Genomic DNA, 57,671 nt, shown 5'->3' with positions numbered 1-57,671 from the left:
GAGCACGGCCGGCACGCCGCGCAGCGGATAGAGCGCGAGCACCGCGAGCGCGCCGAACGGCAGATAGCCGATCACGTTGCTGACGACGTCGAACGCGGTCAGATAGCGCGGCAGCGGCGCGAGCAGATAGTCGAACGGGCCGATGCCGAGCGAGCGCCAGCCCGTGAACGGATAGAGCGACGCATAGACGACGAGCGCCGCGTAGACGGCGAACGCCTGACGCGCGAGCGTCGACTGGCGACGCTGCCGGCGCGCGGCGGGCGTCATCCCGGCGGCGCCGGGCACGGCGCGGCACGCGTCATCCCGGCGGCGGCGCGCGCGGCGGCGTTCATGGCGCGGCCGCGTAAGCCTGGACGCCGAGCCACGCGACGATCTGCGCGACGAGCTCGTCGCTCGCCGAGGCGAGCGCCTGCGCGCCGCCCGCCGCATCCGGCGTGCTCGCCGGCGCGCGCGACACGAACGTGCGCTGGCCGAGCACCCGGCCGTCCTGCGTGAGCGTCGCGCGCGCGGTGACGGCCGCGTGGCTCTCCGAGCGGCCGTCGAACACCTGCTCGAACTCGGACAGCTCGACCTTCAGCACCGGCGCGCGCACGCCGTCGCCACCCTCGAGCACCGCGCCGCGCAGCGACAGCGCGCCGCGCAGCCGCTGCGTCAGCAACTGCGCGGGCGGCGCGGTCCATTTGCTGTCGCGGTAGACGGCGATCCGCTGCGCGTCCGCATACGCGAGCCGGTAGACGAAGCGGTCCGAGTTGAGCGCGTCGGGCGCGCTCACGTCGAGCACCTTGAGCGCGGGCCCCGCGCCCGCCGACGCGGCCGGCTGCGCCGGACCGAGGTCGTAGCGGATGTTCGTGAGCGCGGCGGGCGTGCCCGCGCAGCCGCTCGCGCCCGCGATCGCGAGCACCGCGGCGAGTGCGAGCGCCGGACGGCCGCGGCGGAACAATGAACCTGACATGAAGTGTGCGTGCATCGCGAATTCCAGAAAAACTTATTGGGCAGGCGTGGCGCCCGGCCACACGAATCCCGACTCGCCCGGGCCCGGCTCCGCCGCCGGCGCGCCGAACAGCAGGCTGCGCGGATTGCGGCCGACGTCGCCCGCGACGTCCTTCAGCGTGCGCGACGTGTCGCCGACGTTCGTCGCGAGCGCGTTGAAGCGCGGCAGCGTGTCGTAGCGCACGCGCGCGCTCAGCTCGGCAAGCGTGTCGTTCATCGACGCGAGCGCCTGCCCCGCGCGGTTCAGGTTCGCGACGAGCGGCCCGCCCGGCGCGACGAGCGCGTTCGCCGAGCCGAGCGCGCGGTTCACGTGCGCCATCGTCTGCGGCATCTGCGCGAGCGCGGGCTCGACCTGCTTCGACAGTTGCGTGATGCCGTCGGCCGCTTGCTGCATGCTCGCCGCGGTCGCCTTCAACTGGCCGCGCATCTCGGGCGACAGCATCTCGTTCACGCTCTTCGCGGCGATCTCCATCTGCTTGAGCAGCACGTCGCCGCGCTGCTGGAGCTGGTCGAACAGGCTCGGGCGCATCGGGATCTGCGCGACCGCCTTCGCCGACGTCGGCAGCGGCGCGAGATCGGCGCCCGTGTCGTCTAGCTGCACGAACGCGATGCCCGTCACGCCCTGGAAGCCGAGGCTGCCGAATGTCGAGCGCGTGATCGGCGCGTTCGTGTCGACGAGGATGCGGATCACGATCTGGCCCGGATGGCCGCGATCGAAGTTGATCGACTGCACCTTGCCGACGTCGAGCCCGCGATAGCGGACGGCCGCGTCGGGAAAGAGCCCCGTCACGTTCGAGCGCGACACGAGATCGTACGGCGCGCGCACCGTGCGATCGACGTTGAACCAGTAGACCGCGCCGACGATCGCGGCGAGCAGCGCGATCGTGAAGAGGCCGGCCCAGAACGCGTGTGATTTGTTTTCCATGCGGGGGTTCCCTCGTGTTCCTCGACTACAGCTCGACGTCCGACGGCGCCGGCTCGAGCGCGGCCTTCGGCAGGCGCGCGCGACGCTCGGGCGGCAGCGCCTGCAGCGCGCGGCGGCCGCGCCGACCGAGAAAGTATTCGCGGATGAACGGATGATCGACGCCCGCTGCCACCTCGACGCTCGCCGCGACGAGCACCTTGCGCTCCGCGATCACCGCGACGCGCGTCGACAGCGCGACCATCGTGTCGAGATCGTGCGTGACCATCACGACGGTCAGGCCGAGCGTGCGATGCAGCGTCGCGATCAGCTCGACGAACTCGTCGGACGCGCCGGGGTCGAGCCCCGCCGTCGGCTCGTCGAGGAACAGCAGCTCCGGCTCGAGCGCGATCGCGCGCGCGATCCCGACCCGCTTGACCATCCCGCCCGACAGCGCAGCCGGCATCTTCGACGCATGCTTGCACGGCAGCCCGACCATCTCGAGCTTGAGCATCACGATGTCGTGCAGCAGATCTTCCGGCACGCGGCCGAGCTCGCGCAGCGGCTGCGCGACGTTGTCGAACACGGTCATCGACGAGAACAGAGCGCCGTGCTGGAACAGCATGCCCGAGCGGCTGCGCATCACGCGCGCGGTGTCGGCGTCGATCTTCGAGGTGTCCTCGCCGAACACCCTGATCGTGCCGGCGCTCGGCCGCTCGAGCCCGAGGATCTGCCGCACGAGCGTCGTCTTGCCCGAGCCCGAGCCGCCGACGATCGACACGATCTCGCCCGCGCGCACGTCGAAGTCGAGATGTTCGTGGACGACGTTGCGCCCATAGCGCTTCGTCAGGTCGCGCACCTCGATCACGAAATCGTCGTCGCGCGTGCTCATCCGAGCCCCACGTTCTGGAAAAGGATCGCGAACACCGCGTCGGCGAGGATCACGACGGTGATCGACGTGACGACGGACGTCGTCGTCCCTTCGCCGAGGCTCTGCGAATTCGCCTTGATCCGGAAGCCGAAGTGGCACGCGACGAGCGCGATCAGCATCCCGAACACGACGCCCTTGCCGAGCCCGATGAACAGGTTCGCGATCGGCACGACGGACGGCAGCGAGCGCACGAAGAAGTTCAGGTCGATGCCGAGCACGAACTTCGCGGCGAGCGCGCCGCCCGTGAGCGCAATGACGTTGGTCCACATCACGAGGAGCGGCATCGCGACGCCCAACGCGAGCACGCGCGGCAGCGTGATCCGCAGGCCGTGCGGAATGCCCATCACGCGCATCGCGTCGAGCTCTTCCGTCACGCGCATCACGCCGATCTGCGCGGTGATCGCGGAGCCCGAGCGGCCCGCGACGAGGATCGCCGACAGCACCGGTCCGAGCTCGCGGATCACCGAGAGGCCGAGGATGTTGACGATGTAGCGGTTCGCGCCGAACAGTTGCAACTGCTGCGCGGACAGATACGACAGCACGATGCCGATCAGGAACGCGACGAGCGCCGTGATCGGCAGCGCCTTGGTGCCCGCCGCGTAGACGTTCGCGGAAATTTCCGTCCACGGCATCGTGCGCGGCCGGCGCAGCACCGACAGCAGATCGACGATCAGGCCGCCGAGCAGCGCGATGCCGCCGTACAGGTGCTCGCCGAACGTGAAGAGGCCCTGGCCGAAGCGCGTGACGGGATCGATCCGCACGACGGGCTCGGGCGCCTCGCGGCCCGCGTCGAGCCGCTCGATGCGCTCGAACACGATCCGCTGGGTGTCGGTGAGCGCGATCCCGGCGGGCAGCCTGCGGCCCCACACGCGCCACAGCGCCTGGCCGCCGACGTGGTCGAGCCGGTCGACGCCCGACAGGTCCCACTCGCCGACGGACTCCTTCGCGAGCCGGGCGATCCGGCGCGCGACGTTGCCGCGGTCGCGCGCGAGCGCGAGCGCCGTCCACTGGCCGGACAGGCGCACGGTCTGGCCTTGGCTGCCGGCGTCGACCGACAGGCCGGGAGGAGTCTGGAAGTTCAAGGGCGATTTTGCAAAACGGTGACAGCGGCCATTGTAGCGAACCGCTTCGCCGCGCGAAGTCTCGTTTCGCCCGGCCGCCCGGCGCGGCGCGCGCGAGGCGCGCGGCCCGCACCGGCGGCTCCCGCGCCGCGCAAGCTTCCGGTATGCTTTCCGCACGCCTTCCGGTCAGCCTTCCGAACGCTTTCATTCTTCGGTCACGTTTCCTTTCGATACTCTCACGCGCTGCATGCCAGGCCGCCGGCGCATGCGCCGCTCACGCCATCCCCGGCTCAACGGAAACAGAACAGGAAAAATCCCGATGCCATCCCCCTTGCGTTTTCGCCGGCGGCGCCTAGCCGCCGCCCTCGTCGCGTGCGCGGCGCTCGTCGCCGGCTGCAACGACGACGTCGACTCGCCGCCCCCCGCGTCGTCCGACGCGCAGGCCCCCGCCGGCACGAAGGCGACGCTCGCCTTGCTCGAGACGACCGATCTGCACACGAACGTCCTGTCGTACGATTACTTCAAGCTCGCGGCGGACAAGTCGCTCGGTTTCGAGCGCGTCGCGACGCTGATCGCGCAGGCGCGCGCGCAATACCCGAACACGCTGCTGCTCGACAACGGCGACACGATCCAGGGCACGGCGCTCGCCGACTACCAGGCGCTCGTGAAGCCCGTGTCGTGCAGCGAGACGCTCGCGATCTACAAGGTGATGAACGCGGCGAGGTTCGACGGCGGCGGCATCGGCAATCACGAATTCAACTACGGACTGCCGTACCTGTCGCAGGTGACGGGCAACGCGTTCGCCGTCGACGGCCTGCCCGATCCGGCGCAGCAGAAGAAATGCGCGGGCCCGGGCTTCCCGCAGGTGCTCGCGAACGTGATCAGCGCGAAGACGAACGCGCCCCTCTTCACGCCGTACACGATCCTCACGAAGACCGTCACCGCGACGACGCCTGACGGCCACACGATCACGGCGCCCGTGAAGGTCGGCATCATCGGCTTCACGCCGCCCGCGATCATGAGCTGGGACAAGCGCTGGCTCGACGGCAAGGTCTACACGACGGGCCTGAAGGAAGCGGCCGAGAAGTACATCCCCGAGATGCGCGCGAAGGGCGCGGACCTCGTCGTCGCGATCTCGCACGGCGGCCTCGACAACTCGCCGTACTCGCCGACTATGGAAAACGGCAGTTGGTGGCTGTCCACCGTGCCCGGCATCGACGCGATGCTGATCGGCCACTCGCACCAGGTGTTCCCCGACGCGACGAGCACGGTCGCGCAGTTCAACCTGCCGGGCGTCGACAAGGCGAAGGGCACGGTCAACGGCGTGCCGACCGTGATGGCGAACTACTGGGGCAAGCACCTCGGCGTGATCAAGCTCGGCCTCGCGTTCGACGGCAAGACGTGGAGCGTCGACAAATCGCAGACGAGCGTCGAGGCGCGCTCGATCCAGAATCCGGACAAGAGCTACGTCGCCGCCGATCCGTCGGTGGCCGCGGCGATCGCGGCCGAGCATCAGGCGACGATCGACTACGTGAAGACGCCGATCGGCAGCACCGACTACCGGATGACCAGCTATTTCGCGGACGTGGGCGACCCGGGCGCGATCCAGATCGTCAACGAGGCGCAGGCCGACTACGTCGCGAGCTACGTGCAGGCGAACCTGCCGCAGTACGCGTCGCTGCCGGTGCTGTCGGTGAGCGCGCCGTTCAAGAGCGGCTTCGGCGGCGGCAACGACTTCACCGACGTCGCGGCGGGCGCGCTCGCGATCAACAACGCGGCCGACCTCTACCTGTATCCGAACACGGTCTACGCGGTGAAGGTGAGCGGCGCGGACATCAAGAACTGGCTCGAGACCGCGGCGAAGCGCTTCAACACGATCGATCCGACGAAGGCGACCGTGCAGAAGCTCGTGAGTTCGTTCCCCGGCTACAACTTCGACATGTTCACGTCCGCCGATCTGCGCTACGAGATCGACGTCACCCAAGCGGTCGGCAGCCGGATCAGGAACCTCGTGTACAAGGGCGCGCCGATCGATCCGAATGCGCAGTTCATCGTCGCGACGAACAACTACCGCGCGAGCGGCGGCGGCAACTTCCCGGGCCTCGACGGCAGCAAGACGATCTTCGCGTCGCCCGACGCGAACCGCGACGTGCTGATCGCGTACATCAAGAAACGCGGCCAGATCACGCGCGCGGCGGACGGCATGCAGCGTAGCTGGCGCTTCACGAAGCTCGCGGGCTCGATCGCGCACGTGCAGTTCGCATCGGCGCCGAACCTCGTCGCGCTCGCGAACGCCGCGAGCGTCGCGGGCATCACACAGGTCGCGGCCGACGACGGCTCCGGCAAGGGGCTCGCGACTTACGAGATCGATCTGACGCAATGACGGAGCGGGCGGCGCGCCCCGCCAAGACGCGCCGCGCGCCGCCCCGCCCGTCGACCCTGAAACCGATTCACCTCGATGATGAACGCGACCAAGAATCTGCTCTCGACTCATGCTCAAGCCGCGACGCCGCCCGATGGCGCCCGTCGCCCATCGCCGCTGCGGCGCCTGCTGCGCGCGACGCTGTCGCCCGTCGGCATGCTCGCCGTCGCGGCGGCGCTCGCGGCGGGCGTCGCCGCAACGGACCGGATCGGGCGCCCGGCGTCCGGCGCGCCGGGCGTCACCCGCGCGCAACTCGACGAATGGCGCGCGATGGTCGAACAGGCGGCCGAGCCGAACGCGCTCGGCCGCCTGCGCGCGCTCGCGCGGCGCGGCTCGACCGACGCGCAATCGGCGCTCGGCCTTGCGCTCGCCGGCTCGCGCGATCTCGCGCTGCGCGACGAAGGCAGGCGCTGGCTCGAAACGGCCGCGCACGCGAACCCGGCCGGCCGCGCGCCGACGAGCGCCGGCGTGCGCGACGCGCGCCTCGCGCTCGGCAAGGCTTGGCTGCTCGGCACGGGCGGCGTCGCGCGCGACTACCCGCGCGCGCTCGCGATGCTGCGCCCGCTCGCCGCCGCGGGCGATCCGAACGCCGCGTACTACGTCGGCCTCATCTACCGCAGCGGCTACGGCACGCCCGCCGATCCGACCGAGGCGGCCCGCTGGTTCGAGCTTGCCGCGCGGCACGACATTGCGGCCGCGCAGTTCATGCTCGCGAACGCTTACCGCGACGGCAGCGGCGTGCATCGCGACGAAGCGCGCGCGCTCGCGCTGTACCGGCAGGCCGCCGACCACGAGCTGCCGGAAGCGGTGCAAACGCTCGCGATCGCATACCGCAACGGCGAGCTCGGGCTGCCGCGCGATCCCGACGCGTTCCATGCGCAGTGGATCGAGGCCGCGCACGCGCTCAAGCATCCGGCGCTCGCGCCTTGAGCGGGCGGTGACGGCGAGCGGGGCGGTGACGGCGGAGCGGTGACGGCGGGGCGGTAACGGACAACGACGGGTAGCGGGCGGCGAATGACAGGTAGCGGATGGCGAGTGGCGGTGACAGGCGACGGCCCGCCGCCGTGAGCGCGGGCCGCTACGCAGCGCCGCCCGTGCGCGGCTATGATGGGCGCATCGCCGACGAACCCGCGCACGGACGCGATCCGCCCTCCCCGTCAAGCGACGGGACCATCGAACATTACGCTGGCAACCGTCGGCCAGTTCCGCAACAATACGCGCCATGAATGTCGCCACCCAACCTTCAACGCCCGCGAGCGACGGGCCGCTCATCGATCGCGCCCGCGTCGATGCGCACCTTGCCCCCGCCGCGCGCGAATGGTCGATCGAAATCGTCGACACGACCGGCTCGACCAACGCCGACCTCGGCGCGCACCTGAAAACGCTGCCCCGCCGCCGCGACGCGCTCGCCGCGCCGATCGCGCGCGTCGCGTACGAGCAGACGGCCGGGCGCGGCCGGCAAGGCCGCCCGTGGTTCGCGAAGCCGGGCGACGCGCTGCTTTGCTCCGTCGCGTGCGTGCTGCCGCGCCCCGTTGGCGCGCTCGCGGGGCTGAGCCTCGCCGTCGGCGCGGCGCTTGCCGAAGCGTTCGCCGCGCTGCCCGCCGAACCGCGCGACGGCGTCGCCGACGACGCCCGCCGCATCGCGCTCAAATGGCCGAACGACCTGCTCGTCGCGACGACGCGCGACGGCGAAACCGCGATCGTCGGCAAGCTCGCCGGCGTGCTGATCGAAACCGTCTGGAACACGAGCGATGCGACCGCGGTCGTGATCGGCTTCGGCGTCAACGTGCGCACGGCCGACGCCGCCGCAGCCGAAATCGACGCGCTGCGCGCGCGCGACGCGACGCTCGCGGGCGGCCTGCCGCCCGTCGCGCTCGCCTCGGTGCGCGCCGGCGCGACGCTCACCGATACGTTCGCCGCCGCGCTGAACGCGCTCGCCGCCGCGCTGCCCGCGTTCGCGGCCGACGGCCTCGCGCCGTTCGCCGCGCGCTGGAACGCGCTGCACGCTTACGCGGGCCGCGAAGTCGCGCTGCTCGAACGCGGCGTGGAGCACGCGCGCGGCATCGCCGTCGGCATCGACGAAACCGGCCAGTTGCTGCTCGACACGCCCGCCGGCCGGCAGGCGATCGCGGCGGGCGACGTGTCGCTGCGCGCGCCGGGAGCCGTCCGATGAGCGGTTTGCGCTTGCTGATCGACGCGGGCAACAGCCGCATCAAATGGGCGCTCGCGGATACCGAGCGCCATTTCGTCACGAGCGGCGCGTTCGAGCATGCGGACGACACCCCGGACTGGTCGACGCTGCCCGCGCCGCGCGGCGCGTGGATCTCGAACGTCGCCGGCGACGCGGCCGCCGCGCGCATCGACGCGCTGATCGACGCGCACTGGCCCGCGCTGCCGCGTACCGTCGTGCGCGCGAGCGCCGCGCAGTGCGGCGTGACGAACGGCTACGCTGAGCCTGCGCGCCTCGGCAGCGACCGCTGGGCGGGGCTCATTGGCGCGCACGCCGCGTTTCCGGGCGAGCATCTGCTGATCGCGACGTTCGGCACCGCGACGACGCTCGAAGCGCTGCGCGCGGACGGCCACTTCGCGGGCGGGCTGATCGCGCCCGGCTGGGCGCTGATGATGCGCTCGCTCGGCATGCACACAGCGCAGTTGCCGACGGTGTCGATCGACGCGGCGACGAGCCTGCTCGACGAGCTCGCCGCGAACGACGCGCCGCACACGCCGTTCGCGATCGACACGCCGCATGCGCTGTCGGCCGGCTGCCTGCAGGCGCAGGCGGGGCTCATCGAGCGCGCGTGGCGCGATCTCGAGCAAGCGTGGAAGGCGCCCGTGCGGCTCGTGCTGTCGGGCGGCGCGGCGGATGCGATCGTGCGCGCGCTGACCGTCCCGCACACGCGGCACGACACGCTCGTGCTGACGGGTCTCGCGCTGATCGCGCATTCGGCGTGACGCGCGCCGTGCGCGGATGCGGCCTGCGCGCCGCGCGCACGAAGCGGGGCCTCGCGGCGATGCGCGACGGAGTGAGGGTAACGAAACGATTCCTGGGAGTATTGACGATGCTGCGCTGGCTGATCTCGATTCTCTTTCTCGCCAACATGCTCGCGTTCGTCGTGGTGCGCGGCGTGTTCGGCCCGCTGCCCGCCGCGGGCCCGCGCGAGCCGGGCCATGCGCTGCTGCAGGTGCGGCCGGATGCGCTGCGCGTGACGCCCGTGTCGCAGGCGGCGGATCAGCCGATCGTCGGCGGGCCGATCGTGTCGCCGACGCTCGACACCGCGCCGCTGAACGCGTTCGGCGCAGCGCCGGGCTGGCCGGCGGCGTCGGCATCTTCATCGTCGCCCGCTGCGTCCGCCCTCGCGCCAACCTCCCCGCGCGCCCCCGCCGCGCGATAACCCGGCGGCAGACCACCGTCGCGCGCGCACTCGCTCAGCTCGACTGCGAGCGCACCTTCTTCAAGAGCGCGGTCGTCGAGCGCTCGTGCTCGAACGGTATCGCGAGCGAGCGCCCGCCCCATCCGCGCACGAGCGCCGATTCGGGCAGCGCGTCCATGTCGTAGTCGCCGCCCTTCACGAGGATGTCGGGGCGCACCGCCTCGATCAGCGACACCGGCGTCTTCTCGTCGAAGCCGACGACCCAGTCGACGCATTCGAGCGCGGCGAGAAGCGCCATCCGGTCTTCCTGCACGTTGATCGGCCGGTCGTCGCCCTTGCCGAGCATGCGCACCGATGCGTCGCTGTTCACGCCGACGATGAGGCACGCGCCGAGCGCTTTCGCGTCGGCGAGATAGGTGACGTGGCCGCGATGCAGGATGTCGAACACGCCGTTCGTGAAGACGACGGGCGCGGGCAGCGACGCGCGCAATGCGACGAGCGCGTCGCGGGTGATCAGCTTGCGTTCGAACGAAGCGGGCATGGGGCGAAAACTCGTTGGACGGATGAACGGGAAAACGATGTCGAGCGTCGCGGCTCACACGCGCCGGCCGCGACCCGCATCGGCAAGAATCGGCAAAAGAAAAGCCCGCCGGACCTGCGAGCGGGCCTGTCGCGATGCGGCGCCGCGCGTCACACGGGCTGCGTGGCGGCCGGGCCGCTCTCCGGCTGCAGGCGCGCGGTCACTTCCTTGCGGTAGCGGTTCAGCTCCTGCGCGGTCGCGAACGTGCGCTCGAACAGCACCGACAGGTTGTGCAGAATCCGCTCGACGACCTTCTTCTCCCACTCGCCGTCGAAGCGGATCTGCTCGTCGAGCCAGCGCTCGAGCCATTCCGGATCGGGCAGGCGCGACTGCACGGTGTCGCGCGGGAACAGCGACTGGTTCACGTGCAGGTTCGTCGGGTGCAGCGGCTTCTCGGTGCGGCGCGCCGACGCCATCAGCACGCCGATCTTCGAGAACGCCGCGCGCGCGACATCGCCGCAGTTGCTGAGCGCCTTCTTCATGTAGCGCAGATACGCGCCGCCATGACGCGCCTCGTCGCGAGAAATCGTCTCGTAGATGTGCTTGATGACGGGCTCGGTATGCCACTCGGCCGCACGGCGATACCAGTGGTTCAGGCGGATCTCGCCGCAGAAGTGCAGCATCAGCGTCTCGAGCGGCGGCGCCGGGTCGAACTCGAAGCGCACCGCGTGCAGCTCCTCCTCGGTCGGCATCAGCTCCGGCTTGAAGCGGCGCAGGTACTCCATCAGCACGAGCGAATGCTTTTGCTCCTCGAAGAACCACACGCTCATGAACGCGGAGAAGTCGCTGTCGTGATGATTGTCGCGCAGGAACATCTCCGTCGCGGGCAGCGCCGACCACTCGGTGATCGCGTTCATCTTGATCGTCTTCGCCTGCTCGTCGGTCAGGAGCGACGCGTCGAACTTGTCCCAAGGGATGTCCTTTTCCATGTCCCAGCGGACAGCTTCGAGCGACTTGTAGAGTTCCGGATAAAGCATGGTGTTCATGGTCCCACCCCTGTTCTGCGCAATGCGACAACTAAACGAGACTGTTGCGGAAAATCGGCCCAGTGAGGGCGCTTTCGCGGCCAAGTCGATAATTTTACGCGCTAATCCGGGCCCGGACGCAGGTTTCGCGCCGGACGCCGGGCGACCGCGCTTCCACCGTGGGGCAGGCCGCACTCAGCGCTCCCGGCGATCGGAAGCCGTGCCGCGCGTGCCTGAAAGGCGCCGGCGCACCGCCGGCTTCGTTGCAAGGCCCCGCACGCGCCTGCCGTCCTGGACGGCCGCGCGCGAGCGGCCCGATGTGATGTATTCGGCGGCGGCCATGATAGCACGCGACCATGACCGTTCCGGGACGGCGGCGAACGCCAGAGCCGCGCCCGTGCGGCAAAGCGTCGCAGCGAAAGCATTCCGTCAGCGTGGCGAAAACGCAACCGAAACCGCGGGGGCGACGGCCGGACGCGCCGAGTTCGCCGCGCCCATCACATCGTCGTCCGCCGCGCGACGCTCGCGCCCGCACCGACGCTCGCGCCGGGAGCGCGCTCGGCCTCCGCGACGCGGCGCTCGGCGGACGCGATCCACTGCGCGAGCCGCTCGCGCTGCCCGTGAGCGTCGCGGTAGCCGAGCTCGACGAGTTCGCGCGCAAACTCGGCCTCGAACAGCAGATAGCTCGCGAACGACGCGCCCGCCGGCTTGTTGCCGCCGACCGCGCCAAGCAGCCCGCGCACCGTGAGCGGCAGCCGCTTCAGATGCTTCGACGCGATGAGCTCGATCCGCTCGGACGGCGCGATCGCGAGCACGTCGACGTGCCGCCAGCCGCTCGCCGGCTCGACGTACGCGGGCAGGTGCTCGATCATCCGGTTCACGTGGTCGATCCGCTCGATGTCCGCGCCGATCGAATCGAGGAACACGCTCGCGAGCACCTGCTGGCCGATCTGCGCGAGCGACGGGTAGCCGCGCCCGTTGCCGCTCGCGGCGGGCACCTCGGGCCGCGGGTCCGCCGCGCCGACGACGACGATCCGGTCGCTGCCGAAATGGATCGCGGGCGACAGCGGCGCGATCTGCCGGATCGAGCCGTCGCCGAAATATTCGATCTGGCCGTCGAGCACGAGCGGCACCGCGGGAAACACGAACGGGATCGCCGACGACGCGATCAGATGCTCGGCCGACAGGTCGACCATCCGCGCGGTGCGCTCCGCGCGCCGCCATGCCTGGATCGGCTCGCTCGCCTGATAGAACGTCAGGTGCCGGCCGCTCGAATAGCTGAGCGCCGTCACCGACAGCGCATGCAGCTTGCGCGCCTCGAGCATCAGTTCGATCCGGCGGAAGTCGAGCTCGCGCCGCAGCAGGTAGGCGAGCGGCGCGTTGTCAAGCAGCCCGCGCGGCGAGCGGCGCGCGGCCCAGCCGATGCTCATCGCGGCAAGCCAGCGCGCGCCCGCGGCGGCGATGCCGAGCCAGTCGGTCCGGTAGACGCGCTCGGCGCGCAGTTGCTCCCAGAATTCGAGCAGACGCCGCACACCGTACTCGAAGTCGTCGGCGTGGCTCGCGAGCGACGTCGCATTGATCGCGCCCGCCGACGAGCCGCAGATCACCGTGAACGGCGACGTGCGCCGCTTCGGATCGACGTCATGCGCGATCTCGGCGAGCCCCTTCAGCACGCCGACCTGATACGCGGCGCGCGCGCCGCCTCCCATCAGCACGAGCGCGAGCCGCATGTCTGCCTCAGCGTGTCCTCATCGGCGCCGCGCGCGTCACGGGCTGCGCTTCGCCGGCTTCTTCGCGGCGGCGGGCTTCGCTGCGCCGGCCGCGCTCGATGCGCTCGATGCGCCCGGCGCGCGGTCGGCCGCCGAGCCGCTCGCGCGCGGGGAAGCGGCGCGGCGTGTCGCCGGCTTCTTCGCGGCGGACGGCTTCGGCGCGGCGGCCGCGCCCGACGCGTGCGCGTCGCCGCCCGCCGCCATGCCCGGCTGCGTCATCGCAAAACGCGCAAGCTGATCGAATTGCGATTGCAGCAGGTTCCACCAGCCCGCCGGATCGAATGCGTCGGCGGCGGACGGCGGCGTTTCGTTGCCGGCGTCGCCCGCCGCGCCCGCCTCGGCGCCCGTATCCGAGCCGGCGCGCGCGTCGGCCGGCTCGCCGGCGCACGCTTCGCGCTTCGTCGCCGGCGCGGATTCGCGCTGCGCCGAGTCGTCGGGCGACAGCGCGGCTTCGGCAGCGGCCATCGACGTCTGCGCGAGCGTGCCAAATGCACGCAGCGTCGCGAGCGTCGCGCGCTGCACCTCGAGCGCCTGGATCGCGGATTGCAGCATGCCGAGATTGAGCTTCAGCCATTGCTCGACCGCGCGCAGATCGGTGATCCGCTTGTCGAGCTCCTCGACGCTCGCGAGCGGCGCCATCAGGTCCGACATCGCCGACAGCGAAGGCGGCAACCCTTGCGACGCACCGGGAAACGCGCTCATTGCGCCGAACGGTGCAAGACGCATCATGTCCCACATCTTGTCGAGGAAGCCGGCGGGCTGAAAGCCGCCGTAGCCGGAAAACGGATTGGAGCCGTTGGTGTCGGTCATCGTCGATTCCTTCGAAGCGAGTGAAGCGGGTCGCGGAGAAACGCCGCGCGGCGGCGGCGTCCATGATCGATCATAGCGCGCGCGGCGCTCACGAAGGCGCGTCGCCCGTGAAGTCCGGCGCGCGGCGCTCGCGCAGCGAGCGAATGCCTTCGCGCACGTCCGGCCCGGAAAATCCCATGAATTCGAGCGCGAGCGATGCGTCGAACGTCGGCCCGGCGAGCCGCAGCCAGTTGTTGAGCGCGTACTTGGTCCAGCGGATCGCGCTTTGCGAGCCTTGCGCGAGGCGCTCCGCGAGCTCATACGCCTTCGGCAGCAGATCGTGATCGTCGACCGCGAGCGACACGAGCCCGATGCGCTCGGCTTCCTCACCGCTCACGGGCTCGCAGAGGAGCAGGTGGTATTTCGCCTTCGCCATCCCGCACAGCAGCGGCCAGACGATCGCCGCGTGATCGCCCGCGGCGACGCCGAGACGCGTGTGGCCGTCGATGATCCGCGCGCTCTTCGCGGCGATCGACACGTCGGCGAGCAGCCCCGCGACGAGCCCCGCGCCGACGGCCGGCCCGTGCATCGCCGACACGATCGGCTTGCCGCAGTTGATCACGTTGTAGACGAGATCGCGCGCCTCGCGCCAGACGCGCTCGCGCACCGCGTGATCGCCGGCCATCCGCTCGACGAGCGCGAGATCGCCGCCCGCCGAGAAGCCCTTGCCCTCGCCGCGAATCAACGCGACGCGCGCGTCGGGATCGCGGTCGACGTCGCGCCAGATGTCGGCGAGCTCGCGGTGCATCGCCTCGCTCGCGACCGCGAGGCCACTGCGGTTCGCGCCTTCGCCGCTCATCACGATTTCGACGATGCCGTGCGGCTGACGCCGGACGCGCAGCGCTTCGTAGCCGGCATAGAGAGCGAGATCGGTCATGCTGGACCTCCCTTCGAGGTGGGTGTGGAGTTGGCGGTCGCGACGCGTGCAAATTCAGTGTAGCGAAGGCCGGGGGCGCGGTCATCCGGCGAAACCCGGCGCGGGATGGGCAATGCGGCGCGTGCGCGCCGCCGTGCCGGCAGGCATCGCGGGCGCGGCGGCGATACCTGCCTGCGCGGCCTGAGCGGACTGCGCGACCGCTGCGGCCCGGTCACGCGGCGGCGTCCACCGGCGCCACCGCCTGCTCGATCGCGCCGAAGATCGACTTCCCGGCCTCGTCGACCATCTCGATCTTCACCCTGTCGCCGTAGCGCATGAACTCGGTCTGCGGCGCGCCGTGCTCGATCGTCTCGAGGCAGCGCTTCTCGGCGATGCAGCAGTAGCCGCGCTTCGCATCCTTGTTCGACACCGTGCCCGAACCGACGATCGAGCCCGCGCGCACGTTGCGCGTCTTCGCCGCGTGCGCGATCAGTTGACCGAAGTGGAACACCATGTCGACGCCCGCATCCGGCTGGCCGACCTTCCTGCCGTTCCAGTGGACGAGCATCGGGCGATGCAGGCGGCCGTCGCGCCAGTGCTCGCCGAGCTCGTCGGGCGTCACGGCCACCGGCGCGAACGCGCTCGCCGGCTTGCTCTGGAAGAAGCCGAAGCCCTTCGCGAGCTCGGCGGGAATCAGGTTGCGCAGCGACACGTCGTTCACGAGCGTGACGAGCCGCACCGCCTTCAGCGCTTCGTCGGGCGCGGCGCCCATCGGCACGTCGGCCGTGATCACCGCGACCTCCGCCTCGAAATCGATGCCCCACGCCTCCGACGCGCAGACGATGTCGTCGCGCGGCCCGAGGAAATCGTCGCTGCCGCCCTGGTACATCAGCGGATCGGTCCAGAATTCCGGCGGCATCTCGGCGCCGCGCGCGCGGCGCACGAGCTCGACGTGGTTCACGTACGCGGAGCCGTCCGCCCATTGGAACGCGCGCGGCAGCGGCGCCATGCAGTCGGCCGGCTCGAACGCGAACGCGTTGCGCGCGCGGCCGTGATTCAGCGCGTCGTACAGGTCGCGCAGTTGCGGCGCGTAGAACGCCCAGTCGTCCAGCACGCGCTGCAGCGTCGGCGCGATCGCGTCGGCGATCGCCGCCGTGTGCAGGTCGCGGGATACGACGATCAACTGGCCGTCGCGCGTGCCGTCCTTGAGCGAAGCAAGTTTCATAAGGAAGTGAGCCGTTGTAGTGACGATGGAAGGAATCTATTTTACGATGGCGAATCCGCGCGGCGGCACGCGCTGCGAGCCGCGCGGGGCTCCACCTCCCTTTCTCCCGCAACGCCGTGAACAAGTCCGCCTCGAACGCAACCGACGCCCCCGACGACGATCTCCCCGACGACCACGACTCCGCCGAGGAAAAGGTCCGCTCGGGCATCCAGTCGATCGAAGTCGGCTTTCGCCTCCTCGACGTGCTGACGAGCGAGCCGCGCGCGATGATGCTGCGCGACCTCGCGCAGCGCGCGGCAATGAGCCCGGCGAAGGCGCACCGCTACCTCGTCAGTTTCCAGCGGCTCGGGCTCGTGTCGCAGGACCCGGTGTCGGGCCGCTACGAACTCGGCGGCTTCGCGCTGCAGATGGGCTTGGCGCGCCTCGCGCGCGTCGACGGCGTGAAGCTCGCGCGGATCGCGCTCACCGCGCTGCGCGATCAGCTCGACCAGACAGTCGGCATCGCGGTATGGGGCAACCAGGGGCCGACGATCGTCCACTGGATGGAGTCGAGCCATCCGGCGAAGGCGTCGCTCAAGCTCGGCGACGTGATGCCGCTCCTCGGCTCGGCGACGGGCCTCGTGTTCGCCGCGTATCTGCCGCGCAGCAAGACGGCCGCGATGATCGCGCGCGAGCTCGCCGACACGCGGCGCGCGGCGCACTACACGGGCCCGCGCACGCCCGCCGAAGTCGACGCGGCGCTCGCCGACGTGCGCGCGCATCGCGCGGCGCGCGTCGAAGGCATGCTGCTGCCGACGATCAACGCATTCGGGATGCCGGTGTTCGACGCGGTCGGCGATCTCGCGCTCGCGATCATCGCGCTCGGCCACGAAGGCGCATTCGACATCCGCTGGGGCGGCGAGGTCGACGTCGCGCTGCGCGCCTGCGCGCAAAAGCTGTCGTACGAGCTTGGGTATAGTGAAGGGGCGCGCGACGCCTGACGGGCGCCGCCGCATCCCGGAGCACGCGAGTCGCGCGCCCCGTTTCCCGTTTCGTCGCTGTTCGAGAGGCTCGCCCGCCCCTGATGCCTTCGTCGTCCATCGTTTCACCGAATCCGCGCCGCGTGCGGCGCGCGGCGTTCGTTCTCGCGCTCGTGCTCGCGCTGCACTGGCTCGCCGCGCTGTGGCTCGTGCGGTTTCGCGAGCCGTTCAAGCCCGTCGAGCCCGATAACGTGCCGGTTCAGGTCGAATTGCTGAAGCCGCAGCCGATCGAGCGCGCGAGCGCGCCCGAGAAGCCCGCCGCCGACGGGCCGCGGGCCGCGCCGAAGCGCGCGGCGCCTGCGCCCGCTCCCGCGCCGCGCGCCCGTGCGCCGCGTGCTTCGGCGCCCGTATCGAGCGCCGTCGAATCTCCCGACGAATCTCCCGCCGCCGCTTCCGCCACCGCTTCCGCGGCCGAGCCGGCGGGCGCGGCGGCGAGCGACGCAACGGGCAGCGCGGCAAGTAGCGCAGCGGCCGGCGCGTCGGGCGCAGCCGCGCCACCCGGCGAAGCAACGAAGGGCGTCAAGTTCGCGCTGCCGCCATCCGCCGACCTGCAATACGACACGTTCTATAACGGCATGCAAAACATGCCGGGCACGATCCACTGGCGCACCGACGGCAGCGGCTATTCGTTGTACGTATCGATGCCCGTGCCGTTCGTCGGCCCGTACACCTACGAAAGCCGCGGCCGCGTCGACGCGTTCGGCATCGCGCCGGCACGCTACGTCGAGACGCGCGGCAGGCGGCCGTCCGACTTCGCGATCTTCAATCGCGAGACGAAGCAAATCGTGTTCACCGGCACGCCGAATTCGCTCGCGCTGCCCGACGGCGCGCAGGACCGCTTCAGCATGCTGATGCAGCTCGCGGGCCTCGTCGGCGGCGATCCCGATGCGTATCGTCCGGGCGTCACGCGCGAGTTCTTCGTCGTCGATCGCGACAGCGGCGAGACATGGCCGATCACGACGATCGGCGACGAAACGATCTCGACGAGCGCGGGCTCGCTCGATGCTAGACATTTCATGCGACTGCCGCGCCGCGCGGGCGATACGCGCCGCATCGACATCTGGCTCGCGCCGTCGCTCGGCTGGCTGCCCGTGCGGATGGTTCAGACGGAACCGAGCGGCGCGCAGATCGAGCTGCTGCTGCGCCAGCGCGCGAGCGCGAGCGACGCGGCGGGCGAACGCGCAAGCGCGGATGCGAACGGCGACTCCGGCGCGGCGTCCGCGCCGACGCCCGCGTCCGGCGCGCCGCGCAACGCAGACGAATCGGTAAATTCGACCGCGGGCGCGCCGGCCAGTCCGCCCGCCGTTCACGAGCGGCAACAACCTTGACAATCTTTGACACCAACTTTCGTCCACCGGAGGAGAATCGGAAACGTTTTAAGGTCATCGGCATCCAACCGATACGCCCCGGAGATGCGACCGGCGTGCAGCGCCAACCCCTTGAAACCGGCTCGGTCCGCCCCACTTACGGGGCAACACGGCCGAAAGCCACAGCAAAGAGGAGTGCCGCCATGCAAATGATCTACAACAGCCCCAACTACTGCGTCGTCGAATTTCCGCCGCAAGACGGCCACCACGCGATGAACTCGGGTGGCTACGAAATCGTCGACAAGAACGCGCAACGCGAAATCTTCATCGACGGCGAACTCGCCGCGCGCTTTCGCGAGCACGTGAAGCAGTTGATCAAGGCCGAGCCGACGCTCGACGAAGTCGATGAATTCCTCGGGCAGTTCGACAGCCTGATGACGCAACCCGTCGTTCTCCACTGACGTCGCGCCAGCGCGGCCGCCTGCCGGACCCGCGGGTCCGCGACAGCGCCGCCGCCCGACGCGATCCGGCGCACTCCAATCCGCCCCCGCCCGGCCGCCGCGCGGGGGCTTTGTTTGTCCACGCGCGGCCGCCTCACGGGCGACGGAAGCAGCGGCTACAATGACGGCTTTCCGATTCGCCGGTAATCCGCCATGTCCGAGCCCAAGCCGACCGCGTCTTCCGCCCCATCCGCCGCCCTCGCCGCGCCGTACACGCGCGGCGCGGCGCTGCCGCAGTTGCTCCGGCAGCGCATCCTGATCCTCGACGGCGCGATGGGCACGATGATCCAGCGCTACAAGCTCGACGAGGCCGCGTATCGCGGCGAGCGCTTCAAGGATTTTTCGCGCGACGTGAAAGGCAATAACGAGCTGCTGTCGATCACGCAGCCGCAGATCATCCGCGAGATCCACGACCAGTACTTCGCCGCAGGCGCCGACATCGTCGAGACGAACACGTTCGGCGCGACGGCCGTCGCGCAGGCCGACTACGGGATGGAAGCGCTCGCCGCCGAGATGAACGTCGCGTCGGCCAGGCTCGCGCGCGAATCGGCCGCCAAATACGCGACGCCGGAGAAACCCCGCTTCGTCGCGGGCGCGATCGGGCCGACGCCGAAGACGGCGAGCATCTCGCCCGACGTCAACGATCCGGGCGCGCGCAACGTCACGTTCGACGAGCTGCGCGACGCGTACTACGCGCAGGCGAAGGCGCTGCTCGACGGCGGCGTCGACCTGTTCCTCGTCGAGACGATCTTCGACACGCTGAACGCGAAGGCCGCCCTCTTCGCGCTCGACCAACTGTTCGACGACACCGGCGAACGGCTGCCGATCATGATCTCGGGCACCGTCACCGACGCGTCCGGCCGCATCCTGTCCGGCCAGACGGTCGAGGCGTTCTGGAATTCGCTGCGCCACGCGAAGCCGCTCACGTTCGGCCTGAACTGCGCGCTCGGCGCGGCGCTGATGCGCCCGTACATCGCCGAACTCTCGAAGCTGTGCGACACCTACGTGTCGTGCTACCCGAACGCGGGCCTGCCGAACCCGATGAGCGACACCGGCTTCGACGAAACGCCCGACGTCACGTCGGGCCTCCTGAAGGAATTCGCGCAGGCGGGCCTCGTGAACGTCGCGGGCGGCTGCTGCGGCACCACGCCCGAGCACATCGCGGCGATCGCGAAGGCGCTCGCCGAGGTCAAGCCGCGCCGCTGGCCGAGCCAGTACAGCGAAGCCGCCTGACGCGCCACGCACGCCGCACGTCCCACCCCAATCCGCCAACCCGAATACGCACGCACCGCCATGACCGACCATACGATGCGCCTAGCCGGCCTCGAGCCGTTCAACGTCACGTCCGGGACGCTCTTCATCAACGTCGGCGAACGCACCAACGTCACCGGCTCGAAGGCGTTCGCGCGGATGATCCTCAATGGCCAGTTCGACGAGGCGCTCGCCGTCGCGCGCCAGCAGGTCGAGAACGGCGCGCAGGTGATCGACATCAACATGGACGAGGCGATGCTCGATTCGAAGGCGGCGATGGTGCGCTTTCTGAACCTGATCGCGTCGGAGCCGGACATCGCGCGCGTGCCGATCATGATCGACTCGTCGAAGTGGGACGTGATCGAGGCGGGCCTGAAATGCGTGCAGGGCAAGGCGATCGTCAACTCGATCTCGCTGAAGGAAGGCAAGGCTGCGTTCGTGCGCCAGGCGAAGCTGATTCGCCGCTACGGCGCGGCGAGCGTCGTGATGGCGTTCGACGAGCAGGGCCAGGCGGACACCTTCGCGCGCAAGACCGACATCTGCAAGCGCTCGTATGACGTGCTCGTGAACGAAGTCGGGTTCCCGCCCGAGGACATCATCTTCGATCCGAACATCTTCGCGGTCGCGACCGGCATCGAGGAGCACAACAACTACGCGGTCGACTTCATCGAGGCGACCCGCTGGATCAAGCAGCACCTGCCGCACGCGAAGGTGAGCGGCGGCGTGTCGAACGTGTCGTTCTCGTTCCGCGGCAACGATCCCGTGCGCGAGGCGATCCACACCGTGTTCCTCTATCACGCGATCCAGGCGGGGATGGACATGGGCATCGTCAACGCGGGCCAGCTCGGCGTGTATGCGGAGCTCGACCCGGAGCTGCGCGAGCGCGTCGAGGACGTGATCCTGAACCGCCGAGCGGATTCGACCGACCGCCTGCTCGAGATCGCCGACAAGTTCAAGACGGGCGCCGCGAAGAAGGAAGAGAACCTCGAATGGCGCAACCAGCCGGTCGAGAAGCGTCTCGCGCACGCGCTCGTGCACGGCATCACGAACTTCATCGTCGAGGACACCGAGGAGGCGCGCGCGAAGATCGCCGCGGCGGGCGGCCGCCCGATCAACGTGATCGAAGGCCCGCTGATGGACGGGATGAACATCGTCGGCGACCTGTTCGGCCAGGGCAAGATGTTCCTGCCGCAGGTCGTGAAGTCCGCGCGCGTGATGAAGCAGGCGGTCGCGCACCTGATCCCGTTCATCGAGGAAGAAAAGCGCCTGCTCGCGGAAGCGGGCGGCGACGTGCGCGCGAAGGGCAAGATCGTGATCGCGACCGTGAAGGGCGACGTGCACGACATCGGCAAGAACATCGTGTCGGTCGTGCTCCAGTGCAACAACTTCGAAGTGGTCAACATGGGCGTGATGGTGCCGTGCAACGAGATCCTCGCGAAGGCGAAGGTCGAGGGCGCGGACATCGTCGGGCTGTCGGGCCTCATCACGCCGAGCCTCGAGGAGATGGCTTACGTCGCCTCCGAGATGCAGCGTGACGACTACTTCCGCGTGAAGAAGATTCCGCTCTTGATCGGCGGCGCGACCACGTCGCGCGTGCACACCGCCGTGAAGATCGCGCCGAACTACGAAGGGCCTGTCGTCTACGTGCCGGACGCGTCGCGCTCGGTGTCGGTCGCATCGAGCCTGCTGTCCGACGAAGGCGCGGCGAAGTACCTCGACGAGCTGAAGTCCGATTACGAGCGCATTCGCACGCAGCATGCGAACAAGAAGGCGCTGCCGCTCGTCACGCTCGACGAGGCGCGCGCAAACAAGACGAAGATCGACTGGGCGCACTACGCCCCCGTCAAGCCGAAGTTCATCGGCCGCCGCGTGTTCAGGAACTACGACCTGAACGAGCTCGCGAACTACATCGACTGGGGCCCGTTCTTCCAGACCTGGGATCTCGCGGGCCCGTATCCGGCGATCCTGAACGACGAGATCGTCGGCGAATCGGCGCGCCGCGTGTTCTCCGACGCGAAATCGATGCTCGCGCGCCTGATCCAGGGCCGCTGGCTGACCGCGAACGGCGTGATCGCGCTGTTGCCCGCGAACACGGTCGGCGACGACGACATCGAGATCTACACCGACGATACGCGCTCGGAAGTGCTGCTCACGTGGCGCAACCTGCGCCAGCAGAGCGTGCGCCCGGTGGTGGACGGCGCGATGCGGCCGAACCGGTCGCTCGCCGATTTCATCGCGCCGAAGGATTCGGGCGTGGCCGACTACATCGGGATGTTCGCGGTGACGGCCGGCATCGGCGTCGACGCGAAGGAAAAGCAGTTCCTCGCCGACCACGACGACTACAGCGCGATCATGCTGAAGGCGCTCGCCGACCGGCTCGCGGAAGCGTTCGCCGAAGCGATGCATGCGCGCGTGCGCCGCGAGCTGTGGGGCTACGCGGCGGGGGAGCAGCTCGACAACGACGCGCTGATCGCCGAGAAGTACGCAGGCGTCCGCCCGGCGCCCGGCTACCCGGCGTGCCCCGATCACCTCGTGAAGCGCGCAATGTTCGAAGCGCTTCATACAGACGAAATCGGGATGAGCATCACCGATTCGCTCGCGATGCTGCCTGCCGCGAGCGTGTCGGGCTTCTATCTCGCGCATCCGGACAGCACGTACTTCTCGGTCGGCAAGATCGGCCAGGACCAGCTCGAGGATTTCGCGCGCCGGATGGCGCTGTCGAAGGCGGACGCGGAGCGCGCGCTCGCGCCGCTGCTCTGACGGACGGCAAGCGCCGCCGGCCGCCCCGCAACCCCGGCCCCCAACATGCAAAAAGCCCGCGCGACGCGGGCTTTCCGGGGGCCGGAGGGCCGACGAACGGTGCTCAGAAGCCCCAGTGGATGTCGGCGTTCTGCGCCTTCGCCTCGCGCAGCATCACGAGGAACGGCGCGACGCGTTGCGCGAGGCTCGGCGGCACTTCGTGGTGCGCATGGTCGGGCTCGTCTTCATGGAAGTGGCCCGCGTGCTCGGCCCGCGCCTGCTTCGCCTGGTTGACCGCGTCTTCGAGCTTCGCGATCGCGCCGTCGAGCTCATCGAACGTGATCACGCCGCGCTCGCCGAGCTGCTTGCCGACGAGGCCGAGCACGTAGACCGCGAAATCCTTCAGCACATCCAGATCCTGTGCCGCCTTGCTTTTGAACGTAATCATGACAATTCCCTTTTCATCTTGTCGTGCTCGCCGTACGTCCGCGACGGACGCCCGGCCGGCGCGCTGAACAAACGTCGGGGGCGCGTAGCACCTGAGCGGCATATTAGCACCTGTTAAAATTCAGCGATCCCTGAAACGCGCGCCCTGCGGCGCGACGGCGCCCCAGTCACGCTGGACCGCCGCCAACGATATCCTCGACCAGCATGCTGCCTGCCCAAAAACATACTCTCGAAACCCTGCTCGAAAACAGCGTGAAGCAGGTCGTCCAGGCGTCGAAAGGCGACGCCGACGCCGCGTTCGTCCTCCCCGCGATCGCGCTCGAGCGCCCGAAGGTCGCCGCGCACGGCGACGTCGCGTGCAACGTCGCGCTGCAGCTCGCGAAGCCGCTTGGCGCGAATCCGCGCCAGCTCGCCGAACGGATCGTCGCGGCGCTCACCGCGCAGCCCGCGGCGGCGGGCCTCGTCAACGCGGCCGAGATCGCCGGCCCCGGCTTCATCAACCTGCGCCTCACGCCCGCATCGAAGCAGGCGGTGATCGGCGCGGTGTTCGCCGAAGGCCGCGCGTTCGGCGCGTCCGAGCGCGAGCGCGGCAAGCGCGTGCTGCTCGAATTCGTGTCCGCGAACCCGACGGGCCCGCTGCACGTCGGCCACGGCCGGCAGGCCGCGCTCGGCGACGCGCTCGCGAACGTGCTGGCGAGCCAGGGCTACGCGGTGCACCGCGAGTTCTACTACAACGACGCGGGCGTGCAGATCGGCAATCTCGCGATCTCGACGCAGGCGCGCGCGCGCGGCCTCAAGCCCGGCGACGCCGGCTGGCCGGAAGCCGCGTACAACGGCGAGTACATCGCCGACATCGCGCGCGACTACCTGAACGGCGAGACCGTCGCGGCGAGCGACGGCGAGCCGGTGACGGGCAAGCGCGACGCAGAGGATCTGGAGGCGATCCGCAAGTTCGCGGTCGCCTACCTGCGCCGCGAGCAGGACATGGACCTGAAGGCGTTCGGCGTGAAGTTCGACCAGTACTACCTGGAATCGTCGCTCTACACGGAAGGCCGCGTCGAGAAGACGGTGGACGCGCTGATCGAGGCCGGCATGACCTACGAGCAGGAAGGCGCGCTGTGGCTGCGCACGACCGACGAAGGCGACGACAAGGACCGCGTGATGCGCAAGACGGACGGCACGTACACGTACTTCGTGCCGGACGTCGCGTACCATGTGACGAAATGGGAGCGCGGCTTCACGAAGGTCATCAACATCCAGGGCTCGGATCACCACGGCACGATCGCGCGCGTGCGCGCGGGCCTGCAGGGGCTGCACGTCGGGATTCCGAAGGGCTACCCCGACTACGTGCTGCACAAGATGGTCACGGTGATGCGCGACGGCCAGGAAGTGAAGATCTCGAAGCGCGCGGGCAGCTACGTGACGGTGCGCGACCTGATCGAATGGTCGGGCGGCGCGACGCCGGGCTCGGAAGCCTCACCCGAGCTGCTCGACGAGGCGACGATCACGCGCGGCCGAGACGCGGTGCGCTTCTTCCTGATTTCCCGCAAGGCGGACACCGAATTCGTGTTCGACATCGATCTCGCGCTGAAACAGAACGACGAAAACCCGGTCTACTACGTGCAGTACGCGCACGCGCGGATCTGCTCGGTGCTCAACGAATGGAAATCGCGCTACGGCGCGACCGACGCGCTGCTGCCGGGCGCCGAGCTGTCGCCGCTCGACAGCAAGCAGTCGATGGCGCTGATGCAGAAGCTCGCCGAGTATCCGGACGTGCTCGCGCACGCGGCGAACGAGCTGGCGCCGCATGCGGTCGCGTTCTACCTGCGCGAGCTCGCGAGCGAGTTTCACTCGTTCTACAATGCGGAGCGCGTTCTCGTCGACGAAGAAGCGCCGCGCACCGCGCGCGTCGCGCTCCTCGCGGCGACGCGCCAGGTGCTCGAAAACGGTCTCGCGATGCTCGGCGTATCCGCGCCCAGCAAGATGTAACGCCGAGGCCGTCGGCCAAGCGCCGCGGCGCAGCGCGTCGCGGCTGTTTCACGAAATCTTTCGCAGGTGACTCAAGCAATGGCAAAACCACGCCGAACGTCGAAGCAATCGAAACAAGCCGGAGGAACATTTCTTGGTATCGTGCTGGGTCTCATCGTCGGCCTGGCCATCGCGGTAGTGGTGGCGCTCTACATCACCCGCGCGCCGTCGCCGTTCGTCTCGAAGGTCGCGCCGCCCGCCGACAACAACGCGAGCCAGCCGCAGCAGTTCGATCCGAATCGCGCGCTGCAGGGCAAGACGCCCGGCCAGCCGGTGACGCCGCAGGCCGCGCAGCCCGCGCCGCCCAACACGGCGCCCGGCCAGGCCGCGAACCCGAGCCAGCCGCCGCTGCTGCCCGAGCCGCAGATCGTCGAGGTGCCGTCGTCGAACAACAACGTCAACGGCTCGCCGAGCGCGTCGAACAACGCCGCGGACAACGGCGTCGCCGTCGCGCCGAAGCCCGCCGAGCTCACGCCGCCGCCCGCGAAGAAGCCGCAGACGGCCGCGAACGGCAGCTCGGCGCCGCACGTCGCGAACAACAACGCGCAGGCGAGCGCGGCGACGCCGCCCAAGGCCGCACAGGCGCCGAAGGGCGCGTCGTCGGCGACGACGGCCGCCGCGAAGCCGGCGCCGACGCCGGGCGCCGACGCGAACACCGGCTACTTCCTTCAGGTGGGCGCGTACAAGACTGAGGCGGACGCCGAGCAGCAGCGCGCGCGCCTCGGCTTCCAGGGCTTCGAATCGAAGGTGTCCAAGCGCGACGTGAGCGGCGTCACCTACTTCCGCGTGCGGATCGGGCCGTTCTCGAAATTCGAGGACATGAACTCCGCGCGCCAGCGGCTGTCCGATGCGGGAGTCGATACCGCTGTGATCCGCTTTACGAAGCAGTAAGCCGCGCCGTCCGACTTCGCTACCCACGCAACCGATTGAACGTTCGAACATGAAAAAACTGCTTAGCTCGCTGTTCCTGTCCCTGAGCCTCGTCGCGGGCTTCGCACAGGCGTCGCCGTCCGCGCCCGTCACCGGCAAGGACTTCGAAGTGATGAAGTCGCCGCAGCCGGTGTCGGCGCCCGCAGGCAAGGTCGAGGTGATCGAGTTCTTCTGGTACGGCTGCCCGCACTGCTACGAGTTCGAGCCGACGGTCGAGGCGTGGGTGAAGAAGGAGGGCGACAAGATTGCGTTCAAGCGCGTGCCGGTGGCGTTCCGCGACGATTTCGTCCCGCACTCGAAGCTGTTCTACGCGCTGTCGGCGCTCGGCGTCTCCGAGAAGGTCACGCCCGCCGTGTTCAACGCGATCCACAAGGAGAAGAACTACCTGCTGACGCCGCAGGCGCAGGCCGACTTCCTCGCGACGCAGGGCGTCGACAAGAAGAAGTTCCTCGACGCGTACAACTCGTTCAGCGTGCAGGGCCAGGTGAAGCAGTCGGCCGAGCTGCTGAAGAGCTACAACATCGACGGCGTGCCGACGATCGTCGTCCAGGGCAAGTACAAGACGGGCCCGGCGTACACGAACAGCCTCGAAGGCACCGCGCAAGTGCTCGATTTCCTCGTCAAGCAAGTGCAGGACAAAAAGCTGTAATCTCCCCCCCTCGCGCCGGCATGAACGCCCCTCCTCCGCTCAAGGTCTTCATCACCGGCGCGTCCAGCGGGCTCGGCCTCGCGCTCGCCGCCGAATACGCGCGGCACGGCGCGACGCTCGGCCTCGTCGCCCGGCGCGCCGACGCGCTCGCCGAGTTCGCGCAACGCTTCCCCAAGGCCGCGATCTCGATCTACCCGGCCGACGTGCGCGACGCCGATGCGCTCGCGCTCGCCGCGTCGCGCTTCGTCGCCGCGCATGGGTGTCCCGACGTCGTGATCGCGAACGCCGGCATCAGCAAGGGCGCGATCACGGGCGAAGGCGATCTCGCCGCGTTCCGCGAGATCATGGACGTCAACTACTACGGGATGATCGCGACGTTCGAGCCGTTCATCGCGCCGATGACGGCCGCGCGGCGCGGCACGCTCGTCGGCATCGCGAGCGTCGCCGGCGTGCGCGGGCTGCCGGGCTCGGGCGCGTACAGCGCGTCGAAGGCAGCGGCGATCAAGTATCTCGAGGCGCTCAGAGTCGAGCTGCGGGCCGCGCAGGTGGCGGTCGTGACGATCGCGCCCGGCTACATCCGCACGCCGATGACCGAGCACAACCCGTATCCGATGCCGTTCCTGATGGACGCGGACCGCTTCGCGAAGCGCGCGGCACTCGCGATCTCGCAAAAGACCGCGTTTCGCGTGATTCCGTGGCAGATGGGCGTCGTCGCGAAGCTGCTGCACGTGATGCCGCGCTGGCTGTATGACCGCCTGTTCGAGAAGGCGCCGCGCAAGCCTCGGGCGAAGGCGGGCTGAGCGGGGCGGCGGCGCCGATCCGCGCCGCGCCGTTCATGCATCCATCCCGCAGCGCCAGCGCAACCGGCGCGCGCCGCTCACCGCGCCGTCACGCGCCCGCCGGCGGCTGCGTGTAGACCGCCGGATCGGCCGACAGCCCAGCCTTCACGTCGCGCGTCAACGCGTCGACGAGCACTTCGTCGCGGCCCGCCGCAAGCGCGTCGAGCGTCTGCCGGACGACGTCCTCCGGGCGATTCTTCGGCACGCCCTGCGCGTGCGCGACCATGTCGGTGTCGATGTACGCGGAATGCAGCGCGAGAACCCGCGTGCCCTGTTCGCGCAGCTCGTTGCGGATCGCGTTCGTCGCGGCCCATGCGGCCGCCTTCGAAATGCCGTATGCGCCCGTGCCCGGCAAGCCTAGCCACGACAGCACCGACAGCACGTTGACGATCGCGCCGCCGCCGTTATCGCGCAGCACCGGCGCGAACGCGCGCGCCATCGCGAGCGGACCGAAGAAATTCGTGTCGAGCTGCGCCTGCAGCCCGCCGCCGTCCGCATCCGCGAGAAGCGAGCCCATCCGGAAAATGCCTGCGTTGTTGACGAGCAGATTGACGTCGCGCAGGTCGCGCGCGGCGGCGGCGACGTCGTCCGCGCGCGTGACGTCGAGGCGCACCGGCTGCGCGCCGGGCGTCGTCACGCGCGCCGGGTCGCGCGCGGCCGCATAGATTTTCCTCGCGCCGGCGGCCTTCAGCCCGTTGACGAATGCGAGCCCCAGGCCGCGATTCGCGCCAGTCACCAATACGACAGCATCATCCAGTTTCATCTCGATTCTCTCCAACAAGACCACGGATTCGCGCGGCTCTCGCCGCTGAATCGATGCATACGCATCGATCCCTCCAGCAATACGTCATGGCCAGATGTTACGCCGAAATGCATTGGCTGCTCGGCACAAAACCATGCATATGCATTTTGTACGTCATAGAATGTTCGCCATCGACGAACGATTCCGAAGGACCCACGATGAGCGACGCTCCGATGAGACTCCCGTGCCACTGCGGCACGCTGCGCCAAGCCACGCGCGCGATCACGTCGCTCTATGACGCGCATCTCGCGAAACACGGCATCCGCATCACGCAATTCACGATACTCGCGGCGCTGCACGGCAGCGACACGCTGCCGACGGGCGAGCTCGCGACGCGCCTGCTGCTCGACCAGACCACGCTGAGCCGCACGCTCGCGACGCTGCAATCGAATCAGCTCGTGCGCGCCGAATCCGGCGACGATCAGCGCGTGCGCCTCTGGCGCCTCACACCGAAGGGCACCGCGCTGTACAAGGCAGCCCGCGTCGATTGGGAAGCCGCGCAGAACGACGTGTATCGCCGCATCGGCAAGCGGAACATGCAGGCACTCGACGCCGGGATTTTCGCGCTCGCCGAGGCGCTCTCGCACTGACGCGCGGCGCGGCGTCGCGAGCCTGTGCATCGGCGGCGGCGAGGCGACCGCGCTGGCGATCGAGCTGACGTAACGCCGCTCGCCCGCGGCGGTGCGCCGCTGCGGCGGCGGTTCCGGCGCCGCGGCGCGACGCGCGCCGACGCCGGCTAACGTCGAGCGCCCATTGACGGTATGCTATCCCGCTGGCGTGCGGCCGCTGCGGCGTTGCCGCCCGCCGTCGACAGAATTACGCCACGTGGGAGATCTCATGCGCTTCACGCACATCGCCGCTGCCGCGCTCGTCGCCGCCGCATCCGCCGTCGCCGTCGCGAAACCGCTGACGGTCTGCACCGAGTCGAGCCCGGACGGCTTCGACGTCGTCCAGTACAACTCGCTCGTCACGACGAACGCGTCCGCCGACGTCGTCTTCAACACGCTCGTGTCGTACGACGAAGCAACGAAGAAAGTGGTGCCCGCGCTCGCGGATAAATGGGACGTCAGCGCCGACGGCCTCACGTACACGTTCCATCTGCGCCCGAACGTCGCGTTCCAGACGACCGACTACTTCAAGCCGACGCGTGCGCTCGATGCCGACGACGTCGTCTTCACGTTCAGCCGGATGCTCGACGACGCGAATCCGTGGCACAAGGTCGCCGGCGCGAGCGGCTTTCCGCACGCGCAGTCGATGGGGCTCACGAAGCTCGTGAAGGCGGTCTCGAAGGTCGACGATTCGACCGTGAAGTTCGAGTTGACCGAGCCGAACGCGACGTTCGCGCCGCTCCTGACGATGGGCTTCGCGTCGATCTATTCGGCCGAGTACGCGGATCAACTGCTGAAGGCCGGCAAGCAGACGGATCTGAACGCGAAGCCGGTCGGCACCGGGCCGTTCGTGCTGAAGAGCTACACGAAGGACGCGGTGATCCGCTACGAGGCGAACCCGACGTACTGGGGGCCGAAACCGAAGGTCGAGCGCCTCATCTACGCGATCACGCCCGATCCGTCGGTGCGCGCGCAGAAGGTGAAGGCGGGCGAATGCCAGATCGCGCTGTCGCCGAAGCCGCAGGACGTCGCGGCGGCGAAGGCCGATCGCGCGCTGAAGGTCGTCGAGGCGCCCGCGTTCATGACCGCGTTCGTCGCGCTCAACACGCAGAAGAAGCCGCTCGACAACGACAAGGTTCGCGAGGCGCTCAATCTCGCATTCGATCGCGCGACGTACCTGAAGGTCGTGTTCGACAACACCGCGACGCCCGCGACGAATCCGTATCCGCCGAACACGTGGAGCTACGCGAAATCGATCGCGCCGTATCCGCACGATCCGGCGAAGGCGAAGCAATTGCTCGCCGCGGCGGGCTTCCCGAACGGCTTTTCGACGACGATCTGGGTGCGCCCGACGGGCAGCGTGCTGAACCCGAACCCGAAGGCAGGCGCGGAGCTGCTGCAGGCGGACCTCGCGAAGATCGGCGTGAAGGCGGATGTGAGGGTGATCGAATGGGGCGAGCTGATCAAGCAGGCGAAGCTCGGCCAGCACGATCTGCTGTTCATGGGCTTCGCCGGCGACAACGGCGATCCGGACAACATCCTCACGCCGCAATTCAGTTGCAACTCGGTGAAGTCGGGCCTGAACTTCGCGCGCTATTGCGATCCGAAGCTCGACAAGCTGATCGCCGACGCGAAGGAAACCGCCGACCAGGCGAAGCGCGCGAAGCTGTACGAAGCCGCGCAGAAGATCATCCACGACGAGGCGCTGTGGATTCCGCTCGGCTACCCGACCGCCGCTGCGATCACGCGGCCGAACGTCGCCGGCTATCGCGTGAGCCCGTTCGGGCGACAGCATTTCGACGCGGTGTCGGTGCAGTAACGCTGCGACGCCCCCGCTGCGGCCCGCGCGCAACGACACGCGCCGGGCCGCATCGCGCGGCGCTTGCCCTGCTCCGCGCATCTCTCCTCCGACGAATTCAGAGCCGCCAGGTGAACGACTGAGCCTTCCCCGGCTGGTCTCGCCGCTGCGCATTGCGCTTCGTGCGCTTCGTGCGCGCCGCAAAGCGATGGCGGCGCGGCGCCGCCCGCCGCGTCAGCCCGCGTGCCGGAACCGGATCACGCCGTCCGCGCCCGCGTCGCGCGCGAGCTCGCCTGCGAGCCACAGCAGGTTCAGGTGCGCGATCGCCTCGCCGAGCGCGAAAGTCATCTGATGAATGTCGAGCCCGCCCCGCTTGAACATGATCGGCACGATATCGGCCGCGCTCATCGGCCGCTCGCGGCAGGCGGCGCGCACTTCGGCCAGACGCGCATCGTGATGCGCGCGCAACTGCGCGATGCGCGTCCTCACGCCGCGGAACGGCTTGCCGTGCGACGGCAGCACGAGCGTGCCCTCCGCCATCGCTTCGTAGCGGCCGAGCGAGTCCAGATACAGCGCGAGCGGGTTCGCCTCCGGCTCGAGATCGAACACCGACACATTCGTCGAGATGCGCGGCAGCACCATGTCGCCGGAGATCAGCACGCCGTCGGCCGCGCAGTGGAGCGCGCAATGTTCGGGCGAATGGCCGTAGCCCGTGACGACCCGCCATTCGCGAGCGCCAATCGCGAGCGCGTCGCCTTCGCGCAGCCGCCGGTAGCGCGGCGGCACGGCGGGCACGAGGTCCGCGAAGTAGCTGCTGCGGTTGCGCAGCTTGTCGAGCGCGGCCGGATCGGCGAGGCCGTGCCGCGCGAAATGGTCGGCGGCTGCAGGCCCGCCGGCGTTCGAGCCGTTGCCGGCCGCCATCAGGCAGCCGAACAGGTATTCGCCGAGCGTCATCCACAGCCGCACGTTCCAGCGCGCGCGCGCGCCGCCTTCGCACAGCCAGTTCGCGAGTCCGAAATGATCCGGATGGCAGTGCGTGACGATCACGCGCAGCACGGGCAGCCCGTCCAGGTGCGCATCGAAGATCCGCTCCCAATGCGCCTTGATCTGCGCCGACGCGATCCCGCAGTCGACGATCGTCCAGCCCGCCTGCCCGTCGATCTCGTCGCGCAGCAGCCAGAGATTGATGTGATCGAGCGCGAACGGCAGCGGCATGCGCAACCAGCGCACGCCCGGCGCGACCTCGACGAAGCCGCCCGGCTCGGGCAGCGTGTCGGCGAACGGGTAATCGAGTTGGTGTTCCAGTGCGTTCATCGGGGGGTCTCGTTGTGTTGTCGTCGGGCCCGCGGCGCGGCGCCGGCCGGAACCGATTCTATCGCTCAACGCGCGGAAGGTGCGCCGGACCGCCTTCGCGCCCCGGAAAAAAGATCGAGCCACGATCCCGCGCGAACCCCGATCGTTGCGAAAAGATCCGCCAAACGTCGCGGAACGTCGCCGAACCGGCCGGGCCGCCCGAAGCGGCCGCCTGCGCCGAATCGCCCCGCATTGGCTAAAGCGCGCCCGCCCGGCGCTAAAATGGCGTGAGCTTTCCGCCCGTGAGCCCGCGCACGATGAATCATTTTCCCAAACTGCTGTCCTCGCAGATCGGCTTCGACGTCGCGCAGACGATCCTCGAAAACTTCGATCGCCACTACCGGATCTTCCGCGAAGCGGCCGTCGAGGCGAAGGGCCTGTTCGAGCGCGCGGACTGGCACGGGCTGCAGCGGCTCGCGCGCGAGCGCATCACGTCGTACGACGACCGCGTGCGCGAATGCGTCGAGCTGCTCGAGGACGAATACGATGCGGAGAACATCGGCAACGACGTCTGGCCGCAGATCAAGCTGCATTACATCGGCCTGCTGACGTCGCACCGCCAGCCCGAATGCGCGGAGACGTTCTTCAATTCGGTGTGCTGCAAGATCCTGCATCGCGCGTACTTCAACAACGATTTCATCTTCGTGCGCCCGGCGATCTCGACCGAATACATCGAGAACGACGAGCCCGCCGCGAAGCCGACGTACCGCGCGTACTATCCGGGCAGCGAGGGGCTCGCCGCGACGCTCGAGCGGATCGTCACGAACTTCCAGCTCAACCCGCCGTTCGAGGATCTCGAGCGCGACATCGCGTGCATCATGCAGGCGATTCACGACGAGTTCGGCGCGTTCGACGAAGCGGTGAATTTCCAGATCCACGTGCTGTCGTCGCTGTTCTACCGGAACAAGACCGCGTACGTCGTCGGCCGCATCATCAACGGCGACCGCGTGCTGCCGTTCGCGATGCCGATCCGCCACGTGCGCGCGGGCCTTCTCGCGCTCGACACGGTGCTCCTGCGCCGCGATCAGTTGAAGATCATCTTCAGCTTCTCGCACTCGTACTTCCTCGTCGACATGAACGTGCCGTCCGCCTACGTGCAGTTCCTGCGCTCGGTCATGCCGGGCAAGCCGAAGGCGGAGATCTACACGTCGGTCGGCCTGCAGAAGCAGGGCAAGAACCTGTTCTATCGCGATCTGCTGCATCACCTGTCGCATTCGAGCGACCGCTTCATCATCGCGCCCGGCATCAAGGGCCTCGTGATGCTCGTGTTCACGCTGCCGTCGTTCCCGTACGTGTTCAAGATGATCAAGGATCACTTCCCGCCGCCGAAGGAGACGACGCGCGAGCAGATCATGGGCAAGTACCTGCTCGTCAAGCGCCACGACCGTCTCGGCCGGATGGCGGACACGCTCGAATACTCGAGCGTCGCGCTGCCGCTCGCGCGGCTCGACGACGCGCTCGTGCGCGAGCTCGAAAAGGAAGTGCCGTCGCTGATCGAATACGAGGGCGACAACCTCGTCATCAAGCACCTGTACATCGAGCGCCGGATGGTGCCGCTCAACCTGTATCTGCAGAACGGCAGCGACGCCGAGATCGAGCACGGCGTGCGCGAATACGGCAACGCGGTGAAGGAGCTGATGCAGGCGAACATCTTCCCCGGCGACATGCTGTACAAGAACTTCGGCGTGACGCGCCACGGGCGCGTCGTGTTCTACGACTACGACGAGATCGAATATCTGACCGACTGCACCATCCGCCGCGTGCCGCCGCCGCGCAACGAGGAAGACGAGATGTCGGGCGAGCCGTGGTACACGGTCGGCCCGCACGACATCTTCCCGGAAACCTACGCGCCGTTCCTGCTTGGCGATCCGCGCGTGCGCGAGCACTTCATCGCGCATCACGCGGATTTCTTCGATCCGCAGCTCTGGCAGGACAGCAAGGACCGCCTGCTGCGCGGCGAGCTGCCCGATTTTTTCGCCTACGAGCCGGCGCTGCGCTTTTGCATCCGCTATCCGGAGCGCTTCGCGCCAGGCGCCGCGGCCGACGACGGCAAGCGCGCCGCCGCGTGAGCCGCGCCTTTTTCATCCCACGGAACCCACTTGAGATGAACACGAACGACCATCCGCTCTCGCATCTGTTCGACAACAACGACGCCTGGGTCAAGCGCAAGCTCGCCGTCGATCCGCAATACTTCTCGCGCCTCGCCGACCAGCAGGCGCCCGAGTATCTGTGGATCGGCTGCTCCGATTCGCGCGTGCCCGCGAACCAGATCATCGGCCTGCCGCCGGGCGAGGTGTTCGTCCACCGCAACATCGCGAACGTCGTCGTGCACACCGATCTGAACTGCCTGTCGGTGATCCAGTTCGCGGTCGACCTGCTGAAGGTCAAGCACATCATGGTCGTCGGCCACTACGGCTGCTCGGGCGTGAACGCGGCGCTGCACAGCCGCCGCGTCGGGCTCGCGGACAACTGGCTGCATCACGTGCAGGACGTGCGCGAGAAGCACGCGGCGCTGCTCGGCGAATGGCCGCTCGGCGAAGCGCGCTATCGGCGCCTGATCGAGCTCAACGCGATCGAGCAGGTCGTCAACGTGTGCCGCACGACGATCGTGAACGACGCGTGGGCGCGCGGCCAGCCGATCACCGTGCACGCGCTCGTGTACGGCGTGCACGACGGCCGGATGCGCAACCTCGGGATGGCCGTGTCGCATCCCGGGCAACTCGATGCGACGTACCGCCGCGCAGTGGGCGCGCTCTCGGCAAAAGGCGCGCATTCGGCGGACAATGACGTCGTGGCGGCCGACGCGGCGCAGCTCGCCAGTGCGGCCGATCTCATTGCCCAAACCATCAAGGAGACGAAACATGACGGCTGTTGATCAGGACCCGATCGTCATCGCGTCGGCGACGCGCACGCCGATCGCGGGCTTTCAGGGCGACTTCGCGTCGCTCGCCGCGCCGCAACTGGGCGCGGCCGCGATCGCCGCGGCGCTCGAGCGCGCGGGCCTCAAGCCCGAGCAGATCGACGAAGCGGTGATGGGCTGCGTGCTGCCCGCGGGGCAGGGACAGGCCCCGGCGCGGCAGGCGGCGCTCGGCGCGAAGCTGCCGCTTTCGGTCGGCTGCACGACGGTCAACAAGATGTGCGGCTCGGGCATGCGCGCGGCGATGTTCGCGCACGACATGCTTGTCGCGGGCTCGGTCGACGTGATCGTCGCGGGCGGCATGGAAAGCATGACGAACGCGCCGTACCTGCTGCCGAAGGCGCGCGCGGGCATGCGCATGGGCCACGGCCAGGTGCTCGACCACATGTTCCTCGACGGCCTGGAGGACGCCTACGACAAGGGCCGCCTGATGGGCACGTTCGCCGAGGAATGCGCGGGCGAATACGCGTTCACGCGGGAGGCGCAGGACGCGTTCGCGATCGAATCGCTCGCGCGCGCGAAGCGGGCGAACGAGGACGGCTCGTTCGCGTGGGAAATCGCGCCCGTGACGGTGGCCGGCAAGAAGGGCGACACGGTGATCGCGCGCGACGAGCAGCCGTTCAAGGCGAACCCCGAGAAGATCCCGACGCTCAAGCCCGCATTCAGCAAGACGGGCACCGTGACCGCCGCGAATTCGTCGTCGATCTCAGACGGCGCGGCCGCGCTCGTGATGATGCGCGCGTCGACGGCGAACCGGCTCGGGCTCGCGCCCCTCGCGCGCGTCGTCGGCCATTCGACGTTCGCACAAGCGCCGTCGAAGTTCACGACGGCGCCCGTCGGCGCGATCCGGCGCCTGTTCGACAGGAACGGCTGGCGCGCGGCCGAGGTCGATCTGTACGAGATCAACGAGGCGTTCGCCGTCGTCACGATGGCGGCGATGAAGGAGCACGACCTGCCGCACGACAAGGTCAACGTGAACGGCGGCGCGTGCGCGCTCGGCCATCCGATCGGCGCGTCGGGCGCCCGCATCCTCGTCACGCTGATCGGCGCGCTGCGCGCGCGCGGCGGCAAACGCGGCGTCGCGAGCCTGTGCATCGGCGGCGGCGAGGCGACCGCGATGGGCATCGAACTGATCTGACCTCCGCCACGCACCCGAACAGGAGTCCTTCGATGAAGACCGTATTGATCGTCGGCGCATCGCGCGGCATCGGCCGCGAGTTCGTCGGCCAGTATCTGCATGACGGCTGGCGCGTGATCGCAACGGCGCGCGACGCGGCGTCGCTCGCGTCGCTCGATGTGCTCGGCGCGCGCGCGCTCGCGCTCGACGTCGCGCAGCCCGACGACATCGCGGCGTTCGACGCCCGGCTCGGCGACACCGCGCTCGACGCGGCCGTCGTCGTGTCGGGCGTGTACGGTCCGCGCACGGCGGGCGTCGAGCCCGTCGGCGCGGAGGACTTCGATGCGGTGATGCACACGAACGTGCTCGGCCCGATGCTGCTGATGCCGATCCTGCTGCCGCTCGTCGAGGCGAGCCGCGGTGTCCTCGCGGTGCTGTCGAGCAAGATGGGCAGCATCAGCGAGGCGACCGGCACGACAGGCTGGCTCTACCGCGCGAGCAAGGCAGCGGTGAACGACGCGCTGCGGATCGCGTCGCTGCAGGCGCGGCACGCGGCCTGCATCGCGCTGCATCCGGGCTGGGTGCGCACCGACATGGGCGGCGCGCAGGCCGCGCTCGATCCGCAGACGAGCGTCGCCGGCATGCGCCGCGTGATCGCGCAGGCGGCGGGCGACCGCGAACACGCGAACGGCCGCTTCTTTCAATACGACGGCGTCGAGCTCGGCTGGTGAGCCGGCCGCGCCGCCTCGTTCCTCGAATCACGATGCAAGCCGCGACGAACGTCTCCGGGCGCCCGCTCGATTGCCCGTGCGGCGGCGCCGCGCCCGGCGCGAATGCGAATGCGCGCGCGCCGCGCTACGCGGATTGCTGCGCACGCCTGATCGACGGGCACGCCACCGCCGCGACGGCGCTCGAGCTGATGCGCTCGCGCTATAGCGCGTACGTACTTGGCGCAACCGACTACCTGCGCGCGACCTGGGACGCGCGCACCTGCCCGCCCGATCTCGACGCCGATGCCGGCCGGGCCGACGCGCCGCGCTGGCTCGGCCTCGCGATCAAGCGCCATGTGCAGCTCGACGATACGCACGCCGAAGTGGAATTCGTCGCGCGCTACAAAATCGGCGGCCGCGCGCACCGGATGCACGAAACGAGCCGGTTCACGCGCGACGCGCAAGGCGCGTGGCGTTACGTCGACGGCGATGTAAGCGAGCGCTGAGTCCATCGCATCGCTTCGCAGTTCTGCGGATTCGGCGACACATTTCGGCATGGCCGGGTAATTACGGCGTTGCACAACCGAAATTTGTCAGGCTAGGATGGCCCACGTTTGGCGCAACTCGCGTGGGTGGGCTCAGGCATGGCATTCGGCAAGGTGATGACGGGATGGATCGCGGCATGCGTGCTGTCGGCCGCTCAGGCCGGCACGCCTGCGTCCGGCGTTCCGTCCGCGTCTGCCGCCGCGCCGCGCGCATCCGGCGCGCTCGCGAACGCCGAGCGCTTCGACTACGGCGATTCGGGCCTGCCGCCCGTCGCCGCGAATCTCAACGAAACGATCATCCGCATTCCGGTCGACGCGGCCGGCACGATCACGCTCGAGGCGACGGTGTTCAAGCCGGACGGCCCCGGCCCGTTCCCGCTCGTCGTCTTCAACCACGGCAAGAATCCCGGCGACCTGCGCGCGCAGCCGCGCAGCCGGCCGCTGTCGTTCGCGCGCGAGTTCGTGCGGCGCGGCTACGCGGTCGTCGCGCCGAACCGCGAAGGCTTCGCGGGCTCGGGCGGCGCGTACGTCCAGGAAGGCTGCGACGTCGAGCGCAACGGCGTCGCGCAGGCGCGCGACGTCGCCGCGACGCTCGGCTACATGTCGAAGCTGCCTTATGTCGACGCGAAGCACGTCGTGGTCGCGGGCACGTCGCACGGCGGGCTCGTGTCGCTCGCATACGGCACCGAGGCCGCGCGCGGCGTGCGCGGGATCATCAACTTCTCGGGCGGGCTGCGCCAGGATCTCTGCGAAGGCTGGCAGAAGAACCTCGTCAGCGCGTTCGACACATACGGCTCGCGCACGCACGTGCCCTCGCTGTGGCTGTACGGCGACAACGATTCGGTGTGGTCGCCCGCGCTCGTCGCGCAACTGCGCGACGCGTACATGTCGCACGGCGCAAGCACGCTCTTCGTCGATTTCGGCCGATACAAGGACGACGCGCACCGGATCATCGTCGATCGCGACGGCGTGCCGATCTGGTGGCCGCCCGTCGCGTCGTTCCTCGCGCAGTTGAGCCTGCCGACGTCGGTGCGCTACGCGGTCGCGAATCCGCACGAGCCGAAGGCGAGCGGCTATGCGGCGATCGAATCGGTCGAAGCGGTGCCCTTCATCGACGACGCCGGCCGCGCCGCGTATCGCCGCTTCCTCGCGCAGCATCCGAGCCGCGCGTTCGCGGTGTCGAGCGAAGGCGCATGGTCGTGGGCCGAAGGCGGCGACGATCCGATGGCGCTCGCGCTCGAAGGCTGCCGCAAGCAGGGCGCGGGGGCATGCCAGTTGTACGCGGTCGACGAGCGCGTCGTGTGGCGCGACGCGGGCACGCAAACGGCCGACGAATCGACGAGCGCGGCGCGCGCGCTCGCGAGCCGCTGACAGGCCGCGCCTTACCGGCCGTCCGGTCGACGGCGACGCGCCGCGCGTTCCTTCCCCGCCGTTTTCTCCAGGTTCTTTCTTCACATCGACGCGACATCGCGCATCGCACGCGCCCTCTTTTCGAGTCGTCAGACGTTTTTCGGCCGCCGCTCGCACGGTTTCCGTCCGACAGGTAGCGACTCTTTGCCGTCGTCTTCTCCCGCGTATTCGGATGATCTGCCCCGAACCGTCGCGAGACGCCGCGAAATGCGCCGAACTCCGCGTCCGGCAAGGCTCCGGCGTTTTGTAACGAGTACTGCAGCCGAGCGCAAAACACGCTAATCTCAGCGCCGGTTTTCGATTTGCACACGCGTTTTCTTCGCCATCCGATCGCACGCGTTCTCGCTGTCGATCCCGCATGAACGAGCGGCGCTTCGCGCGCCCTCGACGCGTTCTGGTCCCGGAGCAGTCCTTGAGCACACACGCAACCGACGACTGGGTCGCGCGCAGCCTGCGCGCGGTCTGGCATCCCTGCACGCAGATGAAGCACCACGAGCGGCTGCCGCTCATTCCCGTCGCGCGCGGCGAACGCGCGTGGCTGTTCGATCGCGCGGGCAACCGCTATCTCGACGCGATCAGCTCGTGGTGGGTGAACCTGTTCGGCCACGCGAACCCGCGCATCAACGCGGCGCTGAAGCAGCAGCTCGACACGCTCGAGCACGCGATGCTCGCCGGCTGCACGCACGAAAGCGCGATCGAGCTCGCCGAGCGGCTCGCCGCGCGCACGCAGCACACGCTCGGCCATGCGTTCTTCGCGTCGGACGGTGCATCGGCCGTCGAGATCGCGCTGAAGATGAGCTTCCACACGTGGCGCAATCGCGGCCGCGGCGACAAGCGCGAATTCGTCTGCATCGCGAACGGTTATCACGGCGAGACGATCGGCGCGCTCGGCGTCACCGACGTCGCGCTGTTCAAGGACGCATACGATCCGCTGATTCGCACGGCGCACGTCGTCGCATCGCCGGACGCGCGCGGCGCGCGCGACGGCGAAACGGCGGCCGACGTCGCCGCGCGCGCGCTCGGCGACGTGAAGCGCCTGTTCGCCGAGCGCGGCGAGAAGATCGCCGCGCTGATCGTCGAGCCGCTCGTGCAATGCGCGGCGGGCTTCGCGATGCACGATCCGTCATACGTGCGCGGCCTGCGCACGCTGTGCGATGCGCACGACGTGCATCTGATCGCCGACGAGATCGCGGTGGGCTGCGGGCGCACCGGCACGTTCTTCGCGTGCGAGCAGGCGAGCGTGTGGCCCGATTTCCTGTGCCTGTCGAAGGGCATCAGCGGCGGCTATCTGCCGCTGTCGCTCGTGCTGTCGCGCGACGCGATCTTCGACGCGTTCTACGACGACGACGTGACGCGCGGCTTCCTGCATTCGCATTCGTACACGGGCAATCCGCTCGCGTGCCGCGCGGCCGTCGCGACGCTCGATCTGTTCGACGAAGACGACGTGCTTGCCGAAAACGCGCGCAAGGCCGCGCTGATGCGCGACGCGCTCGCGCCGCTCGCGTCGCATCCGCAGGTGCGCCACCTGCGCGAGCGCGGCACGATCTTCGCGTTCGACGTCGCGCTCGAAGGCGATGCGGCGCAGACGTTCCCGCGCCGCTTCTTCGGGCACGCGCTCGCGCGCGAGACGCTGCTGCGCCCGATCGGCACGACGGTCTATCTGATGCCGCCTTACATCCTCGACGACGGCGAGATCGAATGGCTCGCCTCGCGCACCCGCGCGACGCTCGACGCCACGCTTTCGGAGGCTCACGCATGAATCTGCTCGCCACGCTCGAACGCGGCCTCGCCGACATCGACGCGCAAGGGCTGCGCCGCCGCCGCCGCATCGCGGACACCGCGTGCGGCGCGCACATGAGCGTCGACGGCCGCGAGATCGTCGGCTTCGCGAGCAACGACTATCTCGGGCTCGCCGCGCATCCGCGCCTCGTCGAAGCGTTCGCCGAAGGCGCGCGCCGCTACGGCTCGGGCAGCGGCGGCTCGCATCTGCTCGGCGGCCACTCGCGCGCGCACGCGGCGCTCGAGGACGAGCTCGCCGCGTTCTCGGGCGGCTTCTCCGATGCGCCGCGCGCGCTCTACTTCAGCACCGGCTACATGGCGAACCTCGCCGCGCTCACCGCGCTCGCGGGCCGCGGCGCGACGATCTTCTCCGACGCGCTCAATCATGCGTCGCTGATCGACGGCGCGCGGCTGTCGCGCGCGAACGTGCAGGTCTATCCGCACGGCGACGCCGACGCGCTCGAGATGCTCCTGCGCGCCTGCGACGCGCCGGCGAAGCTGATCGTCTCCGACACCGTGTTCAGCATGGACGGCGACGTCGCGCCGCTCGCGCGCCTCGTCGCGCTCGCCGAGGCGCATGGCGCATGGCTCGTCGTCGACGACGCGCACGGCTTCGGCGTACTCGGCCCGCAAGGCCGCGGCGCGCTCGCCGCGCACGGGCTGCGCTCGCCGAACCTCGTCTGCGTCGGCACGCTCGGCAAGGCGGCGGGCGTCGCGGGCGCGTTCGTCGTCGCGCACGAGACCGTGATCGAATGGCTCGTGCAGCGCGCGCGCAGCTACATCTTCACGACGGCCGCGCCGCCGTCCGTCGCGTGCGCGGTGTCCGCGAGCCTCGCGATCATCGCGGGCGACGAAGGCGACGCGCGCCGCGCGCATCTCGGCGCGCTGATCGAGCGCACGCGCGCGATCCTGCGCGCGACGCCCTGGCGGCCGGTCGATTCGCACACGGCCGTGCAGCCGCTCGTGATCGGCAGCAACGAAGCGACGCTCGCCGCGATGGCCGCGCTCGACGCGCAGGGCCTGTGGGTGCCCGCGATCCGGCCGCCGACGGTGCCGGCCGGCACGTCGCGGCTGCGGATCTCGCTGTCGGCCGCGCATTCGTTCGACGATCTCGCGCGCCTCGAAGCGGCGCTCGTCACACGGGTCGAGGCCGCCGCATGAGTGCGCCGCTTTCGCTGTTCGTGACGGGCACCGATACCGGGATCGGCAAGACCCTGGTGTCGGCCGCGCTGCTGCGCGGCTTCGCGCGCGCTGGGCTGCGCGCGGCCGCGATGAAGCCGGTCGCCGCGGGCGCGTACGAGCGCGACGGCGTGCGGCGCAACGAAGACGCCGACCAGCTCGACGCGGCCGCGAACGTCGCGCTGCCCCCGGAAATCCGCACACCGTTCCTGCTGGAGGCGGCCGCCGCGCCGCACATCGCCGCCGCGCGCGAAGGCGTGACGCTCGACATCGGCATGATCGTCGGCGCGCATCGCCGCGCGTGCGAGAGGGCGGACGTCGTCGTCGTCGAAGGCGTCGGCGGCTTTCGCGTGCCGCTCACCGGCGCGCGCGACACCGCCGATCTGGCGGTCGCGCTCGGCCTGCCTGTGGTGCTCGTCGTCGGCGTGCGGCTCGGCTGCATCAGCCACGCGCTCCTCACCGCCGACGCGATCGCCGCGCGCGGCCTCGCGATCGGCGGCTGGGTCGCGAACCGCGTCGATCCGGCGATGAACTTCGCCGACGACAACGTCGGCACGCTGCGCGCATGGCTCGAACGCGAGCACCGCGCGCCGCTTCTCGGCGACATCGCGCACATGAGCCCGCCGTCGCCCGACGCGGCGTCGAAGGCGCTCGACGTGAACCGCTTGCTGCATGCGCTGCGCACGGCCGCGCCGCGCTGACGTTTCGCCCGCTCATCGCCGATTTTTCGAATCGATCCCTGACCGAAGGATGACCGACATGACTCAAGCTCAAACCGCTCCCGCGACGACCGAAACGCCGGTGGCCGCGCCCGCCGCGCCGCGCTGGCGCGTCGCCGACGTGATCGCGCTCTACGAGCTGCCGTTCAACGATCTGCTGTTCCGCGCGCAGCAGGCGCACCGCGAGCACTTCGATGCGAATGCGATCCAGCTCTCGACGCTGCTGTCGATCAAGACGGGCGGCTGCGAGGAAGACTGCGGCTACTGCTCGCAATCCGCGCACCACGAAACCGGCCTGAAGGCGGAGAAGCTGATGGAAGTGGACGCCGTGCTCGCCGCCGCGCGCACCGCGAAGGAAAACGGCGCGACGCGCTTCTGCATGGGCGCCGCGTGGCGCAATCCGAAGGATCGGCACATCGAACCGATCAAGGACATGATCCGCGGCGTGAAGGAGATGGGCCTCGAGACGTGCGTGACGCTCGGCATGCTCGAAGCGCACCAGGCGAAGGCGCTTGCCGAAGCGGGCCTCGACTACTACAACCACAACCTCGACACGTCGCCCGAGTTCTACGGGCAGATCATCTCGACGCGCACGTACCAGGATCGCCTCGACACGCTCGAGCGCGTGCGCGACGCGGGCATCAACGTGTGCTGCGGCGGGATCATCGGGATGGGCGAATCGCGCCGCGAGCGCGCGGGCCTCATCGCGCAGCTCGCGAACATGGACCCGTATCCGGAATCGGTGCCGATCAACAATCTCGTCGCGATCGAGGGCACGCCGCTCGAGAATGCGCAGGCGCTCGATCCGTTCGAGTTCGTGCGCACGATCGCGGTCGCGCGCATCACGATGCCGAAGGCGATGGTGCGGCTGTCGGCGGGCCGCGAGCAGCTCGACGATTCGATGCAGGCGCTGTGCTTCCTCGCCGGCGCGAATTCGATGTTCTACGGCGACGTGCTGCTGACGACCGGCAACCCGCGCGCCGAAGCAGACCGCAAGCTGCTCGCGCGGCTCGGGATGTCGGCCGCCGAAGCGACGCAGTTGAGCGCCTGAACGTCGGCCGCGGCCAGGCAACAAGCCGGGCGAGGTCCCGGCTTCCTTCGTCGTGCACGGCGCACGACGCTGCGCGCGACCGACGTGCTACCCCCGCGCCGCCGCATCGAGCGCCGCGCGCGCCTTCGCGACGAGCCGCTCGTCGACCGGCGCGAGCACGTCGCCGCGCTCGCGCACGCCCGAGCCGAAGTGCACGGCCCGCACGCCCGTGGCGCGCACGAAATCGCCGAGCGCATCGACGGTGAGCCCCGCGCCCGCGAGCACCGTGCACGTCGCGCCCTCGGCGCGCTGCACCATCCGCGCGACGACGTCGCGCGCATCGAGCACCGACGGATGCCCACCCGAGGTCAGCACCGACGTGACGGACGGCACGCGCAACAACGTGTCGAGCGCGGCGTTCAGATCGCGCGCGACGTCGAACGCGCGATGGAACGTGAGGTCGCGCCCGTCGGCCGCATCGGCGATGCGCTGCAATGCGTCGAGATCGATGTCGCCGTGCGCGTCGAGCATTCCGAACACCACGCCGTTCGCGCCCGCCGCGACGGCCGCGCGCACGTCGCGCGCGATCGCCGCAAGCTCGCTCGCGTCATAGTGGAACGAGCGGCTGTGCGGCCGCACGATCACGTTCACGGGAATCGGCGCCGCAGCGATGACGGCTTCGATCACGCCGACGCTCGGCGTCAAGCCGCCTTCGCTGATCGCGGTCACGAGTTCGAGGCGGTCGGCACCCGCGCGGGCGGCGGCTTTCGCATCGCCGATCGTCGTCGCGATGACTTCGAGAAGGATCGAGGAAGCTGGCATGCAAGCGCCCTGGGACGAGTTGAACCAGCCAGCATCGTAACCGACGGCGCGAACGCGCGTGTAACGGCCGAGCGAGCGGAGTGCGGCCGGGGCAGCGCGCCGCATCACGTCGCTTTGCCGGATTGCGCCGCGTTGCTTCGCCTTGCCCGGCCCGGTTCGTCCTCGCACGCGAAGCGCAGCGTCTCACGCGCAAAACGAATCGCGCATCAATCGAGATAGTCCGCATACTCCTTGCGCGCATACGACTGCAGTTGCCGCCACGGCGGCGCCTTCGCGCGCGGAGCGGGCGTGAGCGTCAGCTTGCGCGACGCATGGCCGTCCGCGCTGCGGTATTCGACGACGAGCGGCGCCTGCAGCGCGTCGCTCCACAGAATGCGATTGACGCCCTGCGCGCGCAGCGCACCGACCGTCTGCTCATACCAGCGCGTGCCAGGCGCGGGCCCCGGCTTCGACTTCGCGGCGAGGCGCTTCAGTTGCGACGGCGGCGTGATGTAGAACGCGTTGTCCCACGAGCCATCGAAGCCCGTCGTCTCGTACTCGGCGGGCGGCACCGCGACGACCGTGCGCTGCGCCGCATCGACGTATTCGACGCCGATCTTGCCGCCGTCGTTCGTCACGTGCCGCGCGGCCGCGTCGAAATCGAAATGCTTGTGGCCCGCGTGCGCATGCGCATCGCCGGCTTCCGCGCGCTTCGCGCCGGCAGGCAGCACGCGCTCGATCCAGACGTGCCCATCCCGGCGCACCATCCGCTCCCGATACGTGACGGTGCGCGTCACGCCGTCCGCGCTCACCGTCATGCTCTCGTGCAGCAGCACCGCATCGAGCTCCGGGGCGGGAGCGGCGGCGCGCGCCGCGATCGCCGGCGCGGCGGCGAGCATGGCCGCCGCGCCGAACGCCGCGCACGCGCGCCGCGCGGCGACGCGTTGCATCGCGGACATCATCAGCATTGCGGCCATTGCGCTCAGAACCCGAACGCCGACTTCACGAGGCCGAACACCTTCGTGTTGTCGAGCGTGCCCTTGAACGCCTTCGCGCCGGCGCCGTCGGCGAACAGCATCACGTCGCCGCCGCCGTGCGTCTCGGAGCCCGCGCTGCCCATCCGCACGCCGACTTCCTGAAGGTACGCGTCGTTCGTCGCCGTTGCCGAATCCACCGGCGCGCGCACGTTCGGCCGGTTCGCGCCGTTGCCGAACACGAGCGTCGTGTAGGTGTTGCCGTCGGCGTCCTTGTTCGGCTGGCCGTCGCGATAGCTGCGGCTGATGTCGAGAACCGGATTGCCGCGCTTCGAATAGCCGTTGATCGTCATCGTGTGGTCGTGGTCGGCCGTCACGACGATCAGCGTGTTCGACAGATCGACCTTCGCGAGCGCGGTGCGGATCGCCTCGTCGAACGCCGCCGTGTCTTCGAGCGCGCGCTTCGCGTTCGTGCCGTGCAGCGCGTGATCGATGCGCCCGCCTTCGACCATCAGGAAATAGCCGTTCGGATTCTTCTGCAGCACGTCGATCGCCTTCGCGGTCATCTCCGCGAGGCTCGGCTGCGTCGCGCCCTCGCCCTTGCCCGCGACGCGGTCGAGCTCGTATTCGAGATGGCTCGTCGTGCTGAAGAGTCCGATCAGCTTGGCCGCGCCCGCCTGCGCGAGCTGGTCCTTCGTCGCGACGACCGCGTAGCCCTTCGCCTGCAGCTCGGCGAGCAGGTTGCGCCCGTCCGCGCGGCCGCGCTTGTTCGCGGCCGGATCGTACGGCGTCCAGTGATTGCGGCCGCCGCCCATCAGCACGTCGACGCCGTCGCCGAGGGCCGCGTTGTAGCCCGCGCCGCCCGGCACCGCCTGCGCGGCGATGTCGTACTGCGCGTCGCGATGGCAGATGTGCGAATACGTCGCAGCGGGCGTCGCGTGCGTAAGCTCGGTCGTCGTGATCGCGCCGACCGCCTTGCCACGCGCCTTCGCGAGCTCGAGCAGCGTCGACACCGGCTTGCCGTTGCCCGCGACGCAGTTGTTCACCGTCTTGTTGCCGTTCGCGTCGCTGCCGGGCGCGATCGCGCGCGTGTCCGACGACATCGACAGCACCTCGTTGTTCATCTTCACGCCGGTCATGTACGCGGCCATCGACGGCGCGCTGTCGGTGGTCTGCGCGTCGTTCGAGAAGGTCTTGATGCGCGCGGTGCGCGGCAGCTTCTCCATCGTCAACTGGCCGGCCTCGCCGACCTTGTAGAGGCGGCTCGCCGTCACGGTGGTCGGCCCCATCCCGTCGCCGAGGAAAAAGATCACGTTCTTCGCCTGGCCCGCGGCGTGCGCCGCCTGGCCGACACCGCCCGAGAGGGCCGCCGCGGCGAACGCCGCCGCCGCGATGCGCTTGATAGTCGACATCCTGTATTCCCCTGTTCCGTCCAAGCCGCGCTCAGAGCTGCGCCGCGCTGCGCACGAGCTCGAACACCTTGTTGTTCTCGATCACGCCGTGAAAGCCTTCCGCGCCGCGGCCGATCGCGCCGAGGAACACGTCGGTGCCGCCGTGCGTCTCGCCGCCCTTCGCCATCCGCACGACCGCTTCCTGGCGATAGTCGTCCGCGCCCGTCACCGCGTCGGTGAGGCTCGTGCCCGCGCGGCTGCCCTGCACGCGGTTCTCGCCGTTGCCGAAGCCGATGATCGTGTATGGCGCGCCGTCCGCGTCCTTCGCGACCGCGCCCGTCTGGTAGTTGCGCAGCACGCCGAGCACGCCCGGCTTGCCCGCTTCCGTCTTGCCCGTGCGCGCCGCGTAGCCGTTCAGCACCAGCGTGTGGTCGTGGTCGGCCGTCACGACGACGAGCGTGTTCTTCAGATCCGGATCGGTCTGGCGAACCTTGTCGAGCGTCGCCTTGATCGCGTTGTCGAACGCCACCGTGTCCTGCAGCGCGCGCTTCGCATTCGTGTCGTGCAGCGCGTGATCGATGCGCCCGCCTTCGACCATCAGGAAATAGCCGTTCGGGTTCTTCTGCAGCACGTCGAGCGCGCGCGTCGCCATGTCGGCGAGGCTCGGCTCCTTCGTCGCGCCGCGGTCGAGGTCGTAGCTCATGTGGCTCGTTGCGAACAGGCCGGCGAGCTTGCCGCTCTTCGCCGCATCGGCAGCGAAGAGCTCGTCGCGGTTCTGCGCGATCGCGTAGCCCTTCGCCTTCAGCTCGTTCACGAGATTGCGGCCGTCCGCGCGCTTGCCGCCCGCGTCCTTCGGCACGAAGAACTGCGCGCCGCCGCCCAGCACGACGTCGACGCCGTTGCCGAGCGCCGCGTTGTAGCCCGCGCCGCCCGGCACGAGCTGCGCGGCGATGTCGTTCTCGGCGTCGCGATGGCACACGTGCGCGTAGGTCGCCGCAGGCGTCGCGTGCGTGACGCGGGTCGTCGTGACGACGCCCGTGGCGAGCCCCTTCGCCTTCGCGATCTCGAGCAGCGTCGGCACCGGTTTGCCGTTGTTCGCGCCGCAGTTGCCGGTGAGGCTCGCGGTCGGCTCGATCGCCTTCGTGTCGGGCGTCATCGAGATCACTTCATTATTCGTCTTCACGCCCGTCATGTACGCGGACATCGACGGCGCGCTGTCCGTCACCTGCGCATCGTTCGAATAGGTCTTCACGAACGCGGTCTCGGGCAGCGTGTCGAGCGTGAGCGCGCCGTCCTCGCCGACCGCGTAGATGCGCGCGGCCGTCAGCGTCGTCATCCCCATCCCGTCGCCCAGAAAGAAGATGACGTTGCGCGCGGCACTCGCTTGCGCGCCGTCGTCCGATGCGCCCGGCGTCTTCGGCTCGTCGCTGCCGCAGCCCGCCGCCGCGAAGACGCTCGCGCAAAGGAGCGCGGCCAATCTCACTCGCTGCTTCATGTTTTCGGCTTCCCGTTGGTGTGATTTCTTTCAAAAACGCAAGGACGATACGGGGGCGATATGACGCGAATATGAATTAATTTGAAAGAACCTGGAATGGCAATTGAATGGTTTTGCGCGGAAGGCGGATTGCGCCGGCCGTCGGCTACGCATGCTTCTTCGCGAATGGTCCCGGCGGACGTTTTCAATGCACGCCTTCCCGACGAACGAGCGCCGGTCAGCCGCCGTTGCCGAACGCGCGACAGCGCTCGCGCCTTCGCTTCGCGCGCGTCGGGGCCGGCGCGTCAGTCGCCGCCGCGCGCGGCGAGGCGCCAGCCCGCGACGGCAAGCAGCGCCGCGATCCACGCGAGCCGCGGCGACGTCGATGGCTCCAGCCAGACGACGAGCGTCATCGCGACGATCGCGACGAAGCTGCCGAACACATGGAACAGCGCGGCAAACGCGTTGCGCAGCACGTTCATGACGCCGCCTGCCTGAAGTAGGCCGTCGCGGCCGGACGATACAGGATGAACAGGAACAGCGCGATCAGCGCGGCGACGACGATCAGCATGCCCTTGAACGGCGTCGTGAATGAGGAGATCGCGAATCCGGCGAGCGCGACGATCGCGTAGAGCGTGCGTCCCCAGATCCGCCGCTTCAGTATCGCGACGCCGGCGGCGAGATGCAGCCCCTCGCTGACGACGGCGATCGCGACGGTCGCCTCGAGCGGCAGCGGCGAGTAGCGCAGGATCGCGACGGCATTCGGATCGCGCAGCGAAAGCGGCAGCGAGATCAGCCCGATCACGTTCGAGACGATGACGAACCACGCAAGGACGGTCAACGAAAGCGGTCTTTTCATGATTGTTCTTCGCGTTGTGCCGATGACGGGATCGCTTGATGCCGGCCCGGCATCGCAATCCTCAGCGCATTCTCGGCCTCGCGTTCGCAAAATGCAACGGCGTGCCGCCGCCGGTCGCGTCCACGGTGACGCGCAAAGGAATCCGCAAACGCCCGCGAACCGCCCGCGGCGTTGGAAGGCTCGAATGCACGAGCCAAGAGCGCGTTGCTCGCAGCGCGTCGCGAGGCCGGATCGCATGCAGAGGAAACAACGCCCGATCGAATCAAAAACTCAAACAAAAATCGCAATTAATTCCGCAGACACATTGCAAACCTACGTTTGCTGCAGCAACGCCCGCACGCCGCGCATCGCGCTTCAAATACATCACGCCGCGACTTCAAAAAACCCCTTCACGAACTTTCGCAGCTCATTACCGATCTTTCATTCAGGATATCCATATGAAAAAAATCTCCCTGCTTTGTGTAATCTCCGCCGCCATGCTGTCCGCGTGCGGGGGCGGCGACGACGTCGCCCCGGTGCCGGGCGCGGTAGCGGCCAATGCCGCCCCCGTGCCGAACACCGCGACCGCGAGCGGTTACACGCTGTCCGTCTTCGCGAAGGCGCCCTCCTCGAACGCCAAGCCGGATTCGATCGTCCGCTACAACGACACGGTCTTCATCGGCTACCAGATGGCGGGCGACGTGAAGGACGGCTCGGTGCCGAACCTGACGAACACGATCGTCCAGTACGATCTGAACGGCAACGTGCTCAAGTCCTACGTGGTGCCGGGCCATGTGGACGGTCTGATGGCGCGCGCCGACACGAACGCGCTTTGGGCGATGGCAAACGAGGACGGCAACCCGGAGCTGACGATCATCGATCTCGCGTCGGGCAACCAGAAAACGTATCTGCCGACCGTCAATCCGACCGCGCATGGCGGCGGCTTCGACGACATGCAGCTACTGAACGGCGTCATCTACGTGAGCGCGTCGAATCCGACGACGCCGGGTGCCGCGCCGACCGTCGTGTCGCTCACGCTCAATCCGAACGGCACGACATTCGACGTCGCGCCGGTGCTGGCCGGTAACGCGCAGGCGATCGACGTGACGCCGACTGTCGGCGGCGCGGCGAACCCGACCTACAACCAGCCGGTCACGCTGAGCCTGACCGATCCGGATTCCGAAGCGATCGATTCGGCCGGCGACCTCATGCTGGACAGCCAGGCCGACGGCAAGCTGGTATTCATCCACAACCCCGGCCCAGCGCAAACGGTCAGCGTGCTGACGCTCACGCTCTACAACGACAAGGACGGTCCGGTCTATCCTGTCGACGATACGCGCTGGGTGCCGGCGTCCGGCCCCGTGGGCAAGACCTTCATGCTCTTCACCGATGCGAGCAACACGACCTATCGGGTCGATGCGCCGTTCAAGCAGGGCGATGCGTACAGCGCCGGACAAGGTCAGGTCATGCAGCTCGACACGAAGACGGGGCACCTGACCCCGGTGGTCGCGGGCATCGGCAGCGCATCGGCGCTGCAGGACCCGCACGGGATGCTGTTTGTCGCGCTCTGACGGCGCGCCGTCCGCCGCATGATCGCGATGCGGCGCACCGGCATGCCGCCGGCGCGCCGACGACGACGCTCAGGCGCCCGTCGACGCTTCGTCGTCGATCCAGTCGATATCGCCGCAGAGCACGCACAGCGCGTCGTTCACGCGAACCGCGATCGACAGCGTGACGCACGGCAGCGCCTCGTTGATCGACAGATACGGCCGCGTCGCCTGCACGCGCCCCGGCTCGACGATCGCCGACCGGAAATACGGGCGCCTCAGCCAGCTCGCGCCCTGCGCGTCGGCGAGCGGCAGAAAGCGCGTCTCGCGCGACGCGCGGTCCGCGCGCAGCACGACGTTGCGGCCCGCCTGCCGTCCGCGCTCGTCGAGCAGGAAGCAGCGCGCCGCGTGGTCGAGCGCGAGAAAGTTCCAGCAGACCTCGTCGAGCGGCTCGCCCGCCGCGAGGCGCTCGGCCGCGCGCTCGAACGCGCGCTGATAAGGCGCGAGCCGCTGCGCGTCGCGCCGCTCGGACGCTTCGGTCTGCTGGCGATAGCGCTCGGTCAGCTCGCCGATGCACGCGGACGCCGCCGCGCTGTCGGGCAGCCCCGGCGCCGGACGTCCGAAGAAATGGCCCTGCACGAAATCCGCGTCGCACGACAACGCGATCTGCGCCTCGTGTTCGGTCTCGACCCCTTCGATCAACACGAGCTTGCCCGCCTCGTGCAGCAGCGTGACGAGCCCGTGCAGGATCGCCGTGAGCCCCGCGCGGTGCTGCGCGTGCGACAGCATGATCCGGTCGAGCTTCACGATGTCCGGGCTCAGTTGCCAGATTCGTTCGATGTTCGAATGACCGGCGCCGAAGTCGTCGAGCGCGATCAGGAAGCCCTGCTCGCGGAATTCGCGCACCGCGTCGGCGAGCCGCTCGATGTCGTCGGCGCGCTGCTCGAGCACTTCGAGCACGATGCGCCGCGGCGGAATATCCAACCGCTTCAGGTTCGCGAACAGCGCGGCGGCCTGAAACGGATCGGTGAGCACGCCGGGGTGCACGTTGAGGAACAGCCATTCGCGCTCGGCGCCGAAGCGCGCGAAGTTTTCGAGATGCAGCGCCTGCGCGAGGCGGTCGACCTGCGTCGCCTCGCCGTGGCGCGCGGCTTCGCCGAACACGTCGAGCGGCGACACGGGGCGGTCGAGCGCATCGTGCGCGCGCAACAGCGCCTCGTAGCCGACCGCGCGCATGTGCGACAGGCTGAAGATCGGCTGAAACACGGACGTGAGCGTCAGATCGTGATGATGCGCGGCGACGCGCTCGAGACCGGACGTCATCTCCGCCTCGAAGCGATACGGCGACGCGGCGACGGGGCGCTCCTGCTGGGCGATGGTCATGCGGCGGCCCTCCTGATGACGAAAACGTCGGCAGGCGAAACGTGCGACTCGCGGGTTTTCATCGGTGGTCCTCGGTTGTTCGATCATAGTTGTCGGCAAGCATCAAGCAAGCTCCGTGCTCACTCGCGCGGCGCCGCGTCCCGCCGCTCGCTCCCCGGCACGGGCGCGCCGCCCGGGGCGCGCCGCGCATGCATGCCGATGGGGATTGTGCGCACCACCACAGTGCGCCCGTGCTCGCTTCCCCGCTTCACGCCGCGCATTTCGCGCGCACGCTACACTGCGTACCGTCGTTTCATCCCCGTTTCGCTCATCGATGGCAATCGTCTTCACTGTTCTGATCCTGTTGCTCGCGGTCGCGCTGTCCGGCGTCGCGACGCGCGTGCTGCCGCTGCGCCTGCCGTTGCCGCTGATGCAGATCGCGATCGGCGCGGCGCTCGCGTGGCCGAGGTTCAACCTGCACGTCACGTTCGATCCCGAAATCTTCATGCTGCTGTTCATCCCGCCGCTGCTGTTCGCGGACGGCTGGCGCATCCCGAAGCGCGAGCTGTACCTGCAGCGGCGCGCGATCCTGATGCTCGCGTTCGGCCTCGTGTTCATGACGGTACTCGCGGTCGGCTACTTCGCGCATTGGTTGATTCCCGGCCTGCCGCTGCCCGTCGCGTTCGCGCTCGCCGCGGTGCTGTCGCCGACCGACGCCGTCGCGCTCGCCGGCATCGCCGGCAAGGGCCGCATCCCGCCGCAACTGATGCACATTCTCGAAGGCGAGGCGCTGATGAACGACGCGTCGGGCCTCGTCGCGCTCAAGTTCGCGATCGCGGCCGCGCTGACCGGCATGTTCTCGCTGCGCGACGCGTCGATCAGCTTCGTGATCGTCGCATCGGGCGGCCTGGCGACGGGCGCGGCGCTCGCGTGGCTGTTCAGCGCGCTGTCGACGCGCTTCCTGAACGCCGCGCAGGAAGGCGATCCGGCCCCCGGCATCGTGATGACGCTGCTCGTGCCGTTCGCGTCGTATCTCATTGCCGAGCACCTCGAATTGTCGGGAATCCTATCGGCCGTCGCGTCCGGGATGATGATGAACTACACGAGCTTCTCGAAGAGCAGCACGGTCGCCGCGCGGGTGCGCGCGGAAAGCACGTGGGCGATGATTGAGTTCGTGTTCAACGGCATGGTGTTCATCATGCTCGGGCTGCAGTTGCCGCACATCATCGGCCGCGCGCTCGTTGACGCGCACCATACGAGCGACGCGCTCGTCGGCGCGATGATCGGCTACGTCGCCGCGATGCTCGCCGCGCTCTACGCGATCCGCTTCGCGTGGGTGTGGCTGCTGCGCTGGATCGCGAGCCGCCGCGCCGCGAAGCAGGGCCTCGCCGGCACGATGGCGGGCCTGCGCACGATCGCCGTGATGACGGTGGGCGGCGTGCGCGGCGCGATCACGCTCGCCGGCGTGCTGTCGGTGCCGGTCGCGCTCGGCGACGGCACGCCGCTCGCGGGCCGCGACACCGCGATCTTCGTCGCGTCGGGCGTGATCCTCGGCTCGCTCGTCGTCGCGGTGATCGCGCTGCCGCTGCTGCTGCGCGGCGTGCGCCCGATGCGCAATCCGCACGCGGAGGAGGAGCGCGCCGCGCGCGCGGCGGCCGCGCAGGCGGCGATCCGCGCGGTCGACGCGGCGCACGACGCGCTCGCCGTCGATCTCGACGAGACGGCCGCCGCACGCTGCGCGGACGTGACCGCGCGCGTGATGGACCTGTACCGCCGCCGGCTCGCGGGCCTCGACGCGGACGGCGCGACGCCGCGCGAGGAAGCGCGGCAGACGGAGAAGATGGAGCTGGCGCTGAAGATCGCCGCGATCCGCGCGGAGCGCTCGGTGCTCTACCGGCTGCGCGGCGAGCAGCAGATCAACGACGAGACGCTCGCGAAGCTGATGCGCGAAATCGATTTGTCGGAGACGGCGCTATCGACGCGCAAGAAGGGGATCGTCTGACGCGGCGCGCGCCGCACCCAAAACGCGCCGCGAAAAAACGGCGGGCGGCCACGCGTTTGCGCACCACCGCCCGCGCGTCACTCCGCGCTCAAGCGACATTCACGCGCCGCTCACACGACATTCACGACTTCGCGGCGACGACCGGAATCCCGCGCAACGCGCCCGCGCCCTTCATCTCGTCGAGCGCGCGCTGCACGGCGGCGCTCGTCGCCGCGTCGATCGACAGGCGCGCGGCCAGTTCGCGTTCGCTGCGCTTCACGCCCGCGACGCTCGCGAGCTTCACGTGCCCGTAGCCGCGCGCCTTCGCGTGCAACTCGGCGAGCCGCGCGACGAGGTCGGCCGTCTGCGGCGTCAGCGCCGCGAATGCGCGGCGCATCGTCGTTTCGTAGTCGTCGGCGAGCGCGCGCTCCATCCTGCGCTCGACGGTGCCGCCGAACGGATCGAGCCGCGTGCCGCGCAGGCCGCGCACGCGCGCGAGCATGCCGAGCACCGGCCACAGCCACTGCCCGAACACCTGCTTGCGCGGCGCGGCGCCGTCCCTGCCCGCCTTCGCGGTCGCGGGCGGCGCGAGATTGAACTTCACGCGGAAGTCCTTGCCCGCCGCGCCTTCGAACTGCGCCTCGAGCGCCGTGCGGAACGCGCCGTCCGTATAGAGCCGCGCGACCTCGTACTCGTCCTTCACCGCGAGCAGCCGGTAGAACGTCGCCGCGACCGCGCGCGCGATACGCTCGTCGCCCGTCGCGCGCGCCGCGCCGACGAGCGCGCGATAACGCGCGACGTAGCGCGCGCCGCCGTAATCGGCGAGCCGCGCCTCGCGATCGGCGACGATCGCATCGAGCGTCTGCGGCGGCGGCGGCGCATGCACCGGATGTCGCGCATCCCACAACGCGTCGAGCCCCGCCGCATCGGCGGCCGCCATCCGGCCGATCGAGAACGCGAGCTTGTTCATCGGCACGGCCACGTCGTTCAGCTCGATCGCGCGCATCATCGCGTCGAGCGACACCGGCACGAGCCCCTGCTGCCACGCGAAGCCGAGCATCAGGATGTTCGCGCCGATCGTGTCGCCCAGGAACTTCGTCGCGAGCGCCTGCGCATCGCAGCGCGACAGGAAGCCGTCGCCCGCCGCGTGCCGCATCTTCTCGACGAGCGCGTCCGCGTGCAAGCTCGCGTCGGGATCGCACACGAACGCCGCGTTCGGAATCGCATGCGTATTGACGACGATCCGCGTGCGCTCGCGGCGCACCGTCTGCAGCGCATCGGCGCTCGCGCCGACGACCATGTCGCACGCGAGCAGCGCGTCGGCCTGCTGCGTGTCGATCCGCACCTGGTTGAGCCACGCGTCCGACGACGCGATCCGCACGAACGACAGCACCGCGCCGCCCTTCTGCGCGAAGCCCATGAAATCGAGCACCGACGCGCTCTTGCCTTCCAGGTGCGCGGCCATGCTGACGAGCGCGCCGACCGTCACCACGCCCGTGCCGCCGACGCCCGTCACGAGCATGTCGTAAGGCGCGTCGGCCAGATGCGTCGCGGGGCGCGGCAGCGCGCCGACGCGCGCGGCGAGCGCCGCCTCGTCGAACGCGACGCCCGCCGCCTTCTTCAGCGTCGCGCCCTCGACCGTGACGAAGCTCGGGCAAAAGCCGTTCACGCACGAGAAATCCTTGTTGCACGACGATTGATCGATGCGCCGCTTGCGGCCAAGCCCGGTTTCGACGGGCTCGACCGACAGGCAGTTCGACTGCACGCCGCAATCGCCGCAGCCTTCGCACACCGTTTCGTTGATGAACAGGCGCTTGTCCGGATCGGGAAACGCGCCCTTCTTGCGGCGGCGGCGCTTCTCGGCCGCGCACGTCTGATCGTAGATCAGCACGGTGACGCCCGGCGTCTCGCGCAGCTCGCGCTGCACCGCGTCGAGCTCGCGCCGGTGATGGAACGTCGTGCCCTTCGGGAACAGCGCGTGATGGCCGTCGTACTTCTCGGGCTCGTCGGACACGACGACGAAGCGCGACACGCCTTCCGCCTCCACCTGCCGCGCGATCTGCGGCACCGAGATGCTGCCGTCCACGGGCTGGCCGCCCGTCATCGCGACCGCGTCGTTGTAGAGGATCTTGTAGGTGATGTTCGCGCGCGCGGCCACCGCCTGCCGGATCGCAAGGATCCCTGAATGAAAGTACGTGCCGTCGCCGAGATTCTGGAACACGTGGCGCGTGTTCGTGAACATCGCGTGCGCGGCCCAGTCCACGCCCTCGCCGCCCATCTGGATCAGGCCCGTCGTGTCGCGCTCCATCCACGACGCCATGAAATGGCAGCCGATTCCCGCCTGCGCGATCGAGCCCTCCGGCACCTTCGTCGACGTGTTGTGCGGGCAGCCCGAGCAGAAATACGGCGTGCGCCGCACGGCGTCCGCTTCGTTCGACAGGATGCTCGGCGCGACGAGATCGACGACGCGCGCGCGCCGATCGAGCGCGCGCTTGTGGCGCGCGAGCCATTCGGCGAACACGGGCAGGATGCGCGACGGCCGCAGCTCGCCGAGCTCGGACAATAGCGGCGCGCCGGCGGCATCGTACTTGCCGAGCACGACGGGCCGCGCGTGCGGCGCGCGGTTGTACAGATGATCCTTGATCTGCTGCTCGATCACGGGGCCTTTTTCCTCGATCACGAGCACTTCGGCGAGGCCCTCGACGAACGTATCGATCCGCGTCATCTCGAGCGGGAACGACAGGCCGACCTTGTAGATCCGCACGCCGGCCGCGTCGAGATCGGCCACCGTCAGATCGAGCCGGCGCAACGCCTCCATCAGGTCGAGATGCGCCTTGCCGCACGTGACGATGCCGACGTTCGCGCGCGCGCTCTTCGCGATCCACTTGTCGATGCTGTTCGCGCGCGCGAAGTGGCGCACCGCGTCAAGCTTCGCGGCGAGGCGCGCCTCGATCGTGAGGCTCGGCAGGTCGGGCCAGCGGTTGTGCAGGCCGCCCGCGGGCGGCGCGAAGCCTTCGGGCGCGGGCCAGCGCATCGTCAGCGCGTCGAGATCGACGGTCGAGCCGGATTCGACCGTCTCCGAGATCGCCTTGAAGCCGACCCACGCGCCCGAGTAGCGCGACAGCGCCCAGCCGTACAGGCCGAATTCGAGCATGTCGGCGATGTTCGACGGATTCACGACCGGCATGCGCCACGCGATCATCGCGAAATCGCTCTGATGCGGCATCGACGACGACACGCAGCCGTGATCGTCGCCCGCCACCACGAGCACGCCGCCGTGCGGCGACGAGCCGTACGCGTTACCGTGCTTGAGCGCGTCGCCCGCGCGGTCGACGCCCGGGCCCTTGCCGTACCACATCGCGAACACGCCGTCGACGGTGCGCTGCGGATCGGCCTCGACGCGCTGCGTGCCGAGCACCGCCGTCCCGCCGAGCTCCTCGTTGATCGCCGGCAGGAAGCGCACGCCGCTCGCGTCGAGCTGCTGCTTCGCCTTCCAGAGCTGCTGGTCGACCATCCCGAGCGGCGAGCCGCGATAGCCGCTCACGAAGCCCGCGGTGTTGACGCCCTGCGCGGCGTCGAGCGCGCGCTGCATCAGCAGGAGGCGCACGAGCGCCTGCGTGCCCGTCAGGAAAATGCGGCCGTGCGTCGCGCGAAGGTTGTCGGCCAGGCGATAGTCGGCCAACGCGGGCGGGCCGTCGATCGGCAAG

At 69.3% G+C, this 57,671-nt stretch carries 50 protein-coding genes (2 of these 50 cut by a window edge); 28 read left to right on the top strand and 22 right to left on the bottom strand.

Annotated elements, in window-relative coordinates:
• The 5 genes in view from WS92_RS13065 to WS92_RS13045 are tightly spaced (at most 43 nt apart) and all read right to left on the bottom strand, a layout consistent with a single transcriptional unit that may run on beyond the window.
• Positions 1-285: the start of a VanZ family protein gene (locus tag WS92_RS13065; protein ID WP_170963089.1), read on the bottom strand. Its footprint begins 927 nt before the window's first position; 285 of the gene's 1,212 nt are visible here — the first part of the coding sequence; the start codon lies at positions 283-285; the stop codon falls past the left edge of the window.
• Between the two features lie 43 nt (positions 286-328).
• Positions 329-967 (bottom strand): ABC-type transport auxiliary lipoprotein family protein, encoded by a 639-nt coding sequence (locus tag WS92_RS13060; RefSeq protein ID WP_059932687.1) that lies wholly within the window; start codon positions 965-967, stop codon positions 329-331.
• 18 nt (positions 968-985) lie between these two features.
• Positions 986-1,915 (bottom strand): MlaD family protein, encoded by a 930-nt coding sequence (locus WS92_RS13055; RefSeq protein WP_015601418.1) that lies wholly within the window; start codon positions 1,913-1,915, stop codon positions 986-988.
• Positions 1,916-1,940: 25 nt separating this feature from the next.
• Positions 1,941-2,783: an ABC transporter ATP-binding protein gene (locus WS92_RS13050; RefSeq protein WP_059932689.1), complete on the bottom strand. Its 843-nt coding sequence runs from the start codon at positions 2,781-2,783 to the stop codon at positions 1,941-1,943.
• On the bottom strand, positions 2,780-3,904 hold the full coding sequence (locus tag WS92_RS13045) for an MlaE family ABC transporter permease (protein ID WP_059932692.1): 1,125 nt from the start codon (positions 3,902-3,904) through the stop codon (positions 2,780-2,782). The genes WS92_RS13050 and WS92_RS13045 overlap by 4 nt, the downstream gene beginning before the upstream one ends.
• Positions 3,905-4,202: 298 nt before the next feature.
• Between WS92_RS13045 and WS92_RS13040 the strand changes: the two genes are divergently transcribed.
• From WS92_RS13040 to WS92_RS13020, 5 genes are all read left to right on the top strand, one after another.
• Complete coding sequence (locus WS92_RS13040) at positions 4,203-6,266, top strand: bifunctional 2',3'-cyclic-nucleotide 2'-phosphodiesterase/3'-nucleotidase (protein WP_059932694.1); 2,064 nt, start codon at positions 4,203-4,205, stop codon at positions 6,264-6,266.
• A 75-nt stretch (positions 6,267-6,341) separates the two neighbouring features.
• Entirely contained in the window at positions 6,342-7,235 is an 894-nt protein-coding gene (locus tag WS92_RS13035; protein ID WP_059932695.1) for a tetratricopeptide repeat protein, read from the top strand.
• Positions 7,236-7,527: 292 nt separating this feature from the next.
• Positions 7,528-8,478 (top strand): biotin--[acetyl-CoA-carboxylase] ligase, encoded by a 951-nt coding sequence (locus tag WS92_RS13030; RefSeq protein WP_006024368.1) that lies wholly within the window; start codon positions 7,528-7,530, stop codon positions 8,476-8,478.
• Positions 8,475-9,257 carry a type III pantothenate kinase gene (locus tag WS92_RS13025; protein ID WP_006024367.1) on the top strand — a complete coding sequence of 261 codons (783 nt, stop codon included), beginning with the start codon at positions 8,475-8,477 and terminating at the stop codon, positions 9,255-9,257. Before WS92_RS13030 ends, WS92_RS13025 begins: the two co-directional genes overlap by 4 nt.
• A gap of 107 nt (positions 9,258-9,364) precedes the next feature.
• Positions 9,365-9,697 carry a hypothetical protein gene (locus tag WS92_RS13020; RefSeq protein ID WP_059932715.1) on the top strand — a complete coding sequence of 111 codons (333 nt, stop codon included), beginning with the start codon at positions 9,365-9,367 and terminating at the stop codon, positions 9,695-9,697.
• Positions 9,698-9,731: 34 nt separating this feature from the next.
• On the opposite strand, the gene rfaE2 is transcribed toward WS92_RS13020, so the two are convergent.
• The 6 genes from rfaE2 to WS92_RS12990 form a co-directional block, all read right to left on the bottom strand.
• Positions 9,732-10,217 carry a D-glycero-beta-D-manno-heptose 1-phosphate adenylyltransferase gene (gene rfaE2 / locus WS92_RS13015; RefSeq protein ID WP_006024365.1) on the bottom strand — a complete coding sequence of 162 codons (486 nt, stop codon included), beginning with the start codon at positions 10,215-10,217 and terminating at the stop codon, positions 9,732-9,734.
• A gap of 149 nt (positions 10,218-10,366) precedes the next feature.
• Positions 10,367-11,242 carry a ferritin family protein gene (locus WS92_RS13010; RefSeq protein WP_009911126.1) on the bottom strand — a complete coding sequence of 292 codons (876 nt, stop codon included), beginning with the start codon at positions 11,240-11,242 and terminating at the stop codon, positions 10,367-10,369.
• Between the two features lie 476 nt (positions 11,243-11,718).
• Positions 11,719-12,951 carry a patatin-like phospholipase family protein gene (locus tag WS92_RS13005; protein ID WP_006024362.1) on the bottom strand — a complete coding sequence of 411 codons (1,233 nt, stop codon included), beginning with the start codon at positions 12,949-12,951 and terminating at the stop codon, positions 11,719-11,721.
• A 36-nt stretch (positions 12,952-12,987) separates the two neighbouring features.
• Entirely contained in the window at positions 12,988-13,800 is an 813-nt protein-coding gene (locus WS92_RS13000) for a PhaM family polyhydroxyalkanoate granule multifunctional regulatory protein (RefSeq protein ID WP_015602345.1), read from the bottom strand.
• A gap of 88 nt (positions 13,801-13,888) precedes the next feature.
• Positions 13,889-14,716 (bottom strand): enoyl-CoA hydratase/isomerase family protein, encoded by an 828-nt coding sequence (locus WS92_RS12995; RefSeq protein ID WP_059932697.1) that lies wholly within the window; start codon positions 14,714-14,716, stop codon positions 13,889-13,891.
• A 211-nt stretch (positions 14,717-14,927) separates the two neighbouring features.
• Positions 14,928-15,920 carry a fumarylacetoacetate hydrolase family protein gene (locus tag WS92_RS12990; protein ID WP_006024358.1) on the bottom strand — a complete coding sequence of 331 codons (993 nt, stop codon included), beginning with the start codon at positions 15,918-15,920 and terminating at the stop codon, positions 14,928-14,930.
• 116 nt (positions 15,921-16,036) lie between these two features.
• On the opposite strand from WS92_RS12990, the gene WS92_RS12985 reads away from it, so the two are divergent.
• From WS92_RS12985 to metH, 5 genes are all read left to right on the top strand, one after another.
• On the top strand, positions 16,037-16,900 hold the full coding sequence (locus WS92_RS12985) for an IclR family transcriptional regulator (protein WP_015601048.1): 864 nt from the start codon (positions 16,037-16,039) through the stop codon (positions 16,898-16,900).
• A gap of 83 nt (positions 16,901-16,983) precedes the next feature.
• The gene (locus WS92_RS12980; protein ID WP_059932699.1) at positions 16,984-18,267 is read left to right on the top strand and encodes a DUF3108 domain-containing protein; all 1,284 of its coding nucleotides are present in this window, start codon (positions 16,984-16,986) and stop codon (positions 18,265-18,267) included.
• Between the two features lie 182 nt (positions 18,268-18,449).
• Positions 18,450-18,707 (top strand): BTH_I0359 family protein, encoded by a 258-nt coding sequence (locus WS92_RS12975; protein ID WP_006024354.1) that lies wholly within the window; start codon positions 18,450-18,452, stop codon positions 18,705-18,707.
• Positions 18,708-18,899: 192 nt separating this feature from the next.
• A complete protein-coding gene (locus WS92_RS12970) occupies positions 18,900-19,979 on the top strand; it encodes a homocysteine S-methyltransferase family protein (RefSeq protein WP_006024353.1) in 1,080 nt (359 codons plus the stop codon).
• Positions 19,980-20,039: 60 nt separating this feature from the next.
• Complete coding sequence (gene metH, locus WS92_RS12965) at positions 20,040-22,757, top strand: methionine synthase (protein ID WP_059932701.1); 2,718 nt, start codon at positions 20,040-20,042, stop codon at positions 22,755-22,757.
• 103 nt (positions 22,758-22,860) lie between these two features.
• Here the strand turns inward: metH and WS92_RS12960 are convergent, their stop codons facing one another.
• Positions 22,861-23,184 (bottom strand): DUF1840 domain-containing protein, encoded by a 324-nt coding sequence (locus WS92_RS12960; protein ID WP_006024351.1) that lies wholly within the window; start codon positions 23,182-23,184, stop codon positions 22,861-22,863.
• 203 nt (positions 23,185-23,387) lie between these two features.
• On the opposite strand from WS92_RS12960, the gene argS reads away from it, so the two are divergent.
• The 4 genes from argS (at position 23,388) to WS92_RS12940 (ending at position 27,590) form a co-directional block, all read left to right on the top strand.
• A complete protein-coding gene (argS, locus tag WS92_RS12955; RefSeq protein ID WP_059932703.1) occupies positions 23,388-25,172 on the top strand; it encodes an arginine--tRNA ligase in 1,785 nt (594 codons plus the stop codon).
• Positions 25,173-25,250: 78 nt separating this feature from the next.
• Positions 25,251-26,102, top strand: coding sequence for an SPOR domain-containing protein (locus WS92_RS12950; protein WP_061083857.1), 852 nt, complete (start codon positions 25,251-25,253; stop codon positions 26,100-26,102).
• A 49-nt stretch (positions 26,103-26,151) separates the two neighbouring features.
• Positions 26,152-26,790, top strand: coding sequence for a thiol:disulfide interchange protein DsbA (gene dsbA, locus WS92_RS12945; protein WP_006024348.1), 639 nt, complete (start codon positions 26,152-26,154; stop codon positions 26,788-26,790).
• Between the two features lie 20 nt (positions 26,791-26,810).
• A complete protein-coding gene (locus WS92_RS12940; protein WP_006024347.1) occupies positions 26,811-27,590 on the top strand; it encodes an SDR family oxidoreductase in 780 nt (259 codons plus the stop codon).
• An 88-nt stretch (positions 27,591-27,678) separates the two neighbouring features.
• Here WS92_RS12940 and WS92_RS12935 read toward each other — a convergent pair whose 3' ends face one another.
• Positions 27,679-28,392 carry an SDR family oxidoreductase gene (locus WS92_RS12935; RefSeq protein WP_043281960.1) on the bottom strand — a complete coding sequence of 238 codons (714 nt, stop codon included), beginning with the start codon at positions 28,390-28,392 and terminating at the stop codon, positions 27,679-27,681.
• A 212-nt stretch (positions 28,393-28,604) separates the two neighbouring features.
• Here WS92_RS12935 and WS92_RS12930 point away from each other — a divergent pair, with 212 nt between their 5' ends.
• The gene (locus WS92_RS12930; protein WP_015600951.1) at positions 28,605-29,021 is read left to right on the top strand and encodes a MarR family winged helix-turn-helix transcriptional regulator; all 417 of its coding nucleotides are present in this window, start codon (positions 28,605-28,607) and stop codon (positions 29,019-29,021) included.
• A 247-nt stretch (positions 29,022-29,268) separates the two neighbouring features.
• Positions 29,269-30,858 (top strand): ABC transporter substrate-binding protein, encoded by a 1,590-nt coding sequence (locus tag WS92_RS12925; RefSeq protein ID WP_006024343.1) that lies wholly within the window; start codon positions 29,269-29,271, stop codon positions 30,856-30,858.
• A 213-nt stretch (positions 30,859-31,071) separates the two neighbouring features.
• Here the strand turns inward: WS92_RS12925 and WS92_RS12920 are convergent, their stop codons facing one another.
• Positions 31,072-32,151: an MBL fold metallo-hydrolase gene (locus tag WS92_RS12920; protein ID WP_059930457.1), complete on the bottom strand. Its 1,080-nt coding sequence runs from the start codon at positions 32,149-32,151 to the stop codon at positions 31,072-31,074.
• 296 nt (positions 32,152-32,447) lie between these two features.
• Between WS92_RS12920 and aceK the strand changes: the two genes are divergently transcribed.
• From aceK to bioB, 10 genes are all read left to right on the top strand, one after another.
• Positions 32,448-34,259 carry a bifunctional isocitrate dehydrogenase kinase/phosphatase gene (gene aceK / locus WS92_RS12915; protein WP_059930669.1) on the top strand — a complete coding sequence of 604 codons (1,812 nt, stop codon included), beginning with the start codon at positions 32,448-32,450 and terminating at the stop codon, positions 34,257-34,259.
• Positions 34,260-34,294: 35 nt separating this feature from the next.
• Positions 34,295-35,065: a carbonate dehydratase gene (gene can / locus WS92_RS12910; RefSeq protein ID WP_059930459.1), complete on the top strand. Its 771-nt coding sequence runs from the start codon at positions 34,295-34,297 to the stop codon at positions 35,063-35,065.
• Entirely contained in the window at positions 35,052-36,245 is a 1,194-nt protein-coding gene (locus WS92_RS12905) for an acetyl-CoA C-acetyltransferase (protein ID WP_059930461.1), read from the top strand. Before can ends, WS92_RS12905 begins: the two co-directional genes overlap by 14 nt.
• 32 nt (positions 36,246-36,277) lie before the next feature.
• On the top strand, positions 36,278-36,955 hold the full coding sequence (locus WS92_RS12900) for an SDR family oxidoreductase (RefSeq protein WP_015601344.1): 678 nt from the start codon (positions 36,278-36,280) through the stop codon (positions 36,953-36,955).
• 32 nt (positions 36,956-36,987) lie between these two features.
• The gene (locus WS92_RS12895) at positions 36,988-37,440 is read left to right on the top strand and encodes a YchJ family protein (protein ID WP_009911115.1); all 453 of its coding nucleotides are present in this window, start codon (positions 36,988-36,990) and stop codon (positions 37,438-37,440) included.
• 138 nt (positions 37,441-37,578) lie between these two features.
• Positions 37,579-38,850 (top strand): dienelactone hydrolase family protein, encoded by a 1,272-nt coding sequence (locus WS92_RS12890; protein ID WP_171845249.1) that lies wholly within the window; start codon positions 37,579-37,581, stop codon positions 38,848-38,850.
• A 451-nt stretch (positions 38,851-39,301) separates the two neighbouring features.
• Positions 39,302-40,648, top strand: a complete 1,347-nt coding sequence (bioA, locus tag WS92_RS12885; RefSeq protein WP_059930465.1) for an adenosylmethionine--8-amino-7-oxononanoate transaminase — start codon at positions 39,302-39,304, stop codon at positions 40,646-40,648.
• A complete protein-coding gene (gene bioF, locus WS92_RS12880; RefSeq protein WP_015600627.1) occupies positions 40,645-41,829 on the top strand; it encodes an 8-amino-7-oxononanoate synthase in 1,185 nt (394 codons plus the stop codon). The genes bioA and bioF overlap by 4 nt, the downstream gene beginning before the upstream one ends.
• Positions 41,826-42,548, top strand: coding sequence for a dethiobiotin synthase (gene bioD, locus WS92_RS12875; protein WP_059930467.1), 723 nt, complete (start codon positions 41,826-41,828; stop codon positions 42,546-42,548). The genes bioF and bioD overlap by 4 nt, the downstream gene beginning before the upstream one ends.
• Before the next feature lie 58 nt (positions 42,549-42,606).
• Positions 42,607-43,617 carry a biotin synthase BioB gene (gene bioB, locus WS92_RS12870; RefSeq protein WP_015601451.1) on the top strand — a complete coding sequence of 337 codons (1,011 nt, stop codon included), beginning with the start codon at positions 42,607-42,609 and terminating at the stop codon, positions 43,615-43,617.
• A gap of 87 nt (positions 43,618-43,704) precedes the next feature.
• Here bioB and WS92_RS12865 read toward each other — a convergent pair whose 3' ends face one another.
• From WS92_RS12865 to WS92_RS12845, 6 genes are all read right to left on the bottom strand, one after another.
• Entirely contained in the window at positions 43,705-44,418 is a 714-nt protein-coding gene (locus WS92_RS12865) for a copper homeostasis protein CutC (RefSeq protein WP_015600809.1), read from the bottom strand.
• A 206-nt stretch (positions 44,419-44,624) separates the two neighbouring features.
• Positions 44,625-45,374 (bottom strand): hypothetical protein, encoded by a 750-nt coding sequence (locus WS92_RS12860; RefSeq protein WP_059930469.1) that lies wholly within the window; start codon positions 45,372-45,374, stop codon positions 44,625-44,627.
• Positions 45,375-45,379: 5 nt separating this feature from the next.
• Positions 45,380-46,783, bottom strand: a complete 1,404-nt coding sequence (locus WS92_RS12855; protein WP_059930471.1) for an alkaline phosphatase — start codon at positions 46,781-46,783, stop codon at positions 45,380-45,382.
• A 31-nt stretch (positions 46,784-46,814) separates the two neighbouring features.
• Positions 46,815-48,257, bottom strand: coding sequence for an alkaline phosphatase (locus WS92_RS12850; protein WP_059930473.1), 1,443 nt, complete (start codon positions 48,255-48,257; stop codon positions 46,815-46,817).
• Between the two features lie 284 nt (positions 48,258-48,541).
• Positions 48,542-48,718 carry a hypothetical protein gene (locus WS92_RS35785; protein WP_171845219.1) on the bottom strand — a complete coding sequence of 59 codons (177 nt, stop codon included), beginning with the start codon at positions 48,716-48,718 and terminating at the stop codon, positions 48,542-48,544.
• Positions 48,715-49,095, bottom strand: a complete 381-nt coding sequence (locus WS92_RS12845) for a hypothetical protein (RefSeq protein WP_006024324.1) — start codon at positions 49,093-49,095, stop codon at positions 48,715-48,717. The genes WS92_RS35785 and WS92_RS12845 overlap by 4 nt, the downstream gene beginning before the upstream one ends.
• Before the next feature lie 437 nt (positions 49,096-49,532).
• On the opposite strand from WS92_RS12845, the gene WS92_RS12840 reads away from it, so the two are divergent.
• Positions 49,533-50,645 (top strand): hypothetical protein, encoded by a 1,113-nt coding sequence (locus tag WS92_RS12840; RefSeq protein ID WP_059930475.1) that lies wholly within the window; start codon positions 49,533-49,535, stop codon positions 50,643-50,645.
• Positions 50,646-50,714: 69 nt separating this feature from the next.
• On the opposite strand, the gene WS92_RS12835 is transcribed toward WS92_RS12840, so the two are convergent.
• Positions 50,715-52,004: an EAL domain-containing protein gene (locus WS92_RS12835; RefSeq protein ID WP_015601933.1), complete on the bottom strand. Its 1,290-nt coding sequence runs from the start codon at positions 52,002-52,004 to the stop codon at positions 50,715-50,717.
• Positions 52,005-52,317: 313 nt separating this feature from the next.
• Here WS92_RS12835 and WS92_RS12830 point away from each other — a divergent pair, with 313 nt between their 5' ends.
• The gene (locus WS92_RS12830) at positions 52,318-53,985 is read left to right on the top strand and encodes a Na+/H+ antiporter (RefSeq protein WP_059930482.1); all 1,668 of its coding nucleotides are present in this window, start codon (positions 52,318-52,320) and stop codon (positions 53,983-53,985) included.
• A 121-nt stretch (positions 53,986-54,106) separates the two neighbouring features.
• Here the strand turns inward: WS92_RS12830 and WS92_RS12825 are convergent, their stop codons facing one another.
• Positions 54,107-57,671, bottom strand: the 3' portion of a protein-coding gene (locus WS92_RS12825) for an indolepyruvate ferredoxin oxidoreductase family protein (protein WP_059930484.1). The gene runs 11 nt beyond the window's last position; the window shows 3,565 of its 3,576 coding nt (coding positions 12-3,576); its start codon lies beyond the right edge, outside the window; its stop codon occupies positions 54,107-54,109.

Origin of the sequence: Burkholderia sp. MSMB1588 (assembly GCF_001546925.1) — a bacterium.
In the GTDB taxonomy this organism is placed as follows: Bacteria; Pseudomonadota; Gammaproteobacteria; order Burkholderiales; family Burkholderiaceae; genus Burkholderia; species Burkholderia humptydooensis.
Note: the sequence above shows the minus strand (reverse complement) of the source record. Positions and strands in the feature narration are given on the sequence as shown.

Coding starts and splice junctions, on each gene's coding strand:
- aceK (WP_059930669.1), top strand. CDS start 32,448: ATGAATCATTTTCCCAAACTGCTGTCCTCGCAGATCGGCTTCGACGTC.
- WS92_RS12920 (WP_059930457.1), bottom strand. CDS start 32,151: ATGAACGCACTGGAACACCAACTCGATTACCCGTTCGCCGACACGCTG.
- WS92_RS13055 (WP_015601418.1), bottom strand. CDS start 1,915: ATGGAAAACAAATCACACGCGTTCTGGGCCGGCCTCTTCACGATCGCG.
- bioF (WP_015600627.1), top strand. CDS start 40,645: ATGAATCTGCTCGCCACGCTCGAACGCGGCCTCGCCGACATCGACGCG.
- bioD (WP_059930467.1), top strand. CDS start 41,826: ATGAGTGCGCCGCTTTCGCTGTTCGTGACGGGCACCGATACCGGGATC.
- WS92_RS13010 (WP_009911126.1), bottom strand. CDS start 11,242: ATGAACACCATGCTTTATCCGGAACTCTACAAGTCGCTCGAAGCTGTC.
- WS92_RS12950 (WP_061083857.1), top strand. CDS start 25,251: ATGGCAAAACCACGCCGAACGTCGAAGCAATCGAAACAAGCCGGAGGA.
- WS92_RS13040 (WP_059932694.1), top strand. CDS start 4,203: ATGCCATCCCCCTTGCGTTTTCGCCGGCGGCGCCTAGCCGCCGCCCTC.
- WS92_RS13025 (WP_006024367.1), top strand. CDS start 8,475: ATGAGCGGTTTGCGCTTGCTGATCGACGCGGGCAACAGCCGCATCAAA.
- WS92_RS12980 (WP_059932699.1), top strand. CDS start 16,984: ATGCCTTCGTCGTCCATCGTTTCACCGAATCCGCGCCGCGTGCGGCGC.
- WS92_RS12970 (WP_006024353.1), top strand. CDS start 18,900: ATGTCCGAGCCCAAGCCGACCGCGTCTTCCGCCCCATCCGCCGCCCTC.
- rfaE2 (WP_006024365.1), bottom strand. CDS start 10,217: ATGCCCGCTTCGTTCGAACGCAAGCTGATCACCCGCGACGCGCTCGTC.
- WS92_RS13020 (WP_059932715.1), top strand. CDS start 9,365: ATGCTGCGCTGGCTGATCTCGATTCTCTTTCTCGCCAACATGCTCGCG.
- WS92_RS12895 (WP_009911115.1), top strand. CDS start 36,988: ATGCAAGCCGCGACGAACGTCTCCGGGCGCCCGCTCGATTGCCCGTGC.
- WS92_RS12905 (WP_059930461.1), top strand. CDS start 35,052: ATGACGGCTGTTGATCAGGACCCGATCGTCATCGCGTCGGCGACGCGC.
- WS92_RS12860 (WP_059930469.1), bottom strand. CDS start 45,374: ATGGCCGCAATGCTGATGATGTCCGCGATGCAACGCGTCGCCGCGCGG.
- metH (WP_059932701.1), top strand. CDS start 20,040: ATGACCGACCATACGATGCGCCTAGCCGGCCTCGAGCCGTTCAACGTC.
- WS92_RS12830 (WP_059930482.1), top strand. CDS start 52,318: ATGGCAATCGTCTTCACTGTTCTGATCCTGTTGCTCGCGGTCGCGCTG.
- bioB (WP_015601451.1), top strand. CDS start 42,607: ATGACTCAAGCTCAAACCGCTCCCGCGACGACCGAAACGCCGGTGGCC.
- WS92_RS13005 (WP_006024362.1), bottom strand. CDS start 12,951: ATGCGGCTCGCGCTCGTGCTGATGGGAGGCGGCGCGCGCGCCGCGTAT.
- WS92_RS12940 (WP_006024347.1), top strand. CDS start 26,811: ATGAACGCCCCTCCTCCGCTCAAGGTCTTCATCACCGGCGCGTCCAGC.
- WS92_RS12855 (WP_059930471.1), bottom strand. CDS start 46,783: ATGTCGACTATCAAGCGCATCGCGGCGGCGGCGTTCGCCGCGGCGGCC.
- WS92_RS12975 (WP_006024354.1), top strand. CDS start 18,450: ATGCAAATGATCTACAACAGCCCCAACTACTGCGTCGTCGAATTTCCG.
- WS92_RS12840 (WP_059930475.1), top strand. CDS start 49,533: ATGAAAAAAATCTCCCTGCTTTGTGTAATCTCCGCCGCCATGCTGTCC.
- WS92_RS13060 (WP_059932687.1), bottom strand. CDS start 967: ATGCACGCACACTTCATGTCAGGTTCATTGTTCCGCCGCGGCCGTCCG.
- WS92_RS13035 (WP_059932695.1), top strand. CDS start 6,342: ATGATGAACGCGACCAAGAATCTGCTCTCGACTCATGCTCAAGCCGCG.
- WS92_RS35785 (WP_171845219.1), bottom strand. CDS start 48,718: ATGAACGTGCTGCGCAACGCGTTTGCCGCGCTGTTCCATGTGTTCGGC.
- WS92_RS12960 (WP_006024351.1), bottom strand. CDS start 23,184: ATGATTACGTTCAAAAGCAAGGCGGCACAGGATCTGGATGTGCTGAAG.
- dsbA (WP_006024348.1), top strand. CDS start 26,152: ATGAAAAAACTGCTTAGCTCGCTGTTCCTGTCCCTGAGCCTCGTCGCG.
- WS92_RS12890 (WP_171845249.1), top strand. CDS start 37,579: ATGGCATTCGGCAAGGTGATGACGGGATGGATCGCGGCATGCGTGCTG.
- WS92_RS12990 (WP_006024358.1), bottom strand. CDS start 15,920: ATGAAACTTGCTTCGCTCAAGGACGGCACGCGCGACGGCCAGTTGATC.
- WS92_RS12995 (WP_059932697.1), bottom strand. CDS start 14,716: ATGACCGATCTCGCTCTCTATGCCGGCTACGAAGCGCTGCGCGTCCGG.
- WS92_RS12900 (WP_015601344.1), top strand. CDS start 36,278: ATGAAGACCGTATTGATCGTCGGCGCATCGCGCGGCATCGGCCGCGAG.
- WS92_RS12845 (WP_006024324.1), bottom strand. CDS start 49,095: ATGAAAAGACCGCTTTCGTTGACCGTCCTTGCGTGGTTCGTCATCGTC.
- WS92_RS12865 (WP_015600809.1), bottom strand. CDS start 44,418: ATGCCAGCTTCCTCGATCCTTCTCGAAGTCATCGCGACGACGATCGGC.
- WS92_RS13030 (WP_006024368.1), top strand. CDS start 7,528: ATGAATGTCGCCACCCAACCTTCAACGCCCGCGAGCGACGGGCCGCTC.
- WS92_RS12935 (WP_043281960.1), bottom strand. CDS start 28,392: ATGAAACTGGATGATGCTGTCGTATTGGTGACTGGCGCGAATCGCGGC.
- WS92_RS13050 (WP_059932689.1), bottom strand. CDS start 2,783: ATGAGCACGCGCGACGACGATTTCGTGATCGAGGTGCGCGACCTGACG.
- WS92_RS12850 (WP_059930473.1), bottom strand. CDS start 48,257: ATGAAGCAGCGAGTGAGATTGGCCGCGCTCCTTTGCGCGAGCGTCTTC.
- WS92_RS12930 (WP_015600951.1), top strand. CDS start 28,605: ATGAGACTCCCGTGCCACTGCGGCACGCTGCGCCAAGCCACGCGCGCG.
- WS92_RS13000 (WP_015602345.1), bottom strand. CDS start 13,800: ATGACCGACACCAACGGCTCCAATCCGTTTTCCGGCTACGGCGGCTTT.
- argS (WP_059932703.1), top strand. CDS start 23,388: ATGCTGCCTGCCCAAAAACATACTCTCGAAACCCTGCTCGAAAACAGC.
- WS92_RS12925 (WP_006024343.1), top strand. CDS start 29,269: ATGCGCTTCACGCACATCGCCGCTGCCGCGCTCGTCGCCGCCGCATCC.
- can (WP_059930459.1), top strand. CDS start 34,295: ATGAACACGAACGACCATCCGCTCTCGCATCTGTTCGACAACAACGAC.
- WS92_RS12835 (WP_015601933.1), bottom strand. CDS start 52,004: ATGACCATCGCCCAGCAGGAGCGCCCCGTCGCCGCGTCGCCGTATCGC.